This is a genomic window from Variovorax ginsengisoli (assembly GCF_030486595.1).
In the GTDB taxonomy this organism is placed as follows: domain Bacteria; phylum Pseudomonadota; class Gammaproteobacteria; order Burkholderiales; family Burkholderiaceae_C; genus Variovorax; species Variovorax ginsengisoli_B.
This window is the reverse complement of the sequence record NZ_JAUJZH010000007.1, coordinates 222,232-276,034: the sequence shown is the minus strand read 5'-3', so window position 1 is coordinate 276,034 and position 53,803 is coordinate 222,232. Positions and strand designations below refer to the sequence as shown.

The following is a 53,803-nucleotide window of genomic DNA, read 5'->3' as shown; positions in this document are numbered from 1 at the left end:
TCGTCCCGGCGAGGCCGACCGGGTCGTAGCTGTCGCGGTCTTCGGGGGCGACGTTGAAATCGCCGAGCAGGACCAGGTTCGGATGGGCCGCCAGCTCCTGGCGCAGCCAGTCGTGCAGGCCGTCGAGCCACTTCATCTTGTAGACGAACTTCTCGCTGTCGGGCGCCTGGCCGTTGACGAAGTAGCCATTGACGATGCGCAGCGCGCCGGCCGGCGTGTCGACCGTGCCACTGATGACACGCGAATGATCGTCGGCGAAGCCGCCGATGTTCTTCAGGACGTCGCGAACCGGCGCGCGGCTCAGGATCGCGACCCCGTTGTAGGTTTTCTGGCCGAACACAGCCGAATCGTAGCCAGCGTCCTTGAGCGCCTCAAGCGGAAACTTGTCGTCGCTCATCTTGAGTTCCTGCAGGCAGAGGACATCGACCGGATTGGCGGCCAGCCAGTCGAGCACATGCTGCAGGCGGGCGGTGAGGGAATTGACGTTCCAGGTGGCCAGCTTCATTGCAAGTTGTTGAAATCCGTGGGGTTCAGGTCGAGGGTTCGGAAGACTATACCCGCCTGGTTGCGTGGCACTGCGGCCCGTTCACATCCCCCAATGCAGCGCCGCCGTATGCACAGGCGCATCCCACAGCGCCAGCGTCGCCGCATCCATCGCGCTCACGGTGATCGAGCACCCAGCCATTTCCAGCGAAGTCACATACGACCCGGTGAGGCAGCGAGCGATCTTCAGCCGATGCCCGTCCAGTATCTTGTGCACCGCATTCACCATCAGGTACAGCTCCATCAGCGGCGTGCCGCCGAAGCCGTTGACCAGCAGCAGCACCTCCTGGCCCGGCTTGAGCGACAGGTCCTTGAGGATCGCGCCGCTCAGCTCGGCCGCGATGTCGTCGGCCGATGCCAGCCGGACCCGGCGCCGGCCCGGCTCGCCGTGGATGCCGACGCCCATCTCCATCTCGTCGGCACCGATCTGGAAGGTCGGCTTGCCGGCAGCCGGCACGGTGCACGAGGTCAGCGCCACACCCATCGAGGCCGTCGCCTTGTTGACCGAATCGCCAAGCGCCTTCAGCGCCGCCAGTCCATCGCCGCGCTCGGCGGCGGCGCCGACGATCTTCTCGACGATCAAGGTGCCGGCAACGCCGCGCCGGCCGGTCGTGTAGGTCGAGTTCTCGACCGCCACGTCGTCGTTGACGATGACCGTGGCGTTGTCGCAGTCGATCATCTCGGCGGCCATCTGGAAGTTCATCATGTCGCCGGAGTAGTTCTTGACGATGAACAGCACGCCCGCGCCGGTGTCCACCGCCTGCGCCGCCGCCAGCATCTGGTCGGGCGTCGGTGAAGTGAACACCTGGCCCGGGCAGGCCGCGTCGAGCATGCCGTGGCCGACGAAGCCGGTGTGCAGCGGCTCGTGGCCCGAGCCGCCGCCCGAGATCAGCGCGACTTTGCCGGGCTTGGGCGAGCGCCGGCGGACGAACTGGCCGCCCTCGCCGAGCGTCACGATGTCGGCGTGCGCGGCCGCGAAGCCGTCCAGCGATTCGGACAACAGGGACTCGACGTCGTTGATGAGCTTTTTCATGGTGCGCTTTCAGGCGGATTGGGAGGTCGGTTGCGCGCGCGATTGCAGGCCGTCGCAGATCGCGCCGATGATCAGGGCGACCGAGCGCGAGCCCGGGTCGACATGGCCCAGCGCGCGCTCGCCGAGGAACGAGGCGCGGCCCTTGATGGCGTCCATCGCCGCCGTGGCGTCGGCGCTCGCGAAGGCGCAGTCGCGCACGCGGCCGGCCAGTTGCCCGCCGCCTTCGGCGAGCACTTTCTGCACCGGGTCGAGCACGTCGAGCAGGGTCTTCTGGCCGACCTCGGCCTTGCCCAGCCGCGTCAGCGCCTTGATGCCGGCATCGAGTGCGCCGGCCAGCGCGGCGGCGGTGGGCGGGTCGGGCAGTTCCTTGCCGAGGGTGACCAGCAGGGTGCCGAACACCGGGCCCGACGAGCCCCCGATGGTCGACATGCAGGCCATGCCCATGGTGCGCAGCGCCTCGTTGAGCGACTGGCCGGCGAGCTCGTCGAGCCGGGCCTGGATGGCGAGCGCGCCGCGGCGCATGTTGAGCCCGTGGTCGCCGTCGCCGATCGCCTGGTCGAGGGCCGTCAGTTCGTCGACATGGTCGATCAGGGTCTGGGTCGCGTTGCGTATCAGGTCGATGTCGGCCATGGGGTCTCCCGTGTGGATGTGCCGTGTTCAGGCATGGATGCGCTGGCCCTCGGCATCGAACCAGAGCGGGCGCAGCAGTTCGACCTGCACCGCGTCGTTCGGCTCGAAGCTCTCGTTGGCGGGCGCCGAGACGATCAGCTCCTGGCCGCTGTCGTCGAGGCCGACATGCACCAGGTGCAGATCGCTCAGGCGCTCGATGCGCCTGACGCTGGCGCCCCGGTGCGCCATGCCGGGGCCGCTCGCCGCCGGCCGGCGGTGCAGCCGCAGGTGCTCGGTGCGGATGCCGACCGTCACCGCGCGCTCGGGCCCGTCGAGCTGCGGGAACAGCCCGCGGGCGACCAGGTTGATGCGCGGCGAGCCGAGCCGCGAGGCGACGTGCGCGCTGCCCGGGTTCTCGTAGATCTGCTGCGGCGTGCCGACCTGCACCAGCCGGCCGGCGTCGAGCACGCCGATGCGGGTGGCCAGGGTCATGGCCTCGATCTGGTCGTGCGTCACGTAGAGCATGGTGGCGCCCAGGTCCTGCTGGATGCGCTTGAGCTCCAGCCGCAGGTCGTTGCGCAGCTTGGCGTCGAGCGAGGACAGCGGTTCGTCCATCAGGTAGAGCGCGGGGCTGCGCACCAGGGCGCGGCCGATCGCCACCCGCTGCATCTGGCCCCCCGACAGCCGTGTGGCGGGGTTCTGCAGCTTGTCGTGGATGCGCAGCATGCGGGCGACCTCCTCGACCTTGCGGCGCACCTCGGTTTCCGGCGAGGGGCGCAGCGGCGAGCGCAGCGGGAAGGCCAGGTTGTCGAAGACGCTCAGGTGCGGATAGAGCGAATACTGCTGGAACACGAAGGCCACGTCGCGCAGCGCCGGCGCGAGCGCCGTGACGTCGCGCCCACCGATCGAGACGCGGCCGGCGTCCGGCCGCTCGAGGCCCGCCACCAGGCGCAGCGTGGTCGTCTTGCCGGCGCCGCTCGGGCCCAGCAGGACGAAGAACTCGCCGCTCGGAATGTCGAGGCCGACGCCGTCGACCGCGGTCACGCCGCCGAAGCGCTTGACGACGCCCGAGAGTCGAAGCTCAGCCATGGCGCGCCCTCCGTCCGGCCCGCAGCGGCGTCTCATCGCGCGCGCTGCGCAGCGCCCGGCCCGATGCCGCATCGAACAGCGAGATCTTCGCGGCATCGAAGGCCAGTCCGACATGGTCGCCGCGCGCCACCGGGATGTCGACGTCGACCTTGGCGCGCACCGTGGTGCCTTGCGCGGTGGCCAGCGTCACGACGGTGCGGGTGCCGAGGTATTCGGTGGCGAGCACCTCGGCGCGCAGCCCGGACGCGTCGTCGAAGCGCACGTGCTCGGGGCGCACGCCGCACAGCAGCGCGCGCGGCGACAGGTCTTCGCGCAGGGGCGGCACGGCGATCCGCGCCGGGCCGATCAGGATCGCATCGTCGCCGCTCGCCAGGCCGGCCTCGAAGGGCAGGAAGTTCATCGACGGCGCGCCGATGAAGTCGGCCACGAAGACGCTGGCGGGCCGCTCGTAGACCTCGAGCGGAGCCCCGAGCTGCTCGATCACGCCCTCGTTCATGATCGCGATGACGTCGGCCATGGCCATCGCCTCCATCTGGTCGTGCGTCACGTACACGGTGGTGGCCTGCAGCCGGTCGTGCAGGGCGCGCAGTTCGTGGCACATCACTTCGCGGAACTCGGCGTCGAGGGCGCCGAGCGGCTCGTCCATCAGGAAGGCCAGCGGCTGGCGCACGATCGCGCGGCCCAGCGCCACGCGCTGGCGGTCGCCGCTCGACAGCTGCGACACCGGCTTGTCGAGCAGGTGCGTGATGCGCAGCGTGCGCGCCGCCTGCTCGACCTGGCGGCCGATCTCGTCGCGCGCCATGCCCTGGGAGACCAGCGGGAAGGCGATGTTCCGGCGCACGTTCATGTGCGGGTAGAGCGCGAACATCTGGAACACGAAGGCGATGTCGCGCGCCGACGCCCGCTTGAAGCTCACGTCCTCGTCGCCGAGGAAGATCTGGCCGGAGGTCGGCAGCTCGAGCCCGGCGATCATGCGCAGGGTGGTGGTCTTGCCGCAGCCCGAGGGGCCGAGCAGGCAGAAGAACTCGCCGTTGCGCACGGCGAAGCTCGAGCTCTTCACCGCGGTGAAGTCGGTGAAGGCCTTGTGCAGTTCGTGGACGCGGATCTCGGCCATGGCGTTCAGGCGGGGAACTTGGACACGATCATGAACAGCGCGGTGCCGAACAGGGTGGTCAGGAACGACCAGGTGAACAGGCTCATCGCCAGCGGCTGCAGCATCATCACGAGCCCGGCCGTGATCACGACGCAGGCCACGATCTCCATCGGACCGCGGCGCAGCCAGCGCGGCCAGCGGCGGTGGACGGGCAGGGAAGGGGTCGACATGGCCGGAGCTCCTACTTGCGCACTGCGCCGAAGGTGATGCCGCGCAGCAGGTGCTTGCGCAGCAACACCGTGAAGACCAGGATCGGGATCAGGAACAAGGTGGTGCCGGCGGCCACGGCCGGCCAGTCCTGCCCGCCCTCGCCGATGATGATCGGGATGAAAGGCGGCGCCGTCTGCGCCGTGCCCGAGGTCAGCAGCACCGCGAAGGCGTATTCGTTCCAGGCGAAGATCAGGCAGAAGATCGAGGTGGCGACGATGCCGGTGGTGGCCTGCGGCAGCACCACCTTGCGGAAGGCCTGCAGCCGGGTGTAGCCGTCGACCATCGCGGCTTCCTCGTACTCGCGCGGAATCTCGTCGATGAAACCCTTGAGCAGCCACACCGCGAGCGACACGTTGACCGCGCTGTACAGCAGGATCATGCCGAGGCGCGTGTCCGACAGGCCGAGCTCGCGGTACATCAGGTAGATCGGGATCGCCACCGCGATCGGCGGCATCATCCGCGTCGACAGGATGAAGAACAGCATGTCGTCCTTCAGCGGCACGTTGAAGCGCGAGAAGGCGTAGGCGGCCATCACGCCGATGCCGACCGACAGCACGGTCGAGCCGAAGGCGATGATCAGCGAGTTGACGAAGCGCGGGATGTAGTTCGACCGTCCCGCGACCACCATGTTGTCGTCGCGTGCCACCTTGTCGCAGATCTCGGTCGCGGGCGGCAGCGCGGCGATGTATTCGGGCGTCTGGCGCGAGCGCGTGGTGAACAGGTTGCAGTAGCCCTGGGGGGAGGGCGTGAACAGCACCTTCGGCGGGTAGCTGATCGAGTCGGGCGGCGTCTTGAAGCCGGTCAGGATGATCCAGACCAGCGGGATCATCGTCAGGAGCGCATACGCGACCACGACCGCGCCGGCCGCGAAGCGGGTGCGCGCGCTCGGCTCGACGACGGAGTGGGCGGTGCTGATGCCAGTGCGCATGGGTTGCCTCAGCGGTTCTTCACGTGGTTGAGCGCCTTGACGTAGATGTTGGCCAGGCCGAACACCGCCACGAAAAGGATGATCGCGAACGCCGACGAATAGCCGGTGCGCCATTTCTCGAAGGCCTCGCGCTTGAGCGTGATCGACGCCAGCTCGGTCGCCGAGCCCGGGCCGCCCGAGGTCAGCAGGTTGACCATGTCGAACATCTTGAAGTTCTCGATACCGCGGAACAGCACCGCCAGCATGATGAAGGGCAGCACCATCGGCAGCGTGATCGACCAGAACTGGCGCCACTTCGAGGCCCGGTCGACCTCGGCCGCCTCGTAGATGTAGTCGGGGATCGAGCGCAGGCCGGCCAGGCAGATCAGCATCACGTAGGGCGTCCACATCCAGGTGTCGACGATGATGATCGCCCAGGGCGCGAGCTTGACCGAGCCGATCATCTCGAACGACGAGGCCGGAATGCCCGAGAGGAACGACACCGCGTAGTTGAACAGGCCCGTCTGCGGCTGGTACAGGAAGGCCCAGAAATTGCCGACCACCGCGGGCGACAGCATCATCGGGATCAGGATCATCGTGGTCCAGAAGCCGTGGCCGCGGAACTTGCGGTCGATCAGGTAGGCCAGTGCGAAGCCGATCAGCACCTGCAGCAGGATGGTCCAGAACAGGAAGTGCGCGGTGGCCTGCATCGCCAGCCAGATGTCAGGGTCGGTCAGCACCGACACGTAGTTGTCGATGCCGACGTCGACCACCGCCGCGTTGGGCCGGTTGGCCCGGTAGTTGGTGAACGACAGCTTGATGGTCCAGATCAGCGGGAAGATGTTGATCGCCAGCAGCAGCAGCATGGTCGGCGCGACGAACAACCAGGCGATCGCGCGGTCGGAGAGACCGCGCATCCGCGACGCCACCCCGGCCGGCGTGGCCTGGGCGGCGCGGGCGACGAGGGCGGCGGGAGTGCTCATGCCGTGTTTCGCCTGGGCCTGGCCGTCACTTCGCCTTGCCGTCGTCCTTGAAGACCTTCTTCCAGTCGACCACCAGTGCATCGAGCGCCTCCTTGGCGGTGCCCTTGTCGGCCACCACGTAATCATGCACGCGCTTCTGCATCGACAACAGCAATTGCGCGTACGAGGGCTCGGCCCAGAAGTCGACCACCATGTCCATCGAGTCGAGGAAGGGCTGGGCGAAGGGCGAGCTCTTCGGGTAGGCCGGGTCGTTGAGCACCGCCTTGGCGGCCGACGATCCGCCGATGGCCTGCCACTTCTTCTGCACGTCGGGGTTGGCGAACCACTTGATGTACTGCAGCGCCTCGTTGCGGTTCGGCGAGTACGACACCACCGAGATGCCCTGGCCGCCGAGCTGCACGCCCTTGGCCTTGTCCGACGGATTGACGAAGAAGCCGATCTTGTCGCCGCCGACGTTCGGGTCCTTGTAGAGGCCGGGGAAGAAGGCGAACCAGTTCATCATCATCGCCACCTGGCCCGACTTGAAGGCGTCGAGGCCTTCGGTCATGTAGGCGTTGGTGAGCCCGGGCGGGGTGCTGCCCTTGTAGAGCGCCTTGTAGAACTCGAGGCCGCGCACCGCGTCCGGCGAGTTGACGAAGCCGTCCATGGCATAGGGCTTCTTGGGGTCTTCGTACTTGAAGCCCATCGGGTAGAGCACGTTGGTCACGCCCATCGTGATGCCTTCGGAGCCGCGCTCGGTGAAGAGGTAGGCGCCGTAGACCTTCTTGCCGTCGATCATGCGGCCCTGGAAGAACTCGGCCACCTCCTTGAACTCGGTCCAGGTCTTGGGCGGTGCGAGGTCGCGGTTGTACTTCTTCTTGAACTCGGCCTGCAGCTCGGGCTTGGCGAACCAGTCCTTGCGGTAGGTCCAGCCGACCGCGTCGGCCATGGCCGGCAGCGCCCAGTAGTTGGGCGTGTTCTTGGGCCACTCCGCATAGCCCACCACGGTGGCGGGCGCGAAGTCGGTCATCTTGATGCCTTCCTTGTCGAAGAACTCGTTGAGCTTGACGTACTGGCCCTGCTCGGCGGCGCCGCCGATCCACTGGCTGTCGCCGATGATCAGAGCGCACAGCTTGCCCTTGGAGTTGAGCTCGTTGAGCATGCGGTCGGCGAAGCTGGTCCACGGCACGAACTCGAACTTCATCTTGATGCCGGTCTTGGTGGTGAAGTCCTTCGAGAGTTCGACCAGCGCGTTGGCCGGGTCCCAGGCGGCCCAGCACAGGGTGATGGTCTTGTCCTGCGCGCGCACCTCGGCGCCGGTCAGGCTGAGCACGGTGGCAGCGGCGAGGGCGATCACGCCCGGGAGCATCTTCGACATCGATTTCATGAGCTGTCTCCAAAAAAGGTTTGGGTTCAGGGGCACGTACCGGGCGTCCGCTCAGTGAAGGTTCTCGGCCGTCAGGATCTCGATGCGCGGCTGCACCACGTTGAGTGCGCCGCGGACGTTCTCGCACAGCGCGCGCAGCACGCGCGCCGCCGTCAATACGCAGTAATGGATGTCCTGGTGCAGGACGTAGGACAGGGCGTTGGCGCTCAACAGCGAGGCGTTCTCGTCGGTGAAGTCGTGCGCCGCCACGCCGACATGGGCCGCCAGGCCGGCCTCGGCCAGTGCGCGCGCCACGCCGGCGCTGCCCGAGCCGACGTTGTAGATGCCGGCGACGCGCGCCGGGTCGATGTCGTCGCGCAGGGCCTGCAGCAACGCGCGACAGGCGCCGTCGTCGTCGGCCGGCAGGTCGGGCGTGCGCACCAAGTGCAGCCGGGGGAATCGCTCCTCGATGACGTGGGCGAAGCCGATGCGCCGCTCGATCTCGGCCGACAGCCGGGTCGCCTGCGACGACAGCAGCAAGGTGTCGCGCCGGCCGTCGTTGGCCATTCGCGCCAGCAGCAGGCCGGCGGTGCGGCCGGCGGCCCGGTTGTCGGCGCCGATGCAGGTCTCGCGCATCGAGCCCGCGACGTCGGAGAACAGGGTCACCACGTGCACGCCGGCGCGCACCAGCTCGTTGATGGCGCGCTTGATCGGAGGCAGGTCGGGCGCCAGCAGGGCGATGCCCTCGCAGTCGCCGACCTGCGCGAGTTCTTCGGCGAAGCGCCCGGGGTCGGTGCTGTCGATGCGGTGCGTGACCTCGGTGATGTGGGCATGCCGGAAGTCGCCGGCGGCCTGCGCAATCTGTCTTTCGACCAGTTCCAGGAAGGGGGAGTCGTCCGCCGGCAGCACATAGGCGAAGCGGGCGTTGGCGCCGCGCCGCGGGCGGCCCGGCTGCTGCGGCGCGCCCAGTTCCTCGACCACCTGCAGCACGCGCTGCACGGTCTCGGCGTTGACGCCGGCTCGCCGGTTGAGCACCCGGTCGACCGTGGCGGTGCCGACGCCGGCGGTGCGGGCGATGTCGGCGATCGTGGGGGCGCTGGACATGGCTGAAATGGGGTTTGAGGGCATCATCGTATTAACATCAATAATTAAATCAATCAGGGTTTTGGAGCATGCCAGGTGACCTGGCGTCCATTCGGCTAGTGCGTCCGGTGAATGTCGCCGACGGCCGGGCGACGTAGAGTCGACGCCATGAACAGCGCCCTTGCGCTCGACCTCCGCACCGCGCACCGCCCGGCTGCAGGGAAGCGCGCGCAGGCCACCCCGGAGGCTTCCGACGAGGCGCCGGCGCGCGACATCCATGCGCTGCCCGAAGGCTTCAGGCTGTTCGACTACGAGATCGTCGGCACCATCGGCGAGAACGAAAAAGGCATCGTCTACCTGGCCTGGGACCATGTGCTCGAGCAGCATGTGGCGGTGCGGGAATACCTGCCCGGTGCACTGGCGTCGAGGGACCGCGTGTCGGCGGCGGTGGTCGCGAAGTCGAAGGGCCGGGTGGCGGCGTTCCAGCTCGGGCTGTGCAGCTTCATCAACCAGGCCCGGATGCTGGGGCGATTCGATCACCCCTCGCTGCCCAGGGTGCTGCATTTCTGGGAAGGCAACGGCACGGCCTACATGGCGATGCCGTACTACGAGGGCGCGACGTTGGCGCGCGTGCTGGTGGAACTCGGCCGGCCGCCCGACGAGGCCCAGCTGTGCAGCTGGCTGCGTCCCCTGCTCGATGCGCTCGGCGCGTTGCACGCTTCGCAGTGCGTGCATGGCGGGATCGCGACGCACCGCATCCTGCTCACCGACGACGGCCCGGTGCTGACGGCGTTCGGCGGCCTCCGGGACGTGGGCGACGACCTCGACGCCCCGCTGTCCGACCTGCGTGCGCTGGCGGGTGTGGTGTACGCGGCCATTGCCGGCCAGCCCCCGGCGCGCCGGAACGATCGGGTCCGGCCGCTCGCCGAAGTGGCGCGCCGTCGCTACAGCGGGCATTTCATGGATGCGGTCGATGCAGCGCTGTCGCCGATTCCCCAGGGCGGTTGCACGAGCGCGGCCGAACTCTGGAACCGGCTGAGCGGCGCCCACGATCGCCGGGACCAGGACCTCGACCTGCTGAGTGCGACCGACCGGCCCGATTTTGTCTTCGAGGCCTCCTTCGGCCGCGAGGCGCCCGCGCTCCCGGGCCGTGAGCTGGCGCCGCGCCGCAGCCGCACCCAGGCCGTCACGCGGCTGGCGCTGGGGCTGCTGGTGGGCGTTGGCTTAGCCGCCGCCATCCGGCTCGGCGATCCGGGCCTGCCGCCGCCACTGCCCGAGCCGGTACGGATGGTGTCGCTGCCGGCGGCGCCCGCGCCTGCGGCTGAACCTGTGCCCGGGCAGGCGCCGGCGCAGGTGCCAGAGAAGGTGCCTGAGCAGGCGCTGCCCGCAGCGGCCCTGGCGCTGACTGATTCGCTGCCCCGCGTGGTCGCCTCGGAGCCGATCGCGCCCGAACCGATCCGTAGAACGGCGCAACAACGGCCGCGCGCCGAGCCCGCCCGCGAGCGCGCGCGCGAGACGCAAGCACCGCTGGCCACCGCTCAAGCGTGGCCGGGCCGGACGCAATGCGTCGAGTCCTTGCAACGGGCCTCGCTCGGTCCCCTCACTGCGGCCGAGGCCGCAATGCTCAGGAAGGACTGCCAACCATGAGACGGACCGGCTGGCTGCACATCGTGTTCCTGTCGCTTGCCGCGTGGTTGGCGACGGGCCTCGGCGGCTGCGCGGCGCCGCTGGTCGCCTCGTCCGGGGCCCCGCTGCCCTTCGCCGAAGCCGTGGTGCAAGCCACCGATGCGCTGGTCGTCCAGACCCAGACGCAGCCGCTGTTTCTCGACCGGATCGGCGGCCGGCGCAGCGTGGTGCTCGATCCGATGCTCGATGCCGGCAGCGGCCAGCAGACGATCGCGACGCTGCAGCTGCAGGACCGCGTGATCGAGCGCATGGGCACCAAGTACGACGCGATCGAGGTCCTGCCCTTCGACAGCGAAAACCTCGGCAAGGCCCGCTACCTGCTCACCGGCACCATGACGAGGGTCGCGCCGAGCCAGCCGCAGGGCCCGTTGCGGATCGACCTGGCCCTGACCGAACTGAAGAGCGGCACGGTGGTCGCGCACGCGTCATCGCTGGTGCGTGACGAGGGCCTGGACCACACGCCGCTGCCCTATGACCGCGACACGCCGGTGCCGACGCGGGACCCGCTGGTCGAAGGCTACGTTCGCACCACCGCCGCGGCGGCCGGCCAGCGTGCCGACCCGGCCTACCTGGCGCGGCTCTCGGCGGCGCCGACGATCACGGCGGCCACCGCGCACTACAACGCGGGACGCTATCCGGAGGCGCTGGCGCAGTACAGCGCCGCGGCCGCGACGTCGGACGGCGAGCAGCTGCGCGTGCTCAACGGCATCTATCTGTCGTCGGCCAAGCTGGGCCGCACGGCCGAGGCCGAGCAGGCGTTCGGCAAGATCGTCGCCTACGGCATCGCCAACCGGCAACTCGGCGTCAAGTTCCTCTTCAATCCGAACACCACCGTGTTCTGGTCCGATGGCCGGATCAGCGGCCCCTATCCGATGTGGCTGCATCAGATCGCCAAGGCCAGCACCGACGCCGGGATCTGCATGGACATCATCGGCCACACGAGCCACACCGGTCCGGTGGCGTACAACGAGGTGCTGTCGCTGCAGCGCGCGGCCTACATCCGACAGCGGCTGGTGAACGACTCGACCGCACTGGGCCCGCGCACCACGACCAGCGGCAAGGGCTTTCGCGAGAACATCATCGGCAGCGGCACCGACGACGCCGTCGATGCGCTCGACCGCCGGGTCGAATTCAAGATCGAGGCCTGCGGCTGAGAACTCGGCTCAGCGCCGCTCCAGCGTGACGAAGCTGAACGGCAGGCCGTTGGCCGCGATGTGCGATTCGCGCGCGGTCTCGTGCCAGCCGCAATCGAAGGCGGGTGCCCAGGCGTCGCCCTCGAAGTCGCGCGCGATCTCGGTCAGCACCACGCGCTGGGCCAGCGGCTCCGCCTCGGCGTAGATCTGGGCGCCGCCGATCACCCAGGCTTCGTCGCTGCGGGCGTGTTCGCACAGGGCGATGGCTTCTGGCAGGCTTCCGGCCCGCTCGGCGCCTTCGGCCTGCCAGTCGGCATTGCGCGTGACCACGATGTTGCGCCGGCCGGCCAGCGGACGGAAGCGCGGCGGGATCGAATCCCAGGTCTTGCGGCCCATGATCACGGGCGCACCCGCGGTCTGGCGCTTGAAGTGGGCCATGTCCTCGGGCAGGTGCCAGGGCATCGTGCCGCCGAGTCCGATCGCGCCGTTGGCGGCGCGCGCGAGGAGCAGGTTGACGCGCATCTGTCAGACCGCCACGGGCGCCTTGATCGCGGGATGCGGGTCGTAGCCCTCGACCGCGAAATCCTCGTACTCGTAGTCGAAGATCGAGGCCGGCTTGCGCCGGATGACCAGCGTCGGATAGGCGCGCGGTGCACGGCTCAGCTGCAGTGCGACCTGCTCGGCGTGGTTGCTGTAGATATGGCAGTCGCCGCCGGTCCAGATGAAGTCGCCGACATCCAGCTCGCACTGCTGCGCCACCATGTGCGTCAGCAGCGCGTAGCTCGCGATGTTGAACGGCACGCCGAGGAAGATGTCGGCGCTGCGCTGGTAGAGCTGGCAGCTCAGCTTGCCGCGCTCGCCAGGGGCTTGCGGCGGCGCCACGTAGAACTGGAAGAAGGCGTGGCAGGGCATCAGCGCCATCTTCGAGAGCTCGGCCACGTTCCAGGCGCTGACGATGATGCGGCGCGAGTCGGGGTTGCTCTTGAGGGTGTCGATCACCTGCTGGATCTGGTCGATGTGGCCGCCGTCGGGCGTCGGCCAGCTGCGCCATTGCACGCCGTAGACCGGGCCCAGGTCGCCGTCCTCGCGGGCCCATTCGTCCCAGATCGTGACGCCGCGCTCCTTGAGCCAGTTGTTGTCGCTCGAGCCGGTCAGGAACCAGAGCAGTTCCTGGATGATGGAGCGCAGGTGCACCTTCTTGGTGGTGACCAGCGGGAAGCCCTCGTTGAGGTCGAAGCGCATCTGGTAGCCGAACACGCTCTTGGTGCCGGTGCCGGTGCGGTCGCCCTTGTATACGCCGGTGCTGTCGACGTGGCGCATGAAGTCTTCGTATTGGGAGCGGATGGGGTGGGGGGTCATGTCAGTACGAACCGAAGAGGGTGTCGAGGGCGTCGGCGATGAGGCCGCTCTGGGGCTGCAGGCTGGTGATCGGCGTGCGCAGTTCCGCGGCCGGAAAGGCGGCCAGCGCGGCCGTGTCGAGGATCACTTCCAGCCCGTCGATGACGAACGCCGGATTCAGGTCGCGCATCGGTCGCCCGAAGGTCTTGGCGGGGCGCAGCGGCACCACGACCCGGGTGTCGACCGCGCTGATGTAGTTGTTCTGCAGGTCGAGCAGATAGGGCGTCCTGGTGCGCAGCTCGGCATCGGGATGCCGGTAGACCTCGTAGCGGGCCATGCGCTCAGAAGGTCCGGTATTTGGCGAGCGGCAGGCCTTCCTCGGCGATGCGCGCGTTGTAGGCAGCGATGCCTTCCTTGTTGTCCTCGTTCCACTTTTCCCAGTAGCGGCGCTTCACTTCCTCGGCCAGCAGGCCGTCGACCGTCTGCGACACGTTCATGCCGAGTTCGCGCGCCATTTCAAGCACCTTGCTGTTGAGCGACAGGTTCGTGGGCTTCTTGGGCGCGTGGGGGTCGAATCGAAGCATGGGAATTTCTTGTGCAGGAAGAATGCGCATAGTTTACGCGCATCCGCGCCTCAGGTTGAACGAAGCACCCGCCCCGGATTCAGGATGTTCTGCGGGTCCAGCCCGCGCTTGATCGCGCGCATCATCTCGAGCGCCACCGGCGATTTGTGCTTCTCGAGCTTGTCGACCTTGAGCGAGCCGACGCCGTGCTCGGCCGAGAACGAGCCGTCGAACTTCTCGACCGCGTCGTAGACCAGGGTGTTGATCCGGTCCTCGTGGTCGCGAAGGAAAGCCTTGCTGTCGCCGCCCTCGGGCGCCTGCACGTTGTAGTGCAGGTTGCCGTCGCCCAGGTGGCCGAAATTCACCAGCCGCACGCCCGGGATCTCGCGCGCCAGCAGCGCGTCGGTCTCGGCCACGAAGGCCGGGATGCGCGACACCGCGATCGAGATGTCGTGCTTGATGTTGAGGCCTTCCTCGGCCTGCGCCAGCGGGATGCTTTCGCGGATGTGCCAGAGCTGGTGCGCCTGCGTGAGGCTCTCTGCCACCACCGCGTTGGTCACGCAGCCGGCTTCGAAGGCGGTTTCGAGCAAGGCCTCGAAGCGGCTGCGGGCATGGTCTTCCGATTCGCTGTCCGAGTTCTCGAGCAGCACGCACCAGGGAACGGACGCGTCGTCGATGAATGGCACGCGCAGGGCCGGGAAGTGCTTGTCGACCAGGCTCAGCGCGAACTTGCCCATCACCTCGAAACCGGTCAGGCCGGCCCCCAGGCGCTGGTGCGCCAGGCCCAGCAGGGTGACCGCGTGGTCGAGCGACGGCACTGCCGCCCACGCCGTGAGCTGGGCCGCCGGCAGCGGGTAGAGCTTCATGGTGGCCGCCGTGATGATGCCGAGCGTGCCTTCGCTGCCGATCATCAGGTCGCGCAGGTCGTAGCCCGTGTTGTCCTTGCGCAGGCCGCTGGTGCCTTCCCAGACCCCGCCCTGCGGCGTCACGACCTCGAGCCCGAGGCACAGGTCGCGCGTATTGCCGTAGCGCACCACCTGCGTGCCGCCGGCGTTGGTCGCAAGGTTGCCGCCGATGGTGCAGCTGCCTTCGGCCGCCAGGCTCAGCGGGAACAGGAAGCCGGCGTTGCGCGCCGCCTCCTGCAGGGTCTGCAGCACGCAACCGGCCTCGACCGTCATCGTGAGATTGGCGGCGTCGATGCCGCGGATTGCGTTCAGCCGCTGCAGGCTCAGCAGCACCTGGGTGCCGCTCTCGTCGGGCGTCGAACCGACCGCCAGCCCGGTGTTGCCGCCTTGCGGAACGATCGAGGTGCCGGCTTCGGCGCAGGCCCGGACCACTTCCGCGACCTGGCGCGTATCGCCCGGGCGCACGACCGCCAGCGCCTTGCCGCGCGAGCGCTTGCGCCAGTCCTGCTCCCAGGCGCCGAGGTCGCCTTCGGTGAGCACGTTCGCCGCGCCGACGATCGCGCGCAGCTTCTCCAACAGAACGCTCATGGCGTCGCCCCTTCGAGTTTGCGGGCCTGGGCCGCGTTGCGCAGCCGCAGCCGCACATGCCAGGCACAGGCCGTGAAAAGCGCCAGGCACAGCACGACCTGGACCAGCGCCAGCACCTGGCCGACGCCGTTGGTGTCGCTCCAGGCGCGCACCACGCCTTCGGTGAAATAGAGCCAGACCATCAGGCTGACCCAGCGATAGGTGTACATGCGGTTCTTCAGCAGGCCGGCCAGCGGCACCACCAGCGGCAGCACCTTGAGCGCCAGCCACGAGCCGCCCGGCCGCAAGGGCGCCAGCCACAGCTCCCAGGCGAGCCCGAGCACGATCAGCCCGACCAGGCTGCCGACGGCAAGCCATCGGGTGGCGGAAACGGAGGCGGAGGGCAGGGTGGACGCGGTCACGATGGAGGGAATGAGGGGCGGCGGCGCCGGGACGGCGACAGACCGGATGGCATGATACTGGGCATGAATCGCTGGCAGTTCTGGAGGGATCTTTCACACTTTCCCTGGGGGAACACGGCGGCGGTGCTGGGCGAGCGTTTCCGCGAGGACCGGCTCGGCCTGACCGCGAGCAGCCTGACCTTCACCACCACCATCGCGATGGTGCCTTTCTTCACCGTGGCGGCGGCCCTGTTCACCGTCTTCCCGATGTTCAGCACGATGCAGGGGCGGGTCCAGCGCTGGCTGATCGACAGCCTGATCCCGGACAACATCGCGCGCCAGGTGCTGGGTTACCTGAACCAGTTCGCCAGCAAGGCCAGCGGGCTCGGCGTCGCCGGCCTGGTGGTGCTGCTGGTGACCGCGGTGGCGCTGATCCTCACCATGGACAAGACGCTCAACAACATCTGGCGGGTGCGCAAGCCCCGGCCGCTGGCGCAGCGGGTGCTGATCTACTGGGCCGCGATCACGCTCGGCCCGCTGGTGCTGGCACTGAGCCTCAGCACCACGGCGTCCTTCTTCTCGGCCTCGCGCGAGGTGGTGGGCGGCGCGATCGTCAAGCTGCTGTTCGACACCTTCGAATTCGTGCTGCTGGCCGGCGGCATGACGGCCCTCTACCGCTACGTGCCGAACACCCACGTGAAGTGGTCGCACGCCTGGGCGGGCGGCCTTTTCGTCGCCACGTCGATCGAGCTCGCCAAGCGCGTGCTGGGCTACTACATGAGCCTGGTCCCGACCTACTCGGTGCTCTATGGCGCCTTCGCGACCGTGCCGATCCTGCTGGTCTGGATCTACGTGGCCTGGGTGATCGTGCTGCTGGGCGCCGTGATCGCGGCCTACCTGCCCAGCCTGCTGGTCGGGGTGGCGCGGCGCGGCGGCGCCGCCGGCTGGCCGCTGCAGCTGGCGGTCGAGGTGCTCCAGGACCTGCATGCCGCCAGGTCGACACCGGCCAGCGGCCTGGGCGCAGCCGAGCTGGTGGGACGCATGAGGGTCGACGCGCTGCAGCTCGCACCGGTGCTCGAAACGTTGGTCGCGCTCGACTGGATCGCGCCGCTGGCCGAGGAGCGCGACAACGACGATCCCCGCTTCGTGCTGCTGGCGGGCCCCGCGACGCCGCTGGAGCCGCTGCTGCGGGAGCTGCTGATGCCGCACACACCGCCGTTGCGCAGCCTCTGGTGCCAAGGCCCTCTGGAGAGCCTGCGGCTGCAGGATTTGCTGGCGAATCGATAATGGCGCCGAACTCCTCCCCAGCCCTTCGTTCCTTCGACACTGCCTTGACCGATTTCTCAACCACCGCCGCCGACGATCGCCTCTGGGTCGTCTGCCTGTGCGCCGAATGGTGCGGCGCCTGTCGCGAGTACCGGCCGCTGTTCGAGTCGGTGGCGCGCGACCACCCGCAGTTCCGTTTCGCGTGGGTCGACATCGAGGACCACGCGGACATCGCGGACGACTTCGATGTCGAGACTTTTCCGACGCTCCTGATCGCCAGCGAGGACGGCACCCGCTTCCTCGGCCCGCTGCTGCCCCACGCAGAGACGCTGGCGCGGCTGCTGGGCGCGCTCCAGCCGGCCCAGGCCCTGGCGCCCGAGGTGTCGACCCTGCTCGGCGCACTCCGGCGCGAGCCGGAGGCGTTTTCGGTCGGCGGAAGATGAAGATCCTTCTCTTCGGCGCCACCGGGATGGTGGGGCAGGGTGTGCTGCGCGAATGCCTGCACGATGCCGACGTGACCGCAGTGCTCTGCGTCGGCCGCCGGCCGAGCGGCGAGAGGCATCCGAAACTGCGCGACCTGGTGGTGCCCGACCCGGGACAGCTCGCGGCGGTCGAGGCCGAACTCGCCGGCTTCGACGCCTGCTTCTTCTGCCTCGGCGTCTCCTCGGTCGGCATGAGCGAGGAGGATTACAAGCGCGTGACCTTCGATCTCACGCTGGGGGTGGCGCGCACGCTCGTGCGGCTCAACCCCCAGATGACTTTCGTCTACGTGACGGGCGCCGGCACCGACAGCACCGAGCGCGGCCCCCGCATGTGGGCGCGCGTCAAGGGCGCGACCGAGAACGCGCTGATGCGGCTGCCCTTCAAGGCCGCCTACATGTTCCGCCCCGGCATGATCCAGCCGATGCATGGCGTGCGCTCGAAGACGGCGCTGTACCGGTGGGCCTACGTGGTCGCCAACCCGGTCTTCGGGCTGGTGCGCCGCTGGCGGCCCGATGCGGTCACGACCAGCGAGCAGGTCGGGCGCGCCATGCTGGTCGTCGCCAAGCGCGGCGCGCCGAATCCGCTGGTCGAGATGGCGGACATCAACGCGTTGCGTTGACGCCGCTCATTCCAGGAAGTCGCGCAGTGCGAACAGCACCGCGTCGGGTGCCTCGCTCATGAGCGCGTGGCCGGCCTTGACGGTGACGACCTTGGCGCCCGGCGCCTTCTGCGCCAGCGAGCGGGCGGCCCGCGGCGGCGTCATCTGGTCGGCCTCGCCGAGCAGGAACAGCACAGGGCATCGCACCTTTGCCAAAGCCTGTTCGCCGTTGGCGTAGTCATTGCAGGCCTTGAAGCCGATGTGGAAGACGTTGGCGTCGGTGTTGCTGGCGAGCACGCGGCGCATCAGCGCCCGCGAACTGCCGGCGAGCCAGACCCCCGGACCGAGCGGCGGCGCCAGCATCGAATGCGAGAAGGTGCTGACCATCGCGATCGTGCGCTGCGGGTCGTCGAGCGCGCCATCGAGCAGCGCCGGCGACACGGTCATCGGATAGGCCGTGCCGACCAGCGCCAGGTGCGTGACCCGCTCCGGCGCGCGCGCCGCGGTCTCCAGTGCGATCAGCGAGCCGAAGCTGTGGCCGACCAGCGCGGCCTTCGCGACACCCGCGGCATCGAGCAGCGCGACGATGAAGGCGGCGGCGTCTTCGACGCTCGCGGGCGGCGGGCCCGCGCTCCTGCAGTGTCCCGGCAGGTCGACCGCGAGCACGTTCCAGCCGTGGTTGGCGAACCAGCGGCTCTGCAGGATCCAGACGCTGTGGTCGTTGAGCACGCCATGGATGAAGACCACCGTCGGCTTGGCGGGGTCGAGCGGCTTGCCGCCGGTGTAGCAGTAGGTGGCGTGGCCTTGGACGTCGAACTGCATCACGCACCCGCCTTTTCCGCCGCCTTCAGCGCGCGCTTGAGGTCGTCGATCAGGTCGGCCGGGTCTTCCAGCCCGATCGACAGGCGAATCGTGCCCTGCGAGATCCCGGCGCCGGCCAGTGCCTCGTCGGTCATGCGGAAGTGCGTGGTGCTCGCCGGATGGATCACCAGGCTGCGGCAGTCGCCCACGTTCGCCAGGTGGCTGAAGAGCTTGAGCGCCTCGATGAACTTCTTGCCCTGCTCGCGGTTGCCCTTGAGGTCGAAGCTGAACACCGCGCCCGCGCCCTTGGCGCCGTGGCGCAGCAGCTTGTTGGCCAGCGCGTGGCTGGGATGCGATTCGAGCAGCGGATGGCCCACCCGCGCCACGAACGGATGCGCGGCCAGGAACTCGACCACTTTCTGCGTGTTGTCGATGTGGCGCGCCATGCGCAGCGGCAGGGTCTCGATCCCCTGCAGGATCAGCCAGGCGGTGTGCGGGCTCATCGAGGCGCCGAAGTCGCGCAGGCCTTCGCGGCGGGCCCGCAGCAGGAAGGCACCGACCGTGCTCTCCTCGCTGAAGACCATGTTGTGGAAGCCGTCGTAGGCTTGCGTGAGCTCGGCGAACTTGCCCGATCGCTCCCAGTCGAAGCTGCCGCCGTCGACCACCACGCCGCCGATCACGGTGCCGTGGCCGGACAGGAACTTGGTGGCCGAGTGGTAGACCAGGTCGGCGCCCCAGTCGAAGGGCTTGATCAGGTAGGGCGAGGTCAGGGTGGAGTCGACCAGCAGCGGCACCCGGGCGGCGTGCGCGATCTCGCTGACGGCCGGGATGTCGAGCACGTCGAGGCCCGGGTTGCCCACGGTCTCGCCGAACAGCAGCTTGGTCTCGGGCCGGATCGCGGCGCGCCAGCCGTCGAGGTCGCCGGGCTTGACGAAGGTGGTCTCGATGCCGAAGCGGCGCATCGTGTAGTGCAGCAGGTTCTGCGAGCCGCCGTACAGCGCGGTGCTGGCGACGATGTGCGAGCCGGCGCCCATGAGGGTCGCGATCGACAGGTGCAGCGCCGCCTGGCCGCTGGCGGTGGCGATCGCCCCGATGCCGCCTTCGAGAGCCGCCACGCGCTGCTCGAGCACCGCGTTGGTCGGGTTGCTGATGCGCGAGTAGACATGGCCCGCGCGCTCCAGATTGAACAGCGCCGCGGCATGGTCGCTGGATTCGAAGACGAAGGAGGTCGTGAGGTGGATCGGCACCGCCCGCGCGCCGGTGGCGGGGTCGGGTGCGGCGCCGGCATGCAATGCCAGCGTGTCGAAGCCGGGGTCTGAGTAGCCGGACATGAGCGCCTTTCGAGAATCGTTTCTGCAATGCCCGGTTACGCGCGCGTCGGCGCGTCGATCACGGGTCGGTGGACGGGCGGCCATTGTGGGCTATATTCAAATCGGCACGCCGCCGAGCAAGCGAGGAGCAAATTACATGAAAGTCAGCGATATCCTGCGCGTCAAGGGCAACACGCTCTTCACGGTCACGCCCGACGAACCCCTGGCCAGCGCGGTCAACGTCATGGCCGACAAGGACATCGGCTCCCTGGTGGTCATGGAGCACGGCGACCTGGTCGGCATGCTGACCTTCCGCGAAGTGATCGTCGCCATCGTCGCCAACGGCGGCCAGGTCGGCGGCACCCTGGTGCGCAAGGCGATGGACGACCATCCCGTGACCTGCACCCTCGAAACCGACCTCGACGAGATCCGCCGCATCATGCTGGAGCGCCACGCCCGCTACATGCCGGTCATGGACAAGCGCATGCTGATGGGAGTGATCAGCTTCTACGACGTCGCCAAGGCGGTGGTCGACAGCCAGAACTTCGAGAACAAGATGCTGAAGGCGTACATCCGCGACTGGCCGGCGGAGGACGAGTCGTCCTGAGCCCGCGGCTCACTCCTTGATGTTGGCCGCCTGCACGATCTTCTGGTTGCGGGCGTATTCCGATTTCACGAACCGTCCCAGGTCCTCCGGCGAGCCGCTGCCGGGCAGCGCACCCTGCTCCTGCAGCTTGGCGCGCACTTCGGGGTCCTTCAGCACCGCGTTGAGCTCCTGGTTCAGGCGGCTCACGATCGGCGCCGGCGTGTTGGCCGGCGCGAAGATGCCGGTCCAGCTCACCATGTCGAAGCCCTTCAGGCCCGGCATCTCGCCGAAGGCCGGCACCTGGGGCAGGGCCTCCAGCCGTTGGCTGCCGGTGACGCCGAGCGCCTTCAGCCGGTTGCCCGTCACGTGCGGGATCGCGCTGGTGCTGACCAGCATCGCCAGGTCGACCTGGTTGCCGATCACGTCGGTCGCGATCTGGGCACCGCCGCGGTACGGCACGTGGGTGACGAAGATCCCGGTGCGCTCCTTCAGCAGTTCCATCGCCAGCTGGAGCACGGTGCCGACGCCCGAGGTGGCGTAGTTGAACTTGCCGGGCGAGGCCTTGGCGAGCTTCACGAAATCGCCGAAATCCTTCACCGGCAGGCCGGGACGGGCGACCAGCACCATCGGGGCCGTGTTCAGCATGCCGACCGGTGCCAGGTCCTTCAGGGGATCGAACTTGAAGGCGGCCGGGTTGATCAGGCGGCCGATCGCGATCGCGCTGTCCGGCCCGGCCACCAGCGTGTAGCCGTCGGGCGCCGCGTTGACCGCCTTGGCCACGCCGATGGCGCCGCCGGCGCCGGTCACGTTCTCGATCACCACCGATTGCTTGAGCCGTTCGGCGAGCTTGTTCGCGACCAGGCGGGCCGTGAAATCGACGCTGCCGCCGGCCGAGTAGGGGACGATCAGCGTGATCGGCTTGGCGCCGGGCCACGACGGCTGGGCCGAAGCCGCGCCGGCCAGGGTGCCCAGCAGGGCGGCGGCGAGGAGCAGGGATTTGGCGATGGGTTTTTTCATGGGGTTGGCAGGAAGGAGTCCGGGGAGAGGCTGGCACGGAACTGGTCGAATTCCACGCTCCAGTCGGCACGCCACCGGCGACGCTGCGCATCGTCGATCCAGGCGCCGTCCAGGCCGTTGTGCATGAAGCCGCGCAGGTCGTCGAGCCCGAAGCCGAAGTGGCGCACCATCATCCGCCAAGCCCCGGTGGGCGTGACCTTGTGCAGGGTTGGATCGTCGGTGTTCGGGTGGATGCTCAGGCCCAGCCCCGGCATGCGGCGGATCGGATGGTCGAGCGCCCAGCGCTCCGGCGGCAGCGTGCGCAGGTAGTAGGAGTTGGTCGGCACGACCGTGAACAGCACGCCGCGCTCGGCGCATTCGCGTGCGAATTCCGGCCGGTCGACCACCGTGTAGCCATGGTCGATGCGGTCCACCTGCAGCAGGTCGAGCGCCGTGCGCACGTTGGTCCAGGGCATGCCGAACTCGCCGGCGTGCGCGGTGGTCTTGAGGCCGGCGCGCCGGGCGTCGCGGTAGGCCTCGGCGAAAAGCTCGGGCGGCCGGTCGTTCTCGCGGTAGTCGATCCCGATGCCGATCACTTCGTCGCGTCGGTTTGCCGTGACCCACTGCACCATCTCGACCGCCGCCTCGGGGCTGGCTTCGCGGTCGATCGCCGCGATCAGCCGGCCGACGATGCCGAACGCCCGCTCGGCGTCGTGGATCGCGCGGACGATCGCGTCCTGGGCCTCGCGGTAGCCGATGCCGGAGGCGTGCACGGTGCCGGTCGGGTTCCAGAAGAACTCGCTGTAGCGCACCTGGTGCGCCGCCGCGTCCTGCAGGTATTCGAAAGTGAGCCGGTGCAGGTCGTCGGCGCCGCGCACCAGCTGGGCATCGAGCGCCCGCAGCACCCGCAGCACGCCGACCGGCTTTTCGCCCCGGGTGTAGAAGCCCTCGATCTCGTCGTCGGCCAGCGGCGAGCCGGCGCGGCGGTTGAGGTCCGCGAAGGTGTCGTGGCGGACCGTCCCGAACAGGTGGCAGTGCAGTTCGACCTTCGGGATCGCCCGCAGGAAAGCATCGAGGGGGTCGGGGACGGCCGTGTCAGTGCGCATGCCGCCCAGTCTAGGCAGGGCGGTGAAATAAGGAAAATTTTGAATTCCTATAATTTCATTCACTGAATCTATATCAGAGGTCCATGGCTTCCACTTTGCCATTGCGTGCGCTCACGCTGCGCCAGCTCCAGTGCTTCTCGGTGCTGGTGGAAGAGGGCCAGTTCGGCCGCGCCGCGCGCCGCCTGTCGATCACCCAGCCGGCGCTGAGCAATGCGATCAAGCAGATGGAGAAGTTGCTCGGTGCCGAACTGCTGACCCGCTCGACCCATCGGCTGGCGCTGACGCCGGTCGGCACCGAGGTGCTGGCGCGCACCGACTACCTGGTCAACACCTTCGAGGTCGCGCTGCGCGACATCGAGAGCACGGTGCAGCGCGGCCGCGCCTTCGTGCGCATCGGCGTGATCCCATCGGCCAGCGCCCGGGTCGCGGCGTCGGTGGCTGCGTTCGTCGGCGGCGACGCTCAGCACGGTGTCGAGTTCGCTTGGCGCGACGCGCCGTCGAATGCGCTGCTGGCCGAAGTGCGCAGCGGCCAGCTCGACCTCGCGGTGGCCGCCATCACCGAACCGCCGGGCGGGCTGGTCTGCATCGACCTGTTCCGCGATCCGCTGGTGCTGGTGGTGCGGCGCGATGACCCGCTGGCCGCTGCCGGCGGCGCCGACTGGGAGGCGATCGGCGGCGAGCGCCTGGTGCTGTTCGAGAGCGGCAGCATGCCGGCGCTGGGGGATCCGGCCCGGGCCCAGTTCGCGCAGGGCTCGGAGCCCTATCGGGTGAGCTATTCGGAGACGCTCTACGCCCTGGTGCGCGGCGGGCTGGCGCTCGGACTGATGCCGAGGCTCTACACGTCCTCGCTGCGCGACGATGAACTGGTGGTCCTCCCGCTGACTCGGCCCGGCATCGAGCGCCGCATCGTGCTCGTCTACCTGCCCGGGCCGATGCGCAACGTCGCATCGCAGGCGCTGATCGCGCATCTGCGGCAGGCCTTGGTGGCGAGCGCGGCTTAGTGCAGTTCCTGCGCCGTGTGGATCATCTCGCGCACCCGCGGATAGATCTGCGTGTTCCACTTGCTGCCGCTGAAGACGCCGTAGTGGCCGACGCCGGCCTGCAGGTGGTGGGTCTTGAGGTAGGGGCGGATGCTGGTGCACAGGTCCTGCGCCGCCACGGTCTGGCCGACCGCGCAGATGTCGTCGCGCTCGCCTTCGACCGTCATCAGTGCGGTCCGGCGGATGGCCGCGGGGTCCACCCTGCGATCGCCGACGGTGAGCTCGCCGCGCGGCAGGTCGTAGGTCTGGAACACCCGCTCGACCGTCTCGAGATAGAACTCGGCCGGCAGGTCGTTGACCGCCAGGTATTCGTCGTAGAAGTCCCGGATCGTGGCGGCCTGCTCGAGTTCGCCTTCGACCAGGTGGTGATAGAGCTTCTTGAACTGTTCCTTGTGCCGGTCGGGATTCATGCTCATGAAGGCGCTGAGCTGCAGGAAGCCCGGGTACACGCGCCGCATCATCCCCGCGTGCGGCCATGGCACCCGGCTGATCAGGTTGCGCTCGAACCAGCCGATCGGGCGATCGGTCGCCAGCTTGTTCACCATGGTCGGATTGATGCGGCAGTCGACCGGGCCGGCCATCAGGGTCAGGCTCAGCGGCGCGGCAGGGTGATCGTCCTCGGCCATCAGCGCGGTCGCCGCCAGCGCCGCCACGCAGGGCTGGCAGACCGCCACCATGTGGGCGCCGGGGCCGATCGCCTCGAGGAAGCTCACGATCTGCAGCGTGTAGTCGTCGAGGCCGAAGCCGCCGTTCCACAGCGGCACGTCGCGGGCGTTGTGCCAGTCGGTCAGGTAGACGTCGTGGTCGCGCAGCAGGGTGCGCACCGTTTCACGCAGCAAGGTCGCGAAATGGCCCGACAGTGGTGCGGCCAGCAGCACCTTCGGCTGCACCGCCTTGGTGTCCTTGCGGAAGTGCAGCAGGGTGCCGAAGGGCGCGACCAGCGCGAGCTCTTCGGTGACCGCGGCTTCCTGCCCCTCGGACAGCACGCTCTTGATGCCGTAGTCGGGCCGCGTGTGGGTCAGCCGCAGGTGGGCGTAGACATCCATCGCCGCGGCGATACGGCGGGCGGCGCTGCGGTCCGGCCGGGACTTCCACACGCTGTTGCCGAGGTACTGGGCTGCGAGCCGGGACGGCGAGAGCAGGTCGGTGTGAGTTTGGTAGGCCCGGTACAGCATGGAGGGGCTGCAGGCAAGTTGCGGGCCAAGGCGAAGAGGTGCACTGTTCTGGCACAGGGCTTGCACTGGTGCAGAGCCGATCCGGCAGCCCAGGAGTCTCCATGGCCAAACCCGTCCTCACCATCAGCAGCAAGAACTACGGCGCGTGGTCGTTGCGCGGCTGGTTGATGTGCCGGCTCGCGGGCCTGGATTTCAGCGAGAAGGTGATCCCGCCCGACGACCCGGCGATGAAGGCCGAGATGCTGCTGCTGTCGTCGTCGATGCTGGTGCCGTCGCTCGAGCATGCCGGCATCAAGGTCTGGGACACGCTGGCGATCGGCGAATACCTCAACGAGATCAAGCCCAAGGCCGGCCTGCTGCCGGCCGATGCCAAGGCCCGGGCCCATTGCCGGGCGATCTGCGGCGAGATGCATTCGGGCTTCAGCGCGATGCGCAGCTCGCTGCCAATGAACGTCAAGGCCAGGTTCCCGAACTTCAAGATCTGGTCGCGCGCGCAGGCCGACATCGACCGCGTGGTCGCGATCTGGCGCGGGTGCCTGAAAGCCTACGGCGGCCCGTACCTGTTCGGCAAGCAACCCTGCATCGCCGACGCAATGTATGCGCCCGTGGTGACGCGCTTCATGACCTACGACGTGACCCTGGACACGGTTTGCGCCGGCTACTGCAAGCGGATCATCGAACTGCCGGCGATGCAGGAATGGATCAAGGCGGCGAAGCAGGAGCCGGAGGAGATCGACGAGCTGGATGCCGAGTTCTGAGGCCTAGTCGAATTCCAGGCCCGCGAAGAACAGGTACGCAGCGGCACACAGCAGCCACGGCAGGAGAACGGCCGCGACGCACTCGATGATGTCGCGCAGGGATCGAGGCTTCTTGGGCATGCAGATAGCTTTCGCCGGCGGTGGCCGGTCTGCGATCTTCAGAAATGCATGCTGTCGCGTCTGCGAGCGCCTTCCGTTTCAGGCGAAGAAGTTTCCTTGATGACTGTGGCGAATTGCTGGTCGGCGCAGCTCAGGCGGCCGGCCGGCTGAACATGCGCAGATCGAGTGGCGACTCGTTGCCGAGCCACATCGCATGCGCCGTGTGGTCCTGGTAGTCGTCGCCGGTGAGGCCGTGCACGAAGACGTCGAGTCCCTCGCGGTGGGCCTCCAGCCAGGCGATCACTTCATCGAATTCGGCGGCGTCGAAGGCGATCTGGCAGCTCCAGTGCGGATGCGGGCCGACGAGTTTTTCGTGCACGCGGCCGACCACCACCAGCAACTCGCGCCCCGCCTGCTCGGCGATCCGGCGCGCCTGGGCGACCGTCTCTGGGCCGAAGTAGAGATGGGCGTGGTATTGGGGGTAGAGGTTTTCGGGGCGGCGGGGCATGGGGAACGATCGGTGGGACTTGCAGCTTAGCGCAGCCCAGCTCGTTGCAGTTCGTTGCTGCGCCTGCCGCCAAAACATGGAATACTGTAATTTCATACAGTATCCGGAGGCGCCATGGGCGACAGCTTCATCCCCGTCCACGCCCTCAAGGGCCGCGGCGCCGCGACGCGCCTGCCGCATCGTTTCGAGCGCGACGTGCGCGACGCCTTCGACGACGGCTGGGGCACGCTGGAAGAGGGCGAGGCCGAAGCCGAGGGCCTCCAGCGGCTGCAGACCGAGGTCCGCTTCGAGGACGTGAAATCGGTCTTGAGCGAGAACGACTCGCCCGACATTCCGTTCGACCGCTCGCTCAACCCCTACCGGGGTTGCGAGCATGGTTGCATCTATTGCTTCGCCCGGCCCACCCACAGCTACCTCAATCTCTCGCCCGGCCTGGACTTCGAGACCAAGCTGATCGCGAAGCGCAACGTCGCCGAGGTGCTGCGCGCCGAACTGGGCCGCAAAGCCTACCGGCCGAGCCAGATCGCGATCGGCACCGCGACCGATTGCTACCAGCCGATCGAACGCGAGCTGCGGCTCACGCGTTCGGTGATCGAAGTGCTGAAGGAATCGCGCCATCCCTTCGGCCTCGTCACCAAATCAAGCGCAGTCGAGCGCGACCTCGACCTGATCGCACCGATGGCCGCCGACCGGCTGGCCGCTGTGTACGTCACGATCACCACGCTCGACGGCGAGCTGGCACGCAAGCTCGAGCCGCGGGCCGCCGCGCCGCACCGGCGGCTGCGCACCCTGCGCACCTTGGCCGACGCCGGCGTGCCGGTCGGCGTCAGCGTGGCGCCGCAGATTCCCTTCGTCACCGAGGACATGGAGCAGGTGCTCGAAGCCGCCTGGGAGGCCGGCGCGCGCTGCGCCTTCTACACCGTGGTCCGGCTGCCCTGGGAGGTCGCGCCGCTGTTCAAGCAGTGGCTCGAACTGCACTACCCGCAGCGGGCCGACCGCATCATGGCGCGCATCCGCGAGATGCGCGGCGGCAAGGACTACGACGCCGACTTCGCGACCCGCATGAAGGGCAGCGGCCTGTGGGCCGACCTGATCCGCCAGCGCTTCGAGAAGGCGACGAACCGCATCGGCTTCAACCGCCAGCGCATCGGGCTCGACCTCAGCGCGTTCCGACCACCTGGCGCAGCGGGGCAGGGCAGTCTGTTCTAGCGCTGGTGCCCCCGCCGCCGGCCCCGCGCGCTTCGACGCCGCACCAGTCGCCGCCCAGCGCCTTCACCAGGAACACCGTGCCCAGCATGCGCTGCCCGGAAAGTTGGGCCGCCTGGCGCTCGATGTTCAACAGCGCCTGCTGGGCCGTGATGACGTCGAGGAAGGTGGTGGCGCCGCCCTCGTAGCGGCTGGCCGACATGTCGAGCACCCGGCGCGCGCTGGCCACCGCCGTCTGCGACTGCGCCGCGGCGCGTTCGAGCGACGCCAGGCCGGTGATGCCGTCCTCGGCCTCCTGCATCGCGGTCAGCACCACCCGGCGGTAGCTGGCGACGGTGGCGTCGTAGCCGGCCTTGGTGAAGTCGACGTTGGCGCGGATGCGGCCGCCGTCGAAGATCGTCTGGGTCGCCGAGACGCCGATCGACCACAGCACGCTCTGGGCATCGAACAGGGTCGACAGGCTGCGGCTGTCGACGCCGCCCGTGGGCAGCAGGTTCACGCTCGGGTAGAAGGCCGCGGTGGCGACGCCGATCTGCGCGTTGGCCGCGGCCATCGCGCGCTCGGCGGCGGCGACATCGGGCCGGCGCTCCAGCGCGTCCGACGGAACGCCGAGCGGGATCGCCGGCGGCCGCAGCGGCTGGATGTCCGGTGCCAGCGCGAAGTTCGGCGCCGGTGTGCCGGTCAGTGTCGCAATCGCATGCTCGAACTGCGACCGCAGCCGCTTCAGCAGGTCGACCTGGGTCAGCGTGTTGTCCAGCAGCGCCTGCTGCTGCGCCACGTCGAGGCCCGACACCGCGCCGCCTTCGTGGCGGTCGGTCACGAACTGCAGGGCCCGACGCTGGACCTCGATCGAGCGAGCGACCACGTCGAGCTCCAGGTCGGTGGCGCGCAGGCTGAAGTAGGCCGAGGCCAGGTCGGCGGTCAGCAGGAGCCGGGTGTTCTCGAGGTCGGCGGCCGATTGCGCGGCCGAGGCGGAGGCGCCCTCGACCGTGCGCTGCACCCGGCCCGCGAGGTCGAGTTCGTAGCTGGCGACCAGGGTCAGCGCGAAGTCGTTCTGGACCGTCGAATAGTTGTTGGTGGCGTAGTTGGTGAGCGGCCGGTTGGCCGAGATCTTGAGCCGCGAGGCGCGCGAACCCAGGCCCAGCTGCGGCGAGCGGCCCGATTCGGCGCCCGCCAGCGTGGCCCGCGCCTGTGCCAGCCGGGCGCTCGCCAGGTCGAGTGTCGGGCTGTTGGCCAGCGCCCTCTCCTGCAGCGCGTCGAGCGTCGGGTCGTCGAAGCGCCGCCACCACGGGCCCTTGGCCTCGGCATCACCAGGCGAAGCCTGGCGCCAGGGCTGCTCGAGTTGCCAGCTGACCGGCACCTCGACCTCCGGCTTGCGGTAGTCGGGCCCGGCGACGCAGCCGGCCAGCAGCATCGTGGCAGCTGCCACCGACGACAACCGGCGAAGACTCACGCCGGCTCCTTCGCGACCGTGACCAGGTCGCCTTCGGCCAGCGAATCCGAGGGGTTCAGCACCAGCCGGTCGCTGCCCGAGATGCCGTCGAGCACCTCCACCGTGTCGCCGTAGTTGCGCCCGATGCTGACACCGCGCAGCCGCACCTTGCCCTCGGCGTCCACCACCGCGACCCGCGTGCCTTCGGCGCGGAACAGCAGCGCATTGGCGGGGATGCTGAGCGCGCGGCTGGGCGTCAGCGGCAGCGAGACCTGCACGTAGGCGCCCGGCAGCAGGATGCCTTCCTTGTTCGGCAGCGCGACCTCGACCTGCATCATGCGGGTGGTCGAATCGATCGCGCCCGAGGTCCGCGCCACCTCGCCCTTGAAGCTCTGGCCGCGCAGTTCGGACTGGGTGACGACCACCGGCTGCCCCTCCTTCACGAGCTGGGCGTAGGCCTGCGGCACATTGATGTAGACCCGCAGCGGATCGGTCTGGGCGAGCTGGAACAGCGCCCGGCCGCCGTTGCCGGCGCCGGCATCGATCAGGTCGCCGACGTCGACGTTGCGCCGCGTGATCACGCCCGCGAAGGGCGCCAGCACGCGCTTGAAGCCCTCGGTCTGGCGCAGCCGCTGCACGTTGGCGTCGGCCGCCGCCAGGTTGGCGCTGGCCTGTGCCAGGGCGCCGCGGCGCTCGTCGAGGTCCTGCTGCGAGACCACGTCCTTCTTGCGCAGGCCCTCCCAGCGCGCCAGCGTGCTCTTCGCGAGTTCGAGCGCGGCGGCGGCCTGCTGGCGCGCGGCGACGGCCTGCGACAGCTGCTGGTCGATCTCGGGCGTCTCGATCTCGGCCAGCAGCTCACCCTTCTCGACCCGGCTGCCGATGTCCCGGGTCCAGCGCTTGAGATAGCCGCTGGCGCGGGCCGAGATCGGCGACTGCGTGAAGCCCTGCAGCGTGCCGGGCAGCGCCAGCGTCTGGCCGCTGCCCGCGGTCTGGGGCAGGGCGGTCTTCACGTACTGGGTGGCGCGCTCGGCGGTGCCGGCTTCCAGGGCGCGGGCGTTGGCCACGCGCAGATAGACGGTGCGCGCGGCGCCGATCGCCAGCAGCGCCAGCACCAGCAGCACCGCGATGCGGGTGCTGCGCACGATCTGGCGCCGGCGGGGCAGGCTGTCGTGGCCGCCGTCTTCGTCGGCGGCGATCGGGTGGATGCCCAAGGCCGCATGGCGTTGGTCGGTCATGGGCTGACCTCCGTGCTCCGCACTGCGGTGCGAACTGGCTTGGGGCGGCCCGGCGCTGCGTTCATGGAATCAGGTCTCCTGGGGCGCGGCCCCGAGCGAATGAGGTGCGGCGGCCGCGTCGCGTGCGGCCTGGCGATGCGCCCGGCGGCTGTGGATCTCGGCATAGACGGCGGGCACGAAGAACAAGGTCGAGACGGTCGCGAACAGCAGGCCGCCGATCACGGCCCGGCCCAGCGGGGCATTCTGCTCGGCGCCTTCGCCGAGGCCGAGTGCCATCGGGATCATGCCGATGATCATCGCCAGCGCGGTCATCAGCACTGGCCGGATCCGGGTGGCGCCCGCTTCCAGCGCCGCCGACAGCGGCGGGATGCCGGCGGCCAGGCGCTCGCGCGCGAAGGCCACCAGCAGGATGCTGTTGGCGGTGGCCACGCCCATGGTCATGATGGCCCCGGTCAGCGCCGGCACGCTGAGCGTGGTGCCGGTGATGAACAGCATCCAGGCGATGCCGGCCAGCGCCGCGGGCAGGGCGGTGATGATGATCGCGGCGTCGAGCCAGGACTGGAAGGTGACCACGATCAGCAGGTAGACCAGCACGATCGCCATCGCCAGCCCGACCCCGAGCCCGATGAACGACGACTGCATGGTCTGGACCTGGCCGCGCACCGCCACCTGGCGGCCGCGCGCGAGCCGCGGCCGCATCTCGTCGACCAGCGCCTGCACCTTGGTCGCCACGCTCGCCAGGTCGGTGCCCTGCACGCTGACATAGACATCGACCACCGGCTGGATGTTGTAGCGCGACACCACGGCCGGCTGCCGCCCCTGCTGCGCCTCCACCAGGTTGCCCAGCAGTTGCGGCGGTGCGTTGCCGGCCGCGCCGCCGCCGCCGATGGGCAGATTGAGCAGCGAGTCGAGCGAGTCGACCGCGTACTGCGGCGTCTGCACCGCGATGTTGTAGACCACGCCGTTCTGCGGGTTGAGCCAGAACGCCGGCTGGGTCTGCGAGCTGCCCGACAGCGCGATCAGCACGTTCTGGCCGACGTTCTGCGCGGTCAGGCCGAACTGCTGCAGGCGGCTGCGGTCCATCTGCAGGTTGAGGCCGGGGCCGTCGAGCCGCTGGTGGACGTGGGCGTCGACCGCGCCCGGGATCTTGCGGATCGCCTTCACCAGCTCGGCCGCGCGGGCCGCATTGCCGGCGACGTCGTTGCCGCTGAACTGGACGTCGATCGCGGCCGGCAGGCCGAAGTTGAGGATCTGGGTGACGATGTCGGCCGGCTGGAAAAAGAACTCGGTGCCCGGGAAGCGCTTGGGCAGCTCGGCGCGCAGCAGCGAGACGAACTCCTCGGTCGGCCGGTGGCCGTCGCGCAGCGACAGCAGGATCTCGCCGTCGAGCGTGCCGATGGTGCCGGCGTTGCTGTACGAGAGGTTGATGCCGCTGTTGGGCACGCCCAGGTTGTCGAGGATGGTCTCGAGCTGGTCCTTCGGCACCAGCTCGCGGATCGCCGCCTCGACCTCGTCGGCCAGGCGCGCGGTCTCCTCGATGCGGGTGCCGGTCGGTGCGCGCATGTGCAGCCGGATCTGCCCGGCATCCACGCTCGGGAAGAAATCGCGGCCCAGCACCGGGTACAGCAGGCAGGACAGCAGGCAGAAGCCCAGGAACAGCACGATGAAGCGGCCGCGCCGCGCCAGCAGCGCCGACAGCACCAGCGTGTAGGCGCGCCGCACCCGTTCGAAGCGGCGGTCGAAGCTGCGGTAGACGCGCTGCAGCAGGCTGGCCTTGCCTTTGCCCGCGGCGTGCGGCTGCTTGCCCATCAGCAGCATCACCAGGGTGGGTACCAGCGTACGCGACAGCAGGTAGGAAGCCAGCATCGCGAAGACCACCGCCATCGCCAGCGGCACGAACAGGAATTTGGCCACGCCCGAGAGGAAGAACATCGGCACGAAGACGATGCAGATGCACAGCGTGGAGACGAACGCGGCCGGGCCGATCTCGCCGGCGCCGACCAGGATCGCCTGGTTCAGCTCGGTGCCCATGTGCAGGTGGCGCTCGATGTTCTCGATCGTCACGATCGCCTGGTCGACCAGGATACCGACCGAGAGCGCGAGACCGCCCAAGGTCATCAGGTTGAGCGTCTGTCCGAGCGCGTAGAGCGCCAGGATCGAGGCCAGGATCGACAGTGGGATCGTCAGTGCGATGATCAGCGTGCTGCGCCAGTTGCCGAGGAACAGCAGCACCATCGCGGCGGTCAGCGCGGCGGCGATCACGGCCTCGGCGACCACGCCCTGCACCGCGGCCTTGACGAAGACCGACTGGTCGAACAGCGGCGTGACCTTGATGTCCGCCGGCATGCCCTGGGCGGCCACCGGCAGCAGGGCGCGCAGGTTGGCGACGATGTCCAGGGTCGAGGCGCCGCCATTCTTGAGCACCGACAGCAGCACGCCGCGCACGCCGTCCTGGCGCACCACGTTGGTCTGCGGCGAGAAGCCGTCGCGCACGTTGGCGACGTCGCGCAGGTAGGTGGTGGCGCCGGCCGCGGTGCGCACCGGCAGGTCGTTGAGTCCGGCCAGGACCTCCGGCGAGCCGTTCAGGCGCACGCTGTATTCGGTGGCGCCGAACTTGGCCGTGCCCGAGGGCAGGATCAGGTTCTGCGCGTTGACCGCGTTGACCACGTCGGCCGGCGACAGGCCGCGCGCCTGCAGCGCCTGGGTGTCGAGGTCGACCGAGATCAGCCGGTTCTTGCCGCCGTAGGGGAAGGGCACGGCCACGCCCGGGATCGTGATGAGCTGGGGCCGCAGCTGGTTGACGGCGGCATCGAACAGGGCGTTTTCCGGCCGGGTCGGGCTCGACAGCGCGAGCTGGATCACCGGGATGCTGGAGGCCGAGTACTTGATCACCAGCGGCGGCGTGATGCCCGGCGGCAGCTGCCGCACCTGGGTCTGCATCGAGGCCACGACCTGGGCGATGGCGGTCTCGATGTTGGCGGTCGGCTGGAAGAAGACCTTGATCACGGTCACGCCGGCCAAGGACTGCGACTCGATGTGCTCGATGTCGCTCACCGTCGTCGTCAGGCTGCGCTCGGTTTGGCCGGCGATGCGCTGGCCCATCTCCTGCGCCGGCAGCCCGCCGTAGTTCCAGATGATGCTGATCACCGGAATGTTGATCTCCGGGAAGATGTCGGTCGCCATCCGCAGCAGCACGAAAGGCGTGGCCAGCACGATCAGCATCGCCATCACGATAAAGGTGTACGGACGACGCAGGGCAAGCTGTACCATGGACACGAATTGTTACTTCTGGAAGAAGGCCGCCATCATAAGTAGAGATGGACACACAATTGAGTGAATGCCTAAGCTTTACGTTCCCAAACAGTACTCGACCGTCGTCATGGGCGTCTCCGGTTGCGGCAAGTCCAGCCTCGGCGCGGCACTCGCGCTGGCAGCCGGGTTGCCGCTGATCGAGGGCGACGACTTCCACTCGGCCGAGAACGTCAGCAAGATGCGCGCCGGGATCGCGCTCACGGATGCCGACCGCGCCGGCTGGCTCGCGACCCTCGGCGCCGAGCTGGCGCGCCGGCCCGAAGGCGCGGTATTGACCTGCTCGGCCTTGAAGCGCGACTACCGCGAGCGGCTGCGCGCGGCCGCGCCCGGACTGCGCTTCGTCTTCCTGGCCTTGACGCCGGCGGAGGCCGAGCGCCGGGTGGCGGCGCGGGCCGGCGCCCACATGTTCCCGGCCAGCCTGGTCGCCAACCAGTTCGCCACGCTGGAGTCCCCGGTCGGCGAGCCGGGCGTGCTGGCGGTCGACGCCACCGCGCCGCTGCCGGAACTGGTGGCGCAGGTGCGGGCGTGGTGGGCCGGGCCCTGAATCAGGCGCGCAGGCCCAGCGCGTCGAAGACCCGGATCGCGGCGTAGGCGTCGTTGGCCGCGTAGCGCAGCTGGGCGTCGGTCAGCTGCCGGTTGGCCCAGTTCGAGGTCGTGGCCTTGCGCGACTTGACGAAGCGGCGCTCGAACACCAGCGCCACGGCGGTCTTGACGCCGACCGAGCGCCGGTAGCCGCGACGGCGGAATTCGCTGTCGAGGTCGAGCACGCCTTGCGGCTCGACGCCGAAGCGCTGGCGGATCAGGCTCAGGTCGCTCGACAACCCGAAGCCGGCCTTGGTCAGGCCTGGGTCACCGAGCAGCGTCGCCAGCGTGTCGTGGAACTCGCTGCGGTGCAGCTGGAACAGCCAGGCCTGCTCGCGGGTGGCGAACTGGATCACGTGCGGCCCGCCCGAGACCTCGTTCTTGGCGAAGGTCGGCTTCGACTCGGTGTCGAAGCCGACCACCCGGCTGGCGCGCAGGGCCGCGGCGGCGCTCGCCGCGTCTTCGGCGCTGGCCACCACGCGGATGTCCTTCAGCCCCAGGCCCTCGAAGGGTTCGAGCAGGGCGATGTCCTCGCGTTCGGGCAGCGGTGGCGGCGACATGTGCTCAGCCCCGCAGCACGTTGCCGTGGTGCGCCAGATGATCGGCCACGAAGCTCTGGACGAAATAGTAGCCGTGGTCGTAGCCGGCGTGCCGGCGCAAGGTGAGCGGCTGGCCGGCCTGCGCGCAGGCGGCCTCGAAGTGCTGCGGATGCAGCTGGTCGGCGAGGAATTTGTCGGCCAGCCCCTGGTCGATCAGGATCCCTCGCGGGTAAGGCGCCTTCGCCTGCGCCTGCATCAGTGCACTGGCGTCGTGCGCCAGCCACCGCGCGCGGTCGGTGCCGAGATAGCCGCCGAAGGCCTTCTCGCCCCACGGACACCGGGTGGGTGCGCAGATCGGCGCCAGCGCCGACAGCGACCGGAAGCGGCCCGGATGGCGCAGTGCCAGGGTCAGGGCGCCGTGGCCGCCCATCGAATGGCCGAAGACCCCGATGCGTTCGCCGTCGATCGGCAGGTGTCGTGCCACCAGCGGCAGCAGCTCGTCGACGATCCAGCTTTCCATGCGCCAGTGCCGGGACCACGGCGCCTCGGTGGCGTCGAGATAGAAGCCGGCGCCGACGCCGAAATCCCAGCTGGCGGTCGCGCCTTCGATTTCCTCGACCGCCGGTCCGCGCGGGCTGGTGTCCGGCGCGATCAAGGCCAGGCCGAGTTCGGCCGCCAGCCGCTGGGCGCCGGCCTTGACCATGAAGGTCTCCTCGTTGCAGGTCAGGCCGGCGAGGTACATCACGGCCGGCACCGGCCCGTTGGCGGCCTGCGGCGGCAGGAAGACCGAGAAGCGCATCGGCAGCCCGATCGTGCGCGCGTCGTGTTCGAGAAAGCGGAGCGTGCCGCCAAAGCAGCGGTGTTCGGAAAGGGTCTTGGGGCTGTCGGTCATGGATTCGATGCGGAAAGGAGTTCGAGCACCGCGTCGGCGAAGACGCGCGGCACTTCCTGCGGCATGTTGTGGCCGACGCCGGGCACGATGCGGTGCGATCGCGGGCCGGTGAAGCGGTGCGCGTGCGCGGATGCGTCGCTCACCGGCCGCACGCCGTCGTCGGCGCCGTCGAAGGTGATGGCGGGAACGGCGATCGGTGGCTGGGCGGCAAGCCGCGCCTCGATGTCGGCATAGGCCGGATCGCCGGGCGCCAGGCCGAAGCGATGGCGGTACGACTGGATCACCACCTCGACGAAGTCGGGATGGTCGAAGGCGGCCGCGCTGCGCTCGAAGGTGGCTTCGTCGAAGGACCAGGTCGGCGACCAGAGCCGCCACAGCAGGCGCGTGATGCCGCGCCGGTCGGCTGCCAGCCCGGCCCGGCCGCGTTCGCTGTGGAAGTAGTACTGGTACCAGAGCCGGTGCTCGTTCTCGGCCACTTCGGGGCGCATCGCCTTCGCGATGTCCTGGATGTTGTAGCTGTTGAACGAGACCAGGCCGGCGCAGCGTTCGGGCCATAGCGCGGCCACCACGCAGGCGGCGCGCCCGCCCCAGTCGTAGCCGGCCAGCAGCGCGCGCGGGATCGACAGCGCGTCGAGCAGCGCCAGCAGGTCGGCGCCGAGCGCGGCCTGCTCGCCCGAGCGGGGCGTCGAATCGCTCAGGAAGCGGGTGCCGCCGTAGCCGCGCAGGTACGGCACGACGACCCGGCAGCCGGCCTCGGCCAGCATCGGCGCGACCTCGGCGTAGCTGTGGATGTCGTAGGGGAAGCCATGCATCAGCAGCACGGGCGGCCCGTCGGCGGGGCCGGCCTCGAAGTAGGCGACCTCGAGCACGCCGGCCCGGACCGTGCGCAGCGGCTGCATCCGCGTCATGGCGATGCTCAGTACAGCACGACGCCGCGGATCGACTCGCCGCGCTTCATCAGGTCGAAGCCCTTGTTGATGTCCTCCAACGGCATGGTGTGGGTGATCAGGTCGTCGATGTTGATCTTGTTTTCCATGTACCAGTCGACGATCTTGGGCACGTCGGTGCGGCCGCGTGCGCCGCCGAAGGCCGAGCCTTCCCACTTGCGGCCGGTGACCAGCTGGAACGGCCGGGTGCTGATCTCGGCGCCGGCTTCGGCCACGCCGATGATGATGCTGCGGCCCCAGCCCTTGTGGGTGCACTCGAGCGCCTGGCGCATCACCTGCGTGTTGCCGATGCACTCGAAGCTGTAGTCGGCGCCGCCGTCGGTCAGCTGCACGATCGCATCGACCACGTTCGGCGTGTCCTTGGGGTTGATGAAGTGCGTCATGCCGAACTTGCGCGCCATCGCTTCGCGCGCCGGGTTCAGGTCGACGCCGATGATCTTGTCGGCGCCCACCATCTTCGCGCCCTGGATCACGTTCAGGCCGATGCCGCCGAGGCCGAAGACCACCACGTTGGCGCCGGCCTCGACCTTGGCCGTGAAGATCACGGCGCCGATGCCGGTGGTCACGCCGCAGCCGATGTAGCAGACCTTGTCGAAGGGCGCGTCCTCGCGGATCTTGGCCAGCGAGATCTCGGGCGCCACCGTGTAGTTGCTGAAGGTCGACGTGCCCATGTAGTGGAAGATCGGCTTGCCGTCCAGGCTGAAGCGGCTGGTGGCGTCGGGCATCAGGCCCTTGCCCTGGGTGCCGCGGATCAGCTGGCACAGGTTGGTCTTGCGGCTCAGGCAGAACTTGCACTGGCGGCATTCGGGCGTGTAGAGCGGAATGACGTGGTCGCCCTTCTTGAGGCTCGTGACGCCGGGGCCGACGTCGACCACGATGCCTGCGCCTTCGTGGCCCAGGATGGCGGGGAAGATGCCCTCGGGATCGGCGCCCGAGAGGGTGTAGTAGTCGGTGTGGCAGATGCCGGTGGCCTTGATCTCGACCAGTACTTCGCCGAATTTCGGCCCTTCGAGGTCGACGGTTTCGATGGTCAGGGGGGCGGCGGCTTTCCAGGCGACGGCGGCTTTGGTTTTCATGGCGTGCAGAAAGTAAAAAGGCGCCGGGGAATCCCGGCGCGTCGCTCACTTTATGCCATAGAACCGGGCCGCGTTCGTGCCCCATACACCGGCCCGCTCCGGGGCCGGCAGGTCGGCCAGCCATTCGTCGCAGGCGACCTGCCAGCGCCCGTAGTCGCCCGCGAGGTTCAACACTGGCCAGTCGCTGCCCCACATCAACCGGGCCGGACCGAAATGGCGCAGCAGGTGCGCGACATAGGGCCGCAGGGCGTCGACTCGCCAGCCGGGGCCGGCTTCCGTGGCCAGCCCGGACAGCTTGCAGTGGACCCGCGTCTCGGCCGCCAGCCGCGCCATGTCGCCGGCCCAGGGCTCGAAGCCGCCGGCCGCGATGGCGGGCTTGGCGCCATGGTCCACCACCATCGCGAGCCCCGGGTGACGCAGCGCGAGCCGGCGCGCGGCATCGATCTGGTGCGGCCTGATGAGCAGGTCCAGGACCAGTCCCTGTTCGATCATCGCTGCCCAGGCCGGAAGCAGGGCGTCGCCGAGCACCCATTCGGGATCCGGCAGGTCCTGCAGCATCGGCCGCAGTCCCCTGAGCAGCGGCTGCTGCGCCAGCCGGCGGATGCGAGCGGGTGCGTCGGCGGCGTCCAGCGCGGTCCAGCCGACCACGGCGCGCACGCGGCTCGCCGGTTCGGCGGCGAGCGCGAGCAGCCGCCAGGTCTCGGCCTCGCTCGGCGCCGCCTGGACCAGCACCGTGCCGTCGATACCGGCGCGGTCCAGCAGCGGCGCCAGGTCGGCCGGCGCGAAGTCCCGGTGGATGGCGTGCAGGGCGGGCGTATCGGCCAGCCAGCCATAGTCGCCGTGCGCCGGCGACCAGTAGTGCTGGTGGGCGTCGATGCGCAGCGGCTTCATGGTCCGGGCACCAGCGCCGGATCGAGCAGGCCCTGGCCGGCCAGCGAGGCCCACAGCGCTGGCGCTCGACCCGCGCGCGGACCGCGGGCGGCCGGCCGCCGCGTTTGCCCGATCCGGCGGGCGGGCCGAAAATGCGGTGCCGCACCTGATAAAAAGAGAGCCATGAAAAAGATTCTTGTCCTGAATGGCCCGAACCTCAACCTCCTCGGTACGCGCGAGCCCGCGCAGTACGGCCACGAAACCCTGGCCGACGTCGAGCGCATGTGCCTGGAGACCGGCGCCACGCTCGGTATCGAGATCGAATGCCGGCAGTCCAATCACGAAGGCCAGCTGATCGACTGGATCCACGAGGCCGGACGCGAAGTCGCCGCCGGCCGGATGCTCGGCGTGGTGATGAACCCCGGCGCCTACACCCACACCTCGGTCGCACTGCACGACGCCATCAAGGGCGCCAGCGTGCCGCTGGTCGAGCTGCACATCTCCAACGTGCATGCGCGCGAGGAGTTCCGCCACCATTCGTACATCTCGCCGGCGGCGCGCGGCATCATCGTCGGCTTCGGCGTCAAGGGCTATCCGCTGGCGATCGAGGCGCTGGTGCGCGTGAGCGGCGCCAAATGAAGATCGTCTCGGTCGAACCTTTCATCCTGCACGTGCCGGTCACCGGCAGCCAGATCGCCGACAGCACGCACACCCTGACGCACTGGGGCGTGATCGGCGCGCGGATCGAGACCGAGGACGGGCTGGTCGGCCATGGCTTCACCGGCACCCACGCCGACTTGGCGGGCGACCAGCTGATCACGCGCTGCATCGCGACCTGCCATGCGCCGCTCCTGCTCGGCGAGGACGCGGGCGACGTCCGTCGCCTCTGGCAGAAACTGGCGCGCAACCCCGCGCTTCAATGGATCGGCCGGGCCGGCATCACGACGCTGTCGCTGGCGGCGATCGATGTCGCGCTGTGGGACCTGAAAGCCAAGTCGGCCGGCGTGCCGCTGTGGAAACTCCTCGGCGGCCAGGTGCGGCCGCGGGTCCGGGCCTACAACACCGACATCGGCTGGCTCAGCATCGGCGACGCGCAACTGGTGGACGGCGCCCGGCGCGCGGTCGATGACGGTTTCACCGGCATCAAGATCAAGGTCGGCTCCAGCGTGGACCGCGACCTGCGTCGCATCGAGGCCGTGCGCGAAGCCATCGGGCCGTCCGTCACGCTGGCGATCGACGGCAACGGCAAGTGGGATCTCGCCACCTGCCTGCGCTTTTGCCGCGGCGCGGAGCCCTTCGACCTGCTCTGGTTCGAGGAGCCCCTGTGGTACGACGATGTCAAGGGCCACGCGGCGCTGGCCCGCGCCACCCGCATCCCGGTCGCGCTCGGCGAGCAGCTCTACACCGCCGATGCCTTCTCCGAGTTCTTCGCCCAGCAGGCGATCCACTGGGTCCAGCCCGACGTCACGCGCATGGGCGGCATCACCGAGGTGCTCCAGGTGTGCGAGACCGCCCATTCCTTCCGCCTGCCGGTGGCGCCGCACGCGGGCGACATGAGCCAGGTCCACGTGCACCTGAGCTACGCGCATCCGGCCTGCGAGGTGCTCGAGTACATCCCGTGGATCAAGGACTGCTTCACAGAGCCGGCCGAGGTCGTCGATGGCCACTTCCGCCTGCCGCAGCAGCCCGGCGCGGGCACCACGCCGACCGCGGCCGCCTGGCAGTCGTTCCGGAAGCCTGCGGGATGACGGTCGAGCGAGCCGGCCTGTTCGAAGGCGAAGACCGCGCCTGGCGCTGTCGCTGGTGCGCCGCAACGCCGCTCTACCAGCGCTACCACGACGGCGAATGGGGCTTCCCGGTCACGGACGACCGGCGCCTGTTCGAGAAGCTGTGCCTCGAGGGCTTCCAGGCCGGCCTGAGCTGGCTCACGATCCTCAACAAGCGCGACGCCTTCCGCCGCGGCTTCGCCGATTTCGATGCCGAGCAGATGGCGCGCTTCGGCCCGAAGGACGTCGAGCGGCTGTTGGCCGACGCCGGCATCGTGCGCCATCGCGGCAAGATCGAGTCGGCGATCAACAATGCCCACCGCGTGATCGAACTGCGCCGCGAGTTCGGTTCGCTGGCGGCCTACGCCTGGCGCTTCGAGCCCGATCCGGCCTCTCGGCCGAAGCGGATCACGCACGCGGCCCTGCAGAGCTTCACGACCTCGCCCGAGTCGATCGCGATGTCGAAGGACCTGAAGAAGCGCGGCTGGAGCTTCGTCGGCCCGACCACGGTCTATGCCTTCATGCAGGCCATGGGGCTGGTCAACGACCACATCGAGGGCTGCCACGCCCGCGACCTGGCGCTGAAGGCCCGCGCCAAGCTCAAAGTCCCACGCCAGTCAGTCCGCTAGGCCGCTTGCGGCCCGGTCACCTTCCGGTGGCTGATCCGGCCCTGGCTGTCGACGCTCTCGAGGTGGACGTCGAAGCCCCACAGCCGCGCCACGTGCTTGAGCACCTCGGAGGCGTTGTCGTGCAGCGGGCGGTTGTTGTGCTGGGTATGGCGCAGCGTCAGCGCGCGGTCGCCGCGCAGGTTCACGCTCCAGACCTGGATGTTGGGCTCGCGGTGGTTCAGGTCGTACTGGCGCGACAGGGATTCGCGCAGCTGCCGGTAGCCGCTGTCGTCATGGATGGCGGAAACCTCGAGCTCGGGCTCGCTTTCCTGGTCGCGGACCGTGAAAAAGCGGAAATCACGCATCAATTTCGGCGACAGGAATTGCCCGATGAAGCTCTCGTCCTTGAAATTGCGCATGGCGTAATCGAGCGAGGTCAGCCAATTGGAGCCCGCCAGGTCGGGGAACCAGCGCTGGTCTTCCTCGGTCGGCTTTTCGCAGATGCGCCGCAGGTCGGTGAACATCGCGAAACCCAGCGCATAGGGATTGATCCCGCTGTAGGCGCGATGCCCGATCGGCGGCTGGAACACCACGTTGGTGTGCGACTGCAGCCACTCCATCATGAAGCCGTCGGCCAGCAGGCCTTCGTCGTAGAGCGTGTTGAGCAGGGTGTAGTGCCAGAAGGTGGCCCAGCCCTCGTTCATGACCTGGGTCTGGCGCTGCGGATAGAAGTACTGCCCGATTTTGCGCACGATGCGCACCACTTCGCGTTGCCAGGGGTCCAACAATGGTGCGTTTTTCTCGATGAAGTAGAGCAGGTTTTCCTGGGGCTCGGCCGGGAAGCGCTTCGACGCCTCTTCGTCTTCGGCCGTGCGGCCGCTCTTGCGCGGCAGGGTGCGCCACAGGTCGTTGACCTGTTGCTGCAGATGGTGCTCGCGTTCCTCGCGCCGGGCCTGCTCCTGGCTCAGCGACAGGCGCTGCGGCCGGCGGTAGCGGTCGACGCCGTGGTTCATGAGTGCGTGGCAGGAATCGAGCAGATCCTCGACCGCCCCGACGCCGTGGCGCTCCTCGCACTCGCTGATGTACTTTCGGGCATAGACCAGGTAGTCGATGATGGACGACGCATCGGTCCACATCTTGAACAGGTAGTTGCCCTTGAAGAAGCTGTTGTGGCCGTAGGCCGCATGGGCGATCACCAGGGCCTGCATGGCCATGGTGTTTTCTTCCATGAGGTAGGCGATGCAGGGATCGGAGTTGATCACGATCTCGTAGGCCAGGCCCATGTGGCCGCGGCGGTAGTTCTTCTCGGTGGCGATGAACTGCTTGCCATAGGACCAGTGACGGTAGATGACCGGCATGCCGACCGAGGCATAGGCGTCCATCATCTGCTCGGCCGTGATGATCTCGAGCTGGTTGGCGTAGGTGTCGAGCTTGTAGCCCTTGGCCACCCGGGCGATCTCGCTGTGGTACTGCTCGATCAGCTCGAAGGTCCAGTCCGACGGACTGGGCAATGGCGTCCGTGTCTTCGTGGTCTCGTTCACGCCGGCCCCCTCTCTTTCTTGAACAGGTCGCGGAACACCGGGTAGATGTCCTGCGCGTCGCTGACCTTGCGCATGGCGAAATTCTTGTGGGATTCGGCCAGTTGCGAGTACTCCTCCCACATGTTCTGCTCGGCTTCGGCGACTTGCACATAGGCGTAGTAGCGCACCAGCGGCAGCAGGTGGTCGGCCAGCAGCTCGCGGCAGCGTCCCGAGTCCTGGTGCCAGTTGTCGCCGTCGCTGGCCTGGGCGCCGTAGATGTTCCATTCGCCGCTCGGGTAGCGAGCCCGCACGATCTCGAGCATCAAGGTCAGGGCGCTCGAGACCACGGTGCCGCCGGTCTCGGTGGCGTGGAAGAATTCTTCTTCGGTGACCTCGGAGGCCTGGGTGTGGTGGCGGATGAAGACCAGGTCGATCTTCTCGTAGTGCCGGGTCAGGAACATGTAGAGCAGCATGAAGAAGCGCTTCGACATGTCCTTGCGGGCCTCGTCCATCGAGCCGGAGACGTCCATCAGGCAGAACATCACGGCCTTGGCGGAGGGCACCGGCACCTTGACCCGGTTGCGGTAGCGCAGGTCGATCGGGTCGAGGAAGGGCACGTGCTTGGCCTTGCTGCGCAGCTCTTCGAGCTTGGCCTCGGTCTCGCGGATCTCGCGCTGCACCAGGGCATCGGCCACGCGCGGGCTGCGCTGCAGGTGCAGCAGGTGGGCTTCGAGCTCGCGGATCTCGCGCCGCGAGTCGCCGCCCAGCGCGATGCGCCGGGCCAGTGCGCCGCGCATCGAGCGCACCACGTGAAGGTTGCTCGGGTTGCCGTCGCTCACGAAGCCGGCCCGGTGGCTCTTCCATTCGGGCACTTCGGCCAGCTGGGTGCGGATCAGGTGGGGCAGGGCGAGGTCCTCGAAGAAGACCCGCATGAACTCTTCCTTGGTCAGGCTGAAGACGAAATCGTCCTCGCCGCCTTCGCCGTCGCCGGCCTGCGAGCCCTTGCCGGCACCGCCGCCGCCCTGCGGCCGCTCGATGCGGTCGCCCTTGACGTACTCCTTGTTGCCTGGATGCACGTACTCTCGGTCGCCGCCCTGGCCGTGGCCGAACACGGGCTCGGACACATCGCGCTTGGGCAGCGTGATGTCCTCGCCCTGTTCGAGGTCGCGGATGCCGCGGCCGCTGACGGCGCGGCGCACAGCCTCGCCGATCTGCTCACGGTAGCGTCGCAGGAAACGTTCGCGGTTGCCGATGGACTTGTTCTTGCCCGACAACCGGCGGTCGATGATCTGCTGCAGCATGGCCACGGACAGAACTCCTTCAGTTCATCATGAACTCTTGCGAACCCGCAAATACCACTCGCACAGCAGGCGGACCTGCTTGGCCGTATAGCCCTTCTGGACCATGCGGTTGACGAAATCCTCGTGCTTCTTCATTTCGTCGGCGCTGCTCTTGGCGTTGAAGCTGATGACCGGCAGCAGTTCCTCGGTGTTCGAGAACATCTTCTTCTCGATCACGGTGCGCAGCTTCTCGTAGCTGGTCCACAGCGGGTTCTTGCCCGCGTTGCCGGCCCGCGCGCGCAGCACGAAGTTGACGATCTCGTTGCGGAAGTCCTTCGGGTTGCTGATGCCCGCGGGCTTCTCGATCTTCTCGAGCTCGGCGTTGAGCGAGCCGCGGTCGAAGACCTCGCCGGTGTCCTGGTCGCGGTACTCCTGGTCCTGGATCCAGTAGTCGGCGTAGGTGACGTAGCGATCGAAGATGTTCTGGCCGTACTCCGAGTAGCTTTCAAGGTACGCCGTCTGGATCTCCTTGCCGATGAATTCCGCATAGCGGGGCGCCATCAGCTCCTTGATGTAGGACAGGTACTTCTGCTCGGTCTCGGGCGCGAACTGCTCGCGCTCGATCTGCTGCTCGAGCACATACATCAGGTGCACCGGATTGGCCGCCACCTCGCTGCTGTCGAAGTTGAAGACCTTCGAGATGATCTTGAAGGCGAAGCGGGTCGAGGTGCCGCTCATGCCTTCGTCGACACCCGCGTAGTCGCGGTACTCCTGCATCGACTTGGCCTTGGGGTCGGTGTCTTTGAGGTTGTCGCCGTCGTAGATCTGCATCTTGCTGAAGATGCTGGAATTCTCGGGTTCCTTGAGCCGCGTGAGCACCGAGAACTGGGCCATCATGCGCAAGGTGCCGGGCGCGCAGGGCGCCGCCGAGAGCGACGAGTTGCGCACCAGCTTCTCGTAGATCTTGATCTCTTCGGAGACCCGCAGGCAGTAGGGCACCTTGACGATGTAGATCCGGTCGAGGAAGGCCTCGTTGTTCTTGTTGTTGCGGAAGGCCTTCCATTCGCTTTCGTTGCTGTGCGCCAGCACGATGCCGTCGAACGGAATGGCGCCGAAGCCTTCGGTGCCCTTGAAGTTGCCTTCCTGGGTGGCGGTCAGCAGCGGATGCAGCACCTTGATCGGCGCCTTGAACATTTCCACGAACTCCAGCAGGCCCTGGTTGGCCAGGCACAGGCCGCCCGAGTAGGCATAGGCGTCCGGGTCGTCCTGTGCGTAGTCTTCGAGCTTGCGGATGTCGATCTTGCCGACCAGCGAGGAGATGTCCTGGTTGTTCTCGTCGCCCGGCTCGGTCTTGGCGACCGCGATCTGGCGCAGCACCGAGGGGTAGCGCTTGACGACCTGGAACTGGCGGATGTCGCCGCCGAACTCTTCCAGCCGCTTGACCGCCCAGGGCGACAGGATCCGCTGCAGGTAGCGCCGCGGAATGCCATATTCCTTTTCGAGGATTTCGCCGTCCTCGGCCGCGTCGAACAGGCCCAGCGGGGTTTCGTTCACGGGCGAGCCCTTGATCGAATAGAAGGGCACGTGCTCCATGAGCTGCTTCAGGCGCTCGGCGATCGAACTCTTGCCGCCGCCGACCGGGCCCAGCAGATACAGGATCTGCTTCTTTTCTTCCAGCCCCTGGGCGCCGTGGCGGAAGTACGAAACCACCTGCTCGATGGCGTCTTCCATGCCGTAGAACTCGCGGAATGCCGGGTAGATCTTGATGACCTTGTTGGCGAAGATGCGCGAGAGCCGGGGGTCGTTGCGCGTGTCCACCAGTTCGGGCTCGCCGATGGCCTTGAGCATCCGCTCGGCGGCCGTGGCGTAGGCCAGAGGCTCCCGTTTGCAGATCTCCAGGTATTCCTGAAGGGACAAGACCTCTTCGCGCGTGCGCTCATATCGCGCTGCGAAGTTGCTGATGACATCCACCATAGACACCTCCATCGAGTCAGCCGGGCGCTGCCCGGGAAATCCGTGCCGCACACGTCGCATCGTTCTTCGCAGGAATGGTGCCAGGTGATGTGTGCACGCTGTGGAAAATACCCTCGGGCATGAACTTGTTCAAAGCATAGAACAAACGACGCTTCGAGCAAATTGCTTTTGAAATAAGAATTTGATCGTTGCAAAAAAGTTCCAGAAAGCGGCAGCAATTGGCCAAACCGCCTCGGGCTGCTGCAGCCACCGAACACATGCTACGAGCATGCGGCGATTCGTGCACGGCACGGCTGTGGGCCGGCTTCGCCAGGGCTTGTAGGTTGGGTGCAGGTGCGGGGATCATCTGTTTCCGATCCAACGCCGGCGCCACCGCCGGCGCCTACAGGAATACGCGGACAAGAAAAAAGCGGCCCGAAGGCCGCCTGGATATTGCCGGCGCCGGCGCGCCGGTCGGCGCCGCCGGCGCAATGCGCTAGCTGAAGAATTCCTTGGCCTTGTCGAACCAGCCCTTGTCGGTCGGGCTGTGCTTGTCCCCGCCCTTCTTGAGCGACTCGTCGAGCTCCTTCATGAGCTTGCGCTGGTGCTCGGTCAGCTTGACCGGGGTTTCGACCCGCACATGGCAGTACAGGTCGCCCGGGTAGCTCGAGCGCACGCCCTTGATGCCCTTGCCGCGCAGCCGGAACTGCTTGCCGCTCTGGGTGCCATCGGGAATGTCGATCGCCGCGGCCCCCTTGAGCGTCGGCACGTTGATCTCGCCGCCGAGCGCCGCCGTGGTGATGCTGACCGGCACCACGCAATGCAGGTCGTCGCCGTCGCGCTCGAACAGTTCGTGCTTCTTGAGCCTGATCTCGATGTAGAGGTCGCCGGGCGGGCCGCCGTTGGTGCCGGGCTCGCCGTTGCCGGTGCTGCGGATGCGCATGCCGTCGTCGATGCCGGCCGGGATCTTGACTTCGAGCGTCTTGTTGTTCTTGATCTTGCCCTGGCCGTGGCAGGTGGTGCAGGGCTCGGGAATGATCTTGCCCGAGCCGTGGCAGGTCGGGCAGGTCTGCTGGACGCTGAAGAAGCCCTGGCGCATCTGGACCGCGCCCTGGCCGTGGCAGGTGGTGCAGGTGATCGGCTTGGTGCCGGGCTTGGCGCCGGAGCCCTTGCAAGTGTCGCAGTCGTCCCAACTCGGGATCCGGATCTGGGCGTCCTTGCCCTCGGCCGCTTCCTCGAGCGTGACTTCCATCGCGTAGCTCAGGTCGCTGCCGCGGAACACCTGCCGCCCGCCGCCCTGGCGACCGCCCCGGGCGCCGCCGAAGACGTCGCCGAAGATGTCGCCGAAGGCCTCGGCGAAGCCGCCGAAGCCCTCCGCGCCCGGGCCGCCGCGCATGTTCGGGTCGACGCCGGCGTGCCCGTACTGGTCGTAGGCGGCCCGCTTCTGGCTGTCCGACAGCATTTCATAGGCTTCCTTGACTTCCTTGAACTTGGCCTCGGATTCCTTGCTGGTGTCGCCGTGGTTGCGGTCGGGGTGGTGCTTCATCGCAAGTTTGCGATAAGCCTTCTTGATTTCCTCCTCGCTTGCGTTCTTGGGCACGCCGAGGGTTTCGTAGTAGTCGCGTTTGGTGGCCATGGTCGGGGGGTCGGTGGCGAAATCGGGGGGCAGAAAGCGGAAAAGGCCGGACCGCCTTGCCAGGGGGTCCAGCCTCGTTCAGGGCCTGAAGATCAGCCCTTCTTGACTTCCTTGACCTCGGCGTCGACCACGTTGTCGTCCGCCGGGGCGCTTGCAGCTTCCGGGCCAGCGCCGCCTGCCGCGGCACCGGCCGCGCCGGCGGCAGCCTGCGCGTCGGCGTACATCTTCTCGCCGAGCTTCTGGCTGGCGGTCATCAGCGTGTTGGTCTTGTCGTCGATCGCGGCCTTGTCGTCGCCCTTCAGGGCTTCTTCCACGTCCTTGATCGCGGCTTCGATCTTTTCCTTCTCGCCGGCGTCCAGGCTGGCGCCGTGCTCGCCGAGCGACTTCTTGACGCTGTGCACCATGGCTTCGCCCTGGTTGCGGGCCTGGGCCAGTTCGACCTTCTTCTTGTCGTCGGCCGCGTTCAGCTCGGCGTCCTTGACCATCTTCTGGATCTCGTCCTCGGACAGGCCCGAATTCGCCTTGATGGTGATCTTGTTTTCCTTGCCGGTGCCCTTGTCCTTGGCACCGACGTGCAGGATGCCGTTGGCGTCAATGTCGAAGCTGACCTCGATCTGGGGCGTGCCGCGCGAGGCCGGCGGGATGCCCTCGAGGTTGAATTCGCCGAGCAGCTTGTTGCCCGAGGCGATCTCGCGCTCGCCCTGGAACACCTTGATCGTCACCGCCGGCTGGTTGTCCTCGGCGGTCGAGAAGGTCTGCGCGAATTTGGTCGGGATCGTGGTGTTCTTGGTGATCATCTTGGTCATCACGCCGCCCATTGTCTCGATGCCGAGCGACAGCGGGGTGACGTCCAGCAGCAGCACGTCCTTGCGGTCGCCCGACAGCACCTGGCCCTGGATGGCGGCGCCGACGGCCACGGCTTCATCGGGGTTGACGTCCTTGCGCGGCTCCTTGCCGAAGAACTCCTTCACCTTTTCCTGCACCTTGGGCATGCGGGTCATGCCGCCGACCAGGATCACGTCGCTGATGTCGGACACGCTGACGCCGGCATCCTTGATGGCGGTGCGGCAGGGGGCGATGGTGCGCTCGATCAGCTCGTCGACCAGGCTTTCGAGCTTGGCGCGGGTGAGCTTGATGTTCAGGTGCTTCGGGCCCGAGGCATCGGCGGTGACATAGGGCAGGTTGATGTCGGTGGCGGCGCCGTTCGACAGCTCGATCTTGGCCTTTTCGGCCGCTTCCTTGAGGCGCTGCAGGGCCAGCACGTCCTTGCTCAGGTCGACGCCCTGGTCCTTCTTGAACTCGGAAATGATGTAGTCGATGATGCGCTGGTCGAAGTCCTCGCCGCCCAGGAAGGTGTCGCCGTTGGTCGACAGCACTTCGAATTGCTTCTCGCCATCGACGTCGGCGATCTCGATGATCGAGATGTCGAAGGTGCCGCCGCCGAGGTCATACACGGCGATCTTGCGGTCGCGCTTGTCCTGCTTGTCGAGGCCGAAGGCCAGCGCCGCCGCCGTCGGCTCGTTGATGATGCGCTTGACGTCGAGGCCGGCGATGCGGCCAGCGTCCTTGGTGGCCTGGCGCTGGCTGTCGTTGAAGTAGGCGGGCACCGTGATCACGGCCTCGGTGACCGGCTCGCCGAGGTAGTCTTCGGCGGTTTTCTTCATCTTGCGCAGGATCTCGGCGCTGATCTGCTGCGGTGCGAGCTTCTTGCCGCGCACTTCGACCCAGGCGTCGCCGTTGTCGGCCTTGGTGATGCTGTAGGGCATCAGGTCGATGTCCTTCTGGACTTCCTTTTCCTCGAACTTGCGGCCGATCAGGCGCTTGACGGCGTAGATCGTGTTCTTGGGGTTGGTGACCGCCTGGCGCTTGGCGGAGGCACCGACCAGTACTTCGCCGTCTTCCTGGTAGGCCACGATCGAAGGCGTCGTGCGGGCGCCTTCCGAGTTCTCGATCACTCGCGTGGTGTTGCCTTCCATGATCGACACGCACGAGTTGGTGGTGCCGAGGTCGATACCGATGATTTTGGCCATGTTTTTTCTCCTGGACTTTCGAAAATTAAGTTGTTGTGAACTTGTGGATAACCCGTGCCGATTCAAGGGATGGAGCGGGGATTTCCTGTGGGTTTCTTGTGGTTTCTCAACCCGGGCTGCTGACCGTCACCAGGGCCGGGCGCAGCACGCGGTCGGCGATCGTGTAGCCCTTCTGGAGGACGCTGGCGATGGTGTTGGGCTCCTGGCCCGGCACCGGCACGACCGAGATGGCCTGGTGCTGGTGGGGGTCGAACTTGCTGCCGGCCGGGGGCGCGATCTCGATCACCTTGTTGCGCTCGAGGGCGCTCTTCAGCTGGCGCAAGGTGGCTTCGGTGCCTTCGCGCAGGTGCTCGACCGAGGCGTCGGGGATCGCCAGCCCGGCTTCGAGGCTGTCGAGTACCGGCAGCAGGCTCTCGGCAAAGCCTTCGATCGCGAACTTGCGGCCCTTTGTGATCTCGTCGTCGGCGCGGCGGCGGGCGTTTTGCACGTCGGCCTGGGCGCGCAGGAACTGGTCGGCGAGGTCGGCGTTCTTGGCCTGCAGCGCGGCGATCTCGGCCTGGGCCGCCGCCAGCGCGTCGGCCTCGTTCGCCGCCTGGGCGGCCTCGCGCTCTTCGGGGCTGGGCTCGCCTTGCAGGGTGTCGGGGTGAATGGGGGTGTTTTGCGGGTCAGACATGCTCAAAAAGCCGGCTGCCATGCCGGAATTCAGTGAAAAACGAACAATAGCCAGCCATTTGGGGCTGTGCTGGCGGTTTTCAAGACGAAAAAATGCGCCCGGAGGCGCATTCTGGGAACGGCGAGGAGCCGGGGATCAAGCCGGCGCCGGGCCGCCCCAAGGCGGCTTGCGGCCCCCTCGGGGGGCAGCGACACACGCAGTGAGGAGCGTGGGGGCCAATATCAAGCCGGCGCCGGGCCGCCCCAAGGCGGCTTGCGGCCCCCTCGGGGGGCAGCGATACACGCAGTGAGGAGCGTGGGGGTCAGTCAGTGCGCGTCGAGCAGTTCGACGTCGAATTTCAAGGTCGCGTTCGGCGGGATCACGCCGCCGGCGCCGCGGGCGCCGTAGCCCAGCGCGGCCGGGATGATCAGGGTGCGCTTGCCGCCGATCTTCATGCCGGCGACGCCTTCGTCCCAGCCCTTGATGACCTGGCCGGCGCCGAGCGAGAAGGCGAAGGGGTCGTTGCGGTCGCGGCTGGAGTCGAACTTGGCGCCCTGGACGCCGTCGTTGTAGAGCCAGCCCGTGTAGTGCACATGCACGTGGTGGCCGGCCTTGGCTTCGGCGCCTTCGCCGACCGTGGTGTCTTCGTACTGCAGGCCGGAGGAAGTGGTGGGCATGGTGCGCTCCTTCAGGAATTGGAAAAGGTTGGAAAACCGCGCAGTTTAACGACCTGGCAAGCGGCTACGGCGTCGGTGGCGGCGCCGTCTTCTTGACCTGGGTCTGCTGCCACTTGCCCGCAAAGGCCTGCAGGTCCGACAGGCGCTTGAGCAGGTCCTGGCCGCTCAGGGTCAGGCTGTAGCCTTCGCTGCCATGGTTCACGAGGCCGGCTTCGCGGAGTTCCTTGATGCGGGTGTTCAGGGTGTTCGGCGTGATGCTGCCGACGCTGTCCTGCAGCAGGCGGAAGGTCTGGGCGTGGCCGTCCCGGAGGGCCCAGAGGACGCGCAGCGCATAACGGGCTTCCAGCAGCGCCAGCAATTGGCTGACGGCCGCGTTTTCCTTGCTGCTCATCGATTTCATCTCCTCGGGGCGCCGTGGTTCTTGTGTGGGTCTGGGAGCACCCGGAATCGGGCGAGGACTATATCCCAGATGGCGTTCTGCTACAAGTTTTATAGCTGTATCCACAAGCGGGATGCGGCCCGCGGGATCGCGGCTTCAGTCGGCCCGGTATTCGGCCATGGCTTCGCCCAGCCGCACCGGCCGCCCCGGCGCCCACGCGGGCGTGAAGGCCAGCGGCGGTGCCGGAAACAGCATCACCACCGTGGAACCGAGCAGGAAGCGCCCCATTTCCTCGCCTTGGCGCAGCACGATCTGCTGGTCGTCGTAGCGCCATTCGCGCACCTCGCCGCCGCGCGGCGGATTGACCACGCCGTGCCAGACGGTGGCCATGCTGCCGACGATGGTGGCGCCGACCAGCACCAGGACGAAGGGGCCGCGCGCGGTCTCGAACACGCACACCACGCGCTCGTTGCGCGCGAACAGGCCGGGCACCCCGCGCGCGGTGGTCGGGTTGACCGAGAACAGGTCGCCCGGCACGTAGATCATGCGCAGCAGCCGGCCGTCGCAGGGCATGTGGATGCGGTGGTAGTCCTTCGGGCTCAGGTAGAGCGTGGCGAAGCTGCCGTGCGCGAATCGGGCCGCCAGGGCGGCGTCGCCGCCGACCAGCGCGGTGGTGGAGTAGCGGTGCCCCTTGGCCTGGAAGATCTGGTCGCCCTCGATGGCGCCGAACTGGCTGATCGCGCCATCCACCGGCGAGACCAGGTCGGCGGCGGCGATCGGCCGCGCGCCGGGCTTGAGGGCGCGGGTGAAGAAGTCGTTGAAGCTGCGGTAGCTCGCGATGTCGCTGGCCAGCGCCTCGCCCATGTCGACCCCGTACTTGGCGACGAAGCGGCGAATGATCCAGGTCGTGACCGACCCGCGTTCCTTGGCCGCCACCCAGCCGGCGAAGGAGGTCAGCGCCTGCTTGGGGAACAGGTATTGGGGCAGGACGGGCAGGCGATCGGACAAGGCGAAATCCCAGGAAAACGGTAGGCGATTCTAGCGAGCGCCCCGGGCGCATTTCGCAGGACGAAACCCACCCTGCGGCCTATTCGGCCTTGATGTTCGCGGCTTTGATCACCTGGGCCCATTTGTCGACTTCGGACTTCTGGAATGCCGCGATCTGGGCGGTCGTCATATCCGCCGGCTCCATGCCGAAGCCTTTCAGCTTCTCCTGCATCTCCGGCTGGGCCAGGATCTTGCGGATTTCGTTGTGCAGGCGATCGACGATCGGCGCCGGCGTGCCGGCCGGCACGAAGATCGCCTGCCAGGACACCACCTCGAAGTCGGCCAGCCCCGGGATGCCCGATTCGGCCACCGTCGGCACGTTCGGCATCGACGCCAGCCGCTTGGCCGAGGTCACGGCCAGGGCGCGCAGCTTGCCGCTTTGTATATGCGGGCCGGCGACCACGGTGGTGTCGAACATCATGTCGACCTGGCCGCCGATCACGTCCTGGATCGCCGGGCCGCTGCCCTTGTAAGGCACGTGCGTGAACTTGACGCCCGACTTGAAGGCCATCAGCTCCAGCGCCAGGTGCTGCGAGGTGCCGGTGCCGGCCGAGGCCGAGGACAGCCCGCCCGGCTTGGCGCGGCTGGCGTCGAGCAGTTCCTTCAGCGTCTTGTACGGGCTCGCATGGTTGACCACCAGCACCACCGGATTGGTGCCGATCAGCGTCACCGGCGCAAAGGACTTCTGCGGGTCGTAGCCGATCTTGGGGTAGAGGCTGACGTTGATGGCGTGCGAGCTGATGGTGCCGCCCAGCAGCGTGAAGCCATCCGGCGCCGCCCGCGCCGCGACCTCCGAGCCGATGCTGCCGCCGGCGCCGCCCTTGTTGTCGATGATCACGCTGGTGCCCAGCGCCGGGCCGAGCTTCTGCGCGATCAGGCGGGCCAGCAGGTCGGTGGTGCCGCCGGCCGGGAATGGCACCAGGTAGGTGATCGGCTTGCCGGTCGGCCACGAAGCCTGGGCCAGCGCGGGCACGGCCGGCAGGCCGGCGGCGAGCGAGGCGAGGGCGGTGCGGATCAGGGTGCGGCGTTGCATGCGGTCTCCTTCGGCTTCCCGGGTCTCAGGGCTTGATGTTGAGCTTGGCGATCAGGCTCTTGTAATAGGCGTTGTCCCGCGCCAGGGTCTGCTGGAAGGCCGCGCCGTCGGTGTAGACATAGCCCAGGTTCTGCTTCTCCATGGCCTCGCGCATCATCGGCTCGGCGGCGGTTTTGGCGGTGATCTCGCGCAGCTTGGCCATCACTTCGGGCGGGGTGTTCTTCGGGGCGCCGAGACCGCGCCAGGTGCCGATCGAGAGGTCGATGCCGCGCTCCTTGGCGGTCGGCACCTTCTCGAAACTCTTCACGCGCTGGTCGGCCATGACCATCAGCATCTTGAGCTTGCCCGACTGCACGTGGGTCGTGACCTCGGCCGGACTCACGGCGACGGCCTCGATGTGGCCGCCGAGCAGCGCCAGCACCGCGGGCGCGGCACCCTGGAACGGGATGTGATTGAACTTCGCGCCGGTCTTGTCTTCGAGCGCCGCGGCCGCCAGGTGCCAGATCGAGCCGTTGCCGGAATTGCCCATCCGCACGCCCTCGGGGTCTTTCTTGGCGGCGGCGAGGAATTCCTCGACCGTGTTCCACGGCGCGTCGGCCTTGACCGTGATGGCGGCCGGGTCGGCGTTGAGCTGGGCGATCGGCTGGAAATCGTCGTAGTTGAACTTGGCCAGCCCCAGGTGCGGCAAGGTCAGCAGCTCGACCGTGAGCACCGCGAGCTTGTAGCCGTCCGGCTTGGCGTTGATCACCTCGGTCCAGCCGATCGCGCCGCCGGCGCCGGGGCGGTTGATGATCACCATGCTCTGCGACATGTGCTTGCGGCTGGCGTCGGCGAAGGTGCGCGCCAGGCCATCGGTG

General features: G+C 68.1%; 55 protein-coding genes (2 of these 55 running past the window's edge). 13 read left to right on the top strand and 42 right to left on the bottom strand.

All coding sequences use genetic code 11. The features are described from left to right. The 10 genes from xth to QZH52_RS12605 form a co-directional block, all read right to left on the bottom strand. Positions 1–505, bottom strand: partial view of an exodeoxyribonuclease III gene (gene xth, locus QZH52_RS12650; protein ID WP_301809218.1) — the 5' portion only. Its footprint begins 275 nt before the window's first position; only the first 505 of its 780 coding nucleotides appear in the window; it begins with the start codon at positions 503–505; the stop codon falls past the left edge of the window. A gap of 81 nt (positions 506–586) precedes the next feature. Beyond that, positions 587–1,576 carry a dihydroxyacetone kinase subunit DhaK gene (gene dhaK, locus QZH52_RS12645; protein ID WP_301809216.1) on the bottom strand — a complete coding sequence of 330 codons (990 nt, stop codon included), beginning with the start codon at positions 1,574–1,576 and terminating at the stop codon, positions 587–589. Positions 1,577–1,585: 9 nt separating this feature from the next. Continuing rightward, positions 1,586–2,206, bottom strand: coding sequence for a dihydroxyacetone kinase subunit DhaL (gene dhaL, locus QZH52_RS12640; RefSeq protein WP_301809212.1), 621 nt, complete (start codon positions 2,204–2,206; stop codon positions 1,586–1,588). A 27-nt stretch (positions 2,207–2,233) separates the two neighbouring features. Then, the gene (locus tag QZH52_RS12635) at positions 2,234–3,274 is read right to left on the bottom strand and encodes an ABC transporter ATP-binding protein (protein ID WP_301809209.1); all 1,041 of its coding nucleotides are present in this window, start codon (positions 3,272–3,274) and stop codon (positions 2,234–2,236) included. Next, positions 3,267–4,388: an ABC transporter ATP-binding protein gene (locus QZH52_RS12630; RefSeq protein WP_286535632.1), complete on the bottom strand. Its 1,122-nt coding sequence runs from the start codon at positions 4,386–4,388 to the stop codon at positions 3,267–3,269. Before QZH52_RS12630 ends, QZH52_RS12635 begins: the two co-directional genes overlap by 8 nt. A gap of 5 nt (positions 4,389–4,393) precedes the next feature. Beyond that, positions 4,394–4,597: a hypothetical protein gene (locus QZH52_RS12625; RefSeq protein WP_286535633.1), complete on the bottom strand. Its 204-nt coding sequence runs from the start codon at positions 4,595–4,597 to the stop codon at positions 4,394–4,396. Between the two features lie 11 nt (positions 4,598–4,608). Then, a complete protein-coding gene (locus QZH52_RS12620; protein ID WP_286535635.1) occupies positions 4,609–5,565 on the bottom strand; it encodes a carbohydrate ABC transporter permease in 957 nt (318 codons plus the stop codon). Between the two features lie 8 nt (positions 5,566–5,573). Then, positions 5,574–6,527 carry a carbohydrate ABC transporter permease gene (locus QZH52_RS12615; RefSeq protein WP_286526263.1) on the bottom strand — a complete coding sequence of 318 codons (954 nt, stop codon included), beginning with the start codon at positions 6,525–6,527 and terminating at the stop codon, positions 5,574–5,576. A 25-nt stretch (positions 6,528–6,552) separates the two neighbouring features. Further along, the gene (locus QZH52_RS12610; protein WP_436411575.1) at positions 6,553–7,884 is read right to left on the bottom strand and encodes an ABC transporter substrate-binding protein; all 1,332 of its coding nucleotides are present in this window, start codon (positions 7,882–7,884) and stop codon (positions 6,553–6,555) included. 60 nt (positions 7,885–7,944) lie between these two features. Next, positions 7,945–8,976, bottom strand: coding sequence for a LacI family DNA-binding transcriptional regulator (locus QZH52_RS12605; protein WP_301809200.1), 1,032 nt, complete (start codon positions 8,974–8,976; stop codon positions 7,945–7,947). 147 nt (positions 8,977–9,123) lie between these two features. Between QZH52_RS12605 and QZH52_RS12600 the strand changes: the two genes are divergently transcribed. Together QZH52_RS12600 and QZH52_RS12595 are read left to right on the top strand one after the other, a co-directional pair. Then, the gene (locus QZH52_RS12600; protein WP_301809198.1) at positions 9,124–10,602 is read left to right on the top strand and encodes a serine/threonine protein kinase; all 1,479 of its coding nucleotides are present in this window, start codon (positions 9,124–9,126) and stop codon (positions 10,600–10,602) included. Further along, complete coding sequence (locus QZH52_RS12595) at positions 10,599–11,795, top strand: OmpA family protein (RefSeq protein WP_301809195.1); 1,197 nt, start codon at positions 10,599–10,601, stop codon at positions 11,793–11,795. Before QZH52_RS12600 ends, QZH52_RS12595 begins: the two co-directional genes overlap by 4 nt. Before the next feature lie 9 nt (positions 11,796–11,804). Here the strand turns inward: QZH52_RS12595 and QZH52_RS12590 are convergent, their stop codons facing one another. The 6 genes from QZH52_RS12590 to QZH52_RS12565 are packed head-to-tail and all read right to left on the bottom strand — an operon-like array spanning position 11,805 to position 15,569. Next, entirely contained in the window at positions 11,805–12,296 is a 492-nt protein-coding gene (locus QZH52_RS12590; protein ID WP_286535643.1) for a dihydrofolate reductase, read from the bottom strand. Positions 12,297–12,299: 3 nt separating this feature from the next. Beyond that, positions 12,300–13,133, bottom strand: a complete 834-nt coding sequence (locus QZH52_RS12585) for a thymidylate synthase (RefSeq protein WP_301809190.1) — start codon at positions 13,131–13,133, stop codon at positions 12,300–12,302. A 1-nt stretch (position 13,134) separates the two neighbouring features. Then, positions 13,135–13,449, bottom strand: a complete 315-nt coding sequence (locus tag QZH52_RS12580) for a CcdB family protein (RefSeq protein ID WP_301809186.1) — start codon at positions 13,447–13,449, stop codon at positions 13,135–13,137. A gap of 4 nt (positions 13,450–13,453) precedes the next feature. After that, positions 13,454–13,696 (bottom strand): type II toxin-antitoxin system CcdA family antitoxin, encoded by a 243-nt coding sequence (locus QZH52_RS12575; protein ID WP_286371290.1) that lies wholly within the window; start codon positions 13,694–13,696, stop codon positions 13,454–13,456. A gap of 50 nt (positions 13,697–13,746) precedes the next feature. Further along, entirely contained in the window at positions 13,747–15,168 is a 1,422-nt protein-coding gene (locus tag QZH52_RS12570; protein ID WP_301809179.1) for an FAD-binding oxidoreductase, read from the bottom strand. Next, a complete protein-coding gene (locus tag QZH52_RS12565) occupies positions 15,165–15,569 on the bottom strand; it encodes a DUF2069 domain-containing protein (RefSeq protein ID WP_436411570.1) in 405 nt (134 codons plus the stop codon). Before QZH52_RS12565 ends, QZH52_RS12570 begins: the two co-directional genes overlap by 4 nt. 51 nt (positions 15,570–15,620) lie before the next feature. Here QZH52_RS12565 and QZH52_RS12560 point away from each other — a divergent pair, with 51 nt between their 5' ends. Genes QZH52_RS12560 through QZH52_RS12550 form a run of 3 tightly spaced genes read left to right on the top strand, consistent with a single transcriptional unit; the run spans position 15,621 to position 17,916 of the window. Continuing rightward, on the top strand, positions 15,621–16,835 hold the full coding sequence (locus QZH52_RS12560; RefSeq protein ID WP_301809176.1) for a YihY family inner membrane protein: 1,215 nt from the start codon (positions 15,621–15,623) through the stop codon (positions 16,833–16,835). Positions 16,836–16,879: 44 nt separating this feature from the next. Then, entirely contained in the window at positions 16,880–17,257 is a 378-nt protein-coding gene (locus QZH52_RS12555; RefSeq protein WP_301809174.1) for a thioredoxin family protein, read from the top strand. Beyond that, positions 17,254–17,916, top strand: a complete 663-nt coding sequence (locus tag QZH52_RS12550; protein ID WP_301809171.1) for an NAD-dependent epimerase/dehydratase family protein — start codon at positions 17,254–17,256, stop codon at positions 17,914–17,916. Before QZH52_RS12555 ends, QZH52_RS12550 begins: the two co-directional genes overlap by 4 nt. A 6-nt stretch (positions 17,917–17,922) precedes the next feature. Here the strand turns inward: QZH52_RS12550 and QZH52_RS12545 are convergent, their stop codons facing one another. After that, positions 17,923–18,717, bottom strand: a complete 795-nt coding sequence (locus QZH52_RS12545; protein ID WP_286535656.1) for an alpha/beta fold hydrolase — start codon at positions 18,715–18,717, stop codon at positions 17,923–17,925. Next, positions 18,717–20,027: an O-acetylhomoserine aminocarboxypropyltransferase gene (locus tag QZH52_RS12540; protein ID WP_286526233.1), complete on the bottom strand. Its 1,311-nt coding sequence runs from the start codon at positions 20,025–20,027 to the stop codon at positions 18,717–18,719. Before QZH52_RS12540 ends, QZH52_RS12545 begins: the two co-directional genes overlap by 1 nt. Positions 20,028–20,163: 136 nt before the next feature. On the opposite strand from QZH52_RS12540, the gene QZH52_RS12535 reads away from it, so the two are divergent. Next, positions 20,164–20,613, top strand: coding sequence for a CBS domain-containing protein (locus QZH52_RS12535; protein ID WP_286535662.1), 450 nt, complete (start codon positions 20,164–20,166; stop codon positions 20,611–20,613). 9 nt (positions 20,614–20,622) lie between these two features. Here QZH52_RS12535 and QZH52_RS12530 read toward each other — a convergent pair whose 3' ends face one another. Both QZH52_RS12530 and QZH52_RS12525 read right to left on the bottom strand, forming a co-directional pair. Next, positions 20,623–21,609 carry a Bug family tripartite tricarboxylate transporter substrate binding protein gene (locus QZH52_RS12530; protein WP_301809165.1) on the bottom strand — a complete coding sequence of 329 codons (987 nt, stop codon included), beginning with the start codon at positions 21,607–21,609 and terminating at the stop codon, positions 20,623–20,625. Next, positions 21,606–22,694, bottom strand: a complete 1,089-nt coding sequence (locus tag QZH52_RS12525; RefSeq protein ID WP_301809162.1) for an adenosine deaminase family protein — start codon at positions 22,692–22,694, stop codon at positions 21,606–21,608. Before QZH52_RS12525 ends, QZH52_RS12530 begins: the two co-directional genes overlap by 4 nt. 83 nt (positions 22,695–22,777) lie before the next feature. Here QZH52_RS12525 and QZH52_RS12520 point away from each other — a divergent pair, with 83 nt between their 5' ends. Further along, complete coding sequence (locus QZH52_RS12520) at positions 22,778–23,695, top strand: LysR family transcriptional regulator (protein WP_301809159.1); 918 nt, start codon at positions 22,778–22,780, stop codon at positions 23,693–23,695. Here the strand turns inward: QZH52_RS12520 and QZH52_RS12515 are convergent. Beyond that, positions 23,692–24,909 carry a polyhydroxyalkanoate depolymerase gene (locus QZH52_RS12515; RefSeq protein WP_301809156.1) on the bottom strand — a complete coding sequence of 406 codons (1,218 nt, stop codon included), beginning with the start codon at positions 24,907–24,909 and terminating at the stop codon, positions 23,692–23,694. The genes QZH52_RS12520 and QZH52_RS12515 overlap by 4 nt on opposite strands. Before the next feature lie 101 nt (positions 24,910–25,010). Here QZH52_RS12515 and QZH52_RS12510 point away from each other — a divergent pair, with 101 nt between their 5' ends. Next, positions 25,011–25,667: a glutathione S-transferase gene (locus QZH52_RS12510; RefSeq protein WP_301809153.1), complete on the top strand. Its 657-nt coding sequence runs from the start codon at positions 25,011–25,013 to the stop codon at positions 25,665–25,667. Between the two features lie 250 nt (positions 25,668–25,917). Here the strand turns inward: QZH52_RS12510 and QZH52_RS12505 are convergent, their stop codons facing one another. Further along, the gene (locus QZH52_RS12505) at positions 25,918–26,274 is read right to left on the bottom strand and encodes a DOPA 4,5-dioxygenase family protein (protein WP_301809149.1); all 357 of its coding nucleotides are present in this window, start codon (positions 26,272–26,274) and stop codon (positions 25,918–25,920) included. Positions 26,275–26,388: 114 nt separating this feature from the next. Here QZH52_RS12505 and QZH52_RS12500 point away from each other — a divergent pair, with 114 nt between their 5' ends. Next, on the top strand, positions 26,389–27,483 hold the full coding sequence (locus tag QZH52_RS12500) for a PA0069 family radical SAM protein (protein WP_301809145.1): 1,095 nt from the start codon (positions 26,389–26,391) through the stop codon (positions 27,481–27,483). Here the strand turns inward: QZH52_RS12500 and QZH52_RS12495 are convergent. From QZH52_RS12495 to QZH52_RS12485, 3 genes are all read right to left on the bottom strand, one after another. After that, positions 27,434–28,894: an efflux transporter outer membrane subunit gene (locus QZH52_RS12495; protein ID WP_301809291.1), complete on the bottom strand. Its 1,461-nt coding sequence runs from the start codon at positions 28,892–28,894 to the stop codon at positions 27,434–27,436. The two genes, QZH52_RS12500 and QZH52_RS12495, sit on opposite strands and share 50 nt — an antisense overlap. Before the next feature lie 35 nt (positions 28,895–28,929). Then, positions 28,930–30,147: an efflux RND transporter periplasmic adaptor subunit gene (locus tag QZH52_RS12490; RefSeq protein WP_301809142.1), complete on the bottom strand. Its 1,218-nt coding sequence runs from the start codon at positions 30,145–30,147 to the stop codon at positions 28,930–28,932. A gap of 69 nt (positions 30,148–30,216) precedes the next feature. Continuing rightward, positions 30,217–33,423 (bottom strand): efflux RND transporter permease subunit, encoded by a 3,207-nt coding sequence (locus QZH52_RS12485; protein WP_301809140.1) that lies wholly within the window; start codon positions 33,421–33,423, stop codon positions 30,217–30,219. 61 nt (positions 33,424–33,484) lie between these two features. Between QZH52_RS12485 and QZH52_RS12480 the strand changes: the two genes are divergently transcribed. Then, positions 33,485–34,003 (top strand): gluconokinase, encoded by a 519-nt coding sequence (locus QZH52_RS12480; protein ID WP_301809138.1) that lies wholly within the window; start codon positions 33,485–33,487, stop codon positions 34,001–34,003. Between the two features lies 1 nt (position 34,004). Here QZH52_RS12480 and QZH52_RS12475 read toward each other — a convergent pair whose 3' ends face one another. Genes QZH52_RS12475 through QZH52_RS12455 form a run of 5 tightly spaced genes read right to left on the bottom strand, consistent with a single transcriptional unit; the run spans position 34,005 to position 38,377 of the window. Then, positions 34,005–34,601, bottom strand: a complete 597-nt coding sequence (locus tag QZH52_RS12475) for a 3'-5' exonuclease (protein WP_286535678.1) — start codon at positions 34,599–34,601, stop codon at positions 34,005–34,007. Positions 34,602–34,605: 4 nt separating this feature from the next. Continuing rightward, complete coding sequence (gene fghA / locus QZH52_RS12470) at positions 34,606–35,472, bottom strand: S-formylglutathione hydrolase (RefSeq protein WP_301809136.1); 867 nt, start codon at positions 35,470–35,472, stop codon at positions 34,606–34,608. After that, positions 35,469–36,380 (bottom strand): alpha/beta fold hydrolase, encoded by a 912-nt coding sequence (locus tag QZH52_RS12465; protein ID WP_301809133.1) that lies wholly within the window; start codon positions 36,378–36,380, stop codon positions 35,469–35,471. The genes fghA and QZH52_RS12465 overlap by 4 nt, the downstream gene beginning before the upstream one ends. Positions 36,381–36,388: 8 nt before the next feature. Continuing rightward, positions 36,389–37,495, bottom strand: a complete 1,107-nt coding sequence (locus QZH52_RS12460) for an S-(hydroxymethyl)glutathione dehydrogenase/class III alcohol dehydrogenase (RefSeq protein ID WP_301809131.1) — start codon at positions 37,493–37,495, stop codon at positions 36,389–36,391. 45 nt (positions 37,496–37,540) lie between these two features. After that, positions 37,541–38,377 (bottom strand): amidohydrolase family protein, encoded by an 837-nt coding sequence (locus QZH52_RS12455; RefSeq protein ID WP_301809288.1) that lies wholly within the window; start codon positions 38,375–38,377, stop codon positions 37,541–37,543. 171 nt (positions 38,378–38,548) lie between these two features. On the opposite strand from QZH52_RS12455, the gene aroQ reads away from it, so the two are divergent. Genes aroQ through QZH52_RS12440 form a run of 3 tightly spaced genes read left to right on the top strand, consistent with a single transcriptional unit; the run spans position 38,549 to position 40,760 of the window. Then, a complete protein-coding gene (aroQ, locus tag QZH52_RS12450; protein WP_301809130.1) occupies positions 38,549–39,004 on the top strand; it encodes a type II 3-dehydroquinate dehydratase in 456 nt (151 codons plus the stop codon). Continuing rightward, a complete protein-coding gene (locus QZH52_RS12445) occupies positions 39,001–40,113 on the top strand; it encodes a mandelate racemase/muconate lactonizing enzyme family protein (RefSeq protein WP_301809127.1) in 1,113 nt (370 codons plus the stop codon). The genes aroQ and QZH52_RS12445 overlap by 4 nt, the downstream gene beginning before the upstream one ends. Next, positions 40,110–40,760, top strand: coding sequence for a DNA-3-methyladenine glycosylase I (locus QZH52_RS12440; protein WP_286535684.1), 651 nt, complete (start codon positions 40,110–40,112; stop codon positions 40,758–40,760). The genes QZH52_RS12445 and QZH52_RS12440 overlap by 4 nt, the downstream gene beginning before the upstream one ends. Here QZH52_RS12440 and QZH52_RS12435 read toward each other — a convergent pair. The 12 genes from QZH52_RS12435 to QZH52_RS12380 all read right to left on the bottom strand — a co-directional run. After that, complete coding sequence (locus QZH52_RS12435) at positions 40,757–42,373, bottom strand: SpoVR family protein (protein ID WP_436411574.1); 1,617 nt, start codon at positions 42,371–42,373, stop codon at positions 40,757–40,759. The genes QZH52_RS12440 and QZH52_RS12435 overlap by 4 nt on opposite strands. Then, on the bottom strand, positions 42,277–43,560 hold the full coding sequence (locus QZH52_RS12430) for a YeaH/YhbH family protein (RefSeq protein WP_436411573.1): 1,284 nt from the start codon (positions 43,558–43,560) through the stop codon (positions 42,277–42,279). Before QZH52_RS12430 ends, QZH52_RS12435 begins: the two co-directional genes overlap by 97 nt. A 27-nt stretch (positions 43,561–43,587) precedes the next feature. Further along, complete coding sequence (locus tag QZH52_RS12425) at positions 43,588–45,510, bottom strand: PrkA family serine protein kinase (protein ID WP_286526450.1); 1,923 nt, start codon at positions 45,508–45,510, stop codon at positions 43,588–43,590. Positions 45,511–45,529: 19 nt separating this feature from the next. Beyond that, positions 45,530–45,859, bottom strand: a complete 330-nt coding sequence (locus QZH52_RS12420; protein ID WP_301809121.1) for a hypothetical protein — start codon at positions 45,857–45,859, stop codon at positions 45,530–45,532. A gap of 129 nt (positions 45,860–45,988) precedes the next feature. Continuing rightward, positions 45,989–47,128 carry a molecular chaperone DnaJ gene (gene dnaJ / locus QZH52_RS12415; protein ID WP_301809118.1) on the bottom strand — a complete coding sequence of 380 codons (1,140 nt, stop codon included), beginning with the start codon at positions 47,126–47,128 and terminating at the stop codon, positions 45,989–45,991. A 92-nt stretch (positions 47,129–47,220) separates the two neighbouring features. Further along, positions 47,221–49,158 carry a molecular chaperone DnaK gene (dnaK, locus tag QZH52_RS12410; protein WP_301809116.1) on the bottom strand — a complete coding sequence of 646 codons (1,938 nt, stop codon included), beginning with the start codon at positions 49,156–49,158 and terminating at the stop codon, positions 47,221–47,223. A 106-nt stretch (positions 49,159–49,264) separates the two neighbouring features. Next, the gene (gene grpE / locus QZH52_RS12405) at positions 49,265–49,831 is read right to left on the bottom strand and encodes a nucleotide exchange factor GrpE (RefSeq protein WP_286535691.1); all 567 of its coding nucleotides are present in this window, start codon (positions 49,829–49,831) and stop codon (positions 49,265–49,267) included. Positions 49,832–50,136: 305 nt separating this feature from the next. Further along, entirely contained in the window at positions 50,137–50,487 is a 351-nt protein-coding gene (locus QZH52_RS12400) for an FKBP-type peptidyl-prolyl cis-trans isomerase (protein ID WP_286508104.1), read from the bottom strand. Between the two features lie 64 nt (positions 50,488–50,551). Further along, positions 50,552–50,878, bottom strand: coding sequence for a winged helix-turn-helix transcriptional regulator (locus tag QZH52_RS12395; protein ID WP_286508103.1), 327 nt, complete (start codon positions 50,876–50,878; stop codon positions 50,552–50,554). Positions 50,879–51,022: 144 nt separating this feature from the next. Next, positions 51,023–51,874: an archaetidylserine decarboxylase gene (gene asd / locus QZH52_RS12390; RefSeq protein ID WP_301809111.1), complete on the bottom strand. Its 852-nt coding sequence runs from the start codon at positions 51,872–51,874 to the stop codon at positions 51,023–51,025. Between the two features lie 79 nt (positions 51,875–51,953). After that, a complete protein-coding gene (locus QZH52_RS12385; protein WP_301809109.1) occupies positions 51,954–52,946 on the bottom strand; it encodes a Bug family tripartite tricarboxylate transporter substrate binding protein in 993 nt (330 codons plus the stop codon). 25 nt (positions 52,947–52,971) lie between these two features. After that, a protein-coding gene (locus tag QZH52_RS12380) for a tripartite tricarboxylate transporter substrate binding protein (protein ID WP_301809108.1) crosses the window boundary here: on the bottom strand, positions 52,972–53,803 show its 3' portion. It continues 143 nt past the right edge of the window; 832 of the gene's 975 nt are visible here — the last part of the coding sequence; its start codon lies off the right edge, out of view — the gene reads right to left on this strand; its stop codon occupies positions 52,972–52,974.

What these genes read in the sequence shown, in the direction of transcription:
- QZH52_RS12630 (WP_286535632.1), bottom strand. Translation starts at nt 4,388, where the DNA reads ATGGCCGAGATCCGCGTCCACGAACTGCACAAGGCCTTCACCGACTTC.
- QZH52_RS12590 (WP_286535643.1), bottom strand. Translation starts at nt 12,296, where the DNA reads ATGCGCGTCAACCTGCTCCTCGCGCGCGCCGCCAACGGCGCGATCGGA.
- QZH52_RS12585 (WP_301809190.1), bottom strand. Translation starts at nt 13,133, where the DNA reads ATGACCCCCCACCCCATCCGCTCCCAATACGAAGACTTCATGCGCCAC.
- QZH52_RS12530 (WP_301809165.1), bottom strand. Translation starts at nt 21,609, where the DNA reads ATGAAAAAACCCATCGCCAAATCCCTGCTCCTCGCCGCCGCCCTGCTG.
- dnaJ (WP_301809118.1), bottom strand. Translation starts at nt 47,128, where the DNA reads ATGGCCACCAAACGCGACTACTACGAAACCCTCGGCGTGCCCAAGAAC.
- QZH52_RS12460 (WP_301809131.1), bottom strand. Translation starts at nt 37,495, where the DNA reads ATGAAAACCAAAGCCGCCGTCGCCTGGAAAGCCGCCGCCCCCCTGACC.
- QZH52_RS12505 (WP_301809149.1), bottom strand. Translation starts at nt 26,274, where the DNA reads ATGCCCCGCCGCCCCGAAAACCTCTACCCCCAATACCACGCCCATCTC.
- grpE (WP_286535691.1), bottom strand. Translation starts at nt 49,831, where the DNA reads ATGTCTGACCCGCAAAACACCCCCATTCACCCCGACACCCTGCAAGGC.
- QZH52_RS12495 (WP_301809291.1), bottom strand. Translation starts at nt 28,894, where the DNA reads ATGCTGCTGGCCGGCTGCGTCGCCGGGCCCGACTACCGCAAGCCGGAG.
- aroQ (WP_301809130.1), top strand. Translation starts at nt 38,549, where the DNA reads ATGAAAAAGATTCTTGTCCTGAATGGCCCGAACCTCAACCTCCTCGGT.
- QZH52_RS12600 (WP_301809198.1), top strand. Translation starts at nt 9,124, where the DNA reads ATGAACAGCGCCCTTGCGCTCGACCTCCGCACCGCGCACCGCCCGGCT.
- QZH52_RS12635 (WP_301809209.1), bottom strand. Translation starts at nt 3,274, where the DNA reads ATGGCTGAGCTTCGACTCTCGGGCGTCGTCAAGCGCTTCGGCGGCGTG.
- QZH52_RS12500 (WP_301809145.1), top strand. Translation starts at nt 26,389, where the DNA reads ATGGGCGACAGCTTCATCCCCGTCCACGCCCTCAAGGGCCGCGGCGCC.
- QZH52_RS12515 (WP_301809156.1), bottom strand. Translation starts at nt 24,909, where the DNA reads ATGCTGTACCGGGCCTACCAAACTCACACCGACCTGCTCTCGCCGTCC.
- QZH52_RS12535 (WP_286535662.1), top strand. Translation starts at nt 20,164, where the DNA reads ATGAAAGTCAGCGATATCCTGCGCGTCAAGGGCAACACGCTCTTCACG.
- QZH52_RS12490 (WP_301809142.1), bottom strand. Translation starts at nt 30,147, where the DNA reads ATGACCGACCAACGCCATGCGGCCTTGGGCATCCACCCGATCGCCGCC.
- QZH52_RS12385 (WP_301809109.1), bottom strand. Translation starts at nt 52,946, where the DNA reads ATGCAACGCCGCACCCTGATCCGCACCGCCCTCGCCTCGCTCGCCGCC.
- QZH52_RS12550 (WP_301809171.1), top strand. Translation starts at nt 17,254, where the DNA reads ATGAAGATCCTTCTCTTCGGCGCCACCGGGATGGTGGGGCAGGGTGTG.
- QZH52_RS12560 (WP_301809176.1), top strand. Translation starts at nt 15,621, where the DNA reads ATGATACTGGGCATGAATCGCTGGCAGTTCTGGAGGGATCTTTCACAC.
- QZH52_RS12440 (WP_286535684.1), top strand. Translation starts at nt 40,110, where the DNA reads ATGACGGTCGAGCGAGCCGGCCTGTTCGAAGGCGAAGACCGCGCCTGG.
- QZH52_RS12580 (WP_301809186.1), bottom strand. Translation starts at nt 13,449, where the DNA reads ATGGCCCGCTACGAGGTCTACCGGCATCCCGATGCCGAGCTGCGCACC.
- QZH52_RS12610 (WP_436411575.1), bottom strand. Translation starts at nt 7,884, where the DNA reads ATGTCGAAGATGCTCCCGGGCGTGATCGCCCTCGCCGCTGCCACCGTG.
- fghA (WP_301809136.1), bottom strand. Translation starts at nt 35,472, where the DNA reads ATGACCGACAGCCCCAAGACCCTTTCCGAACACCGCTGCTTTGGCGGC.
- QZH52_RS12480 (WP_301809138.1), top strand. Translation starts at nt 33,485, where the DNA reads ATGCCTAAGCTTTACGTTCCCAAACAGTACTCGACCGTCGTCATGGGC.
- QZH52_RS12625 (WP_286535633.1), bottom strand. Translation starts at nt 4,597, where the DNA reads ATGTCGACCCCTTCCCTGCCCGTCCACCGCCGCTGGCCGCGCTGGCTG.
- dnaK (WP_301809116.1), bottom strand. Translation starts at nt 49,158, where the DNA reads ATGGCCAAAATCATCGGTATCGACCTCGGCACCACCAACTCGTGCGTG.
- QZH52_RS12430 (WP_436411573.1), bottom strand. Translation starts at nt 43,560, where the DNA reads ATGCTGCAGCAGATCATCGACCGCCGGTTGTCGGGCAAGAACAAGTCC.
- QZH52_RS12575 (WP_286371290.1), bottom strand. Translation starts at nt 13,696, where the DNA reads ATGCTTCGATTCGACCCCCACGCGCCCAAGAAGCCCACGAACCTGTCG.
- QZH52_RS12465 (WP_301809133.1), bottom strand. Translation starts at nt 36,380, where the DNA reads ATGACGCGGATGCAGCCGCTGCGCACGGTCCGGGCCGGCGTGCTCGAG.
- QZH52_RS12525 (WP_301809162.1), bottom strand. Translation starts at nt 22,694, where the DNA reads ATGCGCACTGACACGGCCGTCCCCGACCCCCTCGATGCTTTCCTGCGG.
- QZH52_RS12605 (WP_301809200.1), bottom strand. Translation starts at nt 8,976, where the DNA reads ATGTCCAGCGCCCCCACGATCGCCGACATCGCCCGCACCGCCGGCGTC.
- QZH52_RS12520 (WP_301809159.1), top strand. Translation starts at nt 22,778, where the DNA reads ATGGCTTCCACTTTGCCATTGCGTGCGCTCACGCTGCGCCAGCTCCAG.
- QZH52_RS12445 (WP_301809127.1), top strand. Translation starts at nt 39,001, where the DNA reads ATGAAGATCGTCTCGGTCGAACCTTTCATCCTGCACGTGCCGGTCACC.
- QZH52_RS12395 (WP_286508103.1), bottom strand. Translation starts at nt 50,878, where the DNA reads ATGAGCAGCAAGGAAAACGCGGCCGTCAGCCAATTGCTGGCGCTGCTG.
- dhaK (WP_301809216.1), bottom strand. Translation starts at nt 1,576, where the DNA reads ATGAAAAAGCTCATCAACGACGTCGAGTCCCTGTTGTCCGAATCGCTG.
- QZH52_RS12420 (WP_301809121.1), bottom strand. Translation starts at nt 45,859, where the DNA reads ATGATCCCCGCACCTGCACCCAACCTACAAGCCCTGGCGAAGCCGGCC.
- dhaL (WP_301809212.1), bottom strand. Translation starts at nt 2,206, where the DNA reads ATGGCCGACATCGACCTGATACGCAACGCGACCCAGACCCTGATCGAC.
- QZH52_RS12615 (WP_286526263.1), bottom strand. Translation starts at nt 6,527, where the DNA reads ATGAGCACTCCCGCCGCCCTCGTCGCCCGCGCCGCCCAGGCCACGCCG.
- QZH52_RS12570 (WP_301809179.1), bottom strand. Translation starts at nt 15,168, where the DNA reads ATGAGCGTTCTGTTGGAGAAGCTGCGCGCGATCGTCGGCGCGGCGAAC.
- QZH52_RS12620 (WP_286535635.1), bottom strand. Translation starts at nt 5,565, where the DNA reads ATGCGCACTGGCATCAGCACCGCCCACTCCGTCGTCGAGCCGAGCGCG.
- QZH52_RS12400 (WP_286508104.1), bottom strand. Translation starts at nt 50,487, where the DNA reads ATGCCCACCACTTCCTCCGGCCTGCAGTACGAAGACACCACGGTCGGC.
- QZH52_RS12510 (WP_301809153.1), top strand. Translation starts at nt 25,011, where the DNA reads ATGGCCAAACCCGTCCTCACCATCAGCAGCAAGAACTACGGCGCGTGG.
- QZH52_RS12595 (WP_301809195.1), top strand. Translation starts at nt 10,599, where the DNA reads ATGAGACGGACCGGCTGGCTGCACATCGTGTTCCTGTCGCTTGCCGCG.
- QZH52_RS12475 (WP_286535678.1), bottom strand. Translation starts at nt 34,601, where the DNA reads ATGTCGCCGCCACCGCTGCCCGAACGCGAGGACATCGCCCTGCTCGAA.
- QZH52_RS12540 (WP_286526233.1), bottom strand. Translation starts at nt 20,027, where the DNA reads ATGTCCGGCTACTCAGACCCCGGCTTCGACACGCTGGCATTGCATGCC.
- QZH52_RS12545 (WP_286535656.1), bottom strand. Translation starts at nt 18,717, where the DNA reads ATGCAGTTCGACGTCCAAGGCCACGCCACCTACTGCTACACCGGCGGC.